Source organism: Alteromonas sp. 38 (assembly GCF_902506055.1).
Lineage (GTDB): Bacteria > Pseudomonadota > Gammaproteobacteria > Enterobacterales > Alteromonadaceae > Alteromonas > Alteromonas lipotrueae.
The window spans coordinates 1,268,770-1,326,440 of record NZ_LR733300.1 but is presented as its reverse complement, the minus strand read 5'-3'; the positions used below and the strand labels follow the sequence as shown (position 1 = coordinate 1,326,440).

Here is a 57,671-nt window from a genome sequence, read left to right as displayed (position 1 = left end):
TTGCTCTTGCTTCATAGTATTCTGCAATTCGGGAGAATCGACTATTGCTACAATATCCCCTGTTTCTACCGAATCACCGGGCTTTACTTTTAAAAGAACATAGCCTTGCTCAGGGCTATACAACTGCGGGGCATTTGAAGCGATTATTCTACCTGTGGTGACGATATCCCTAATTAACTCGCCTTTTGTTACTACACTGAACTTTAGCGAATCACGACTGCTAGATAAGCCAGCGGTGGAGCTGGAAAAAAGAAAGAGATATCCAAAGACACCCACTATTAATAGTATAGCTAAGACACCCACCCATTTTTTTCGCGACGGCTGCGTTACAACAGCGGTATCCTGACTACTAGTATCCTGAATCATAAGACATCCTCATGACTTACTGACTCGAAATTAGCGAGCAACACTACAATGACAAAAATAAAAATAGGCAGACTGATAAAGTGAATAAGCAACATGTTAATCTAGTTTCTGTTGGAAGTGTGAACTAGTAGTACGAATAACATGCCAACATTTAATACATTGATTATTAATGATTTTATTAAGCTTTGAGTAGCTGGCGTGTCCGAGCGGACACTTTTTTACTGTCCGACTCAACTGAGCGGACGGGTTGGCTAAATTTAGGGTTGGATATCAGAAGAATCACTGAGGTTACTAAAAAACGGCATTAACTCTTCTCAGTACTCATTGATGTGAAATACATAGGTTGGGATAGCGAATTAAATTTTAGCAGGCTAATTGATGGCTCAATACAGTTTTTCGCTTTACCAATGCCAAGCTGATCTTGCTGGAAAAGTTGCTCTCTATGGAGCTTACAACTGCAGACCAATCTGTTTGTGTTAAACCTGTACGCGATAAAATAGGCTCGCAGTTTCGGGGGATCTCTCCCCTGATGTTACTTCTTAGTTGCCTACCGGTTTGATCCACCAAGTGCAAATAATCATCTAATCGAAAAGGTAACCCTTTTGCTTTATTATTTTGAGACCCACCAACAAATGGAAGTAGCTCTAGAGGTTGTTTATTCTCTTTTGCCTTTGCTATACGACGTTTCACACTGGTATACATTGCCTTTTCAGGGGTCTTCGCATTGCCAGCTCTTATCGGATTTAAATCAACATAGGCCATGCAAGCCAACAATGCTGATTCATCTAGTAGAGCTTGAGACTTAAACCGCCCTTCCCAAAAACGCCCGGTACATTCGTCCTCCGTGTTTGCTTTTCGCGCAATAAATTCATTTAGAAGCCGCATAAACCAACTGATATCGTACAAACGCTTTCTATATATATCCACGTAATTAAGTACCGTTTTTAATTGCGATTCAGAGAGGCTAGGCCTCTGTTCTCTATTCATAAATTGACGAGTAAGCAAAGTTCCATTGTGAAGCGTATGCCACCGGCTCAGTACTTCCTCAGGGCTCATTGCAAGCGCATGACTCTTATCAACACGCAATACAGTATGGGTATGATTGCTCATTACTGCATAAGCGCAAACTTCGATTGCAAAAACACTTGCGAGCTTAAGCAATCGATTCTCTACCCATTGCCTTCTGTGCTCGTAGCTTCTTCCGCTAAACCTGTCTTTTCCGCATAGAAATGCTCTTCGAACACAACGAGAAACGCAATGATAGTAAGGAGTGTCTTCTAAACATATTAGTGACTTACGAGGACGCGGCATGCTTAAATTTGGTGTGGATATTTGATGCTTATAGTGGATTAATACGCTAGAGAAGAATACTGAACCTTGGGTTAGTTTTTCTCTCTATTTCGGGTGAGTTGATTAAGCTTCGCGATTTGTGTGTGTCTTCTCACCTAGCAACCAAAAAAAACCTGGACACCCACTAATGTCCAAGGCTTTGACATCTGTGGGTGTCCAAACTCTTTTAGTGGGTGTCAATATTGAAGGTGGGTGTCCGCATTGCTATCCCTTGCGAGCTTAAGCAATCGATTCTCTACCCATTGCCTTCTGTGCTCGTAGCTTCTTCCGCTAAACCTGTCTTTTCCGCATAGAAATGCTCTTCGAACACAACGAGAAACGCAATGATAGTAAGGAGTGTCTTCTAAACATATTAGTGACTTACGAGGACGCGGCATGCTTAAATTTGGTGTGGATATTTGATGCTTATAGTGGATTAATACGCTAGAGAAGAATACTGAACCTTGGGTTAGTTTTTCTCTCTATTTCGGGTGAGTTGATTAAGCTTCGCGATTTGTGTGTGTCTTCTCACCTAGTAACCAAAAAAAACCTGGACACCCACTAATGTCCAAGGCTTTGACATCTGTGGGTGTCCAAACTCTTTTAGTGGGTGTCAATATTGAAGGTGGGTGTCCGCATTGCTATCCACGCATTGCTAGCTAAAGAGCTTCATGAACCAGCCTTTGCTAAGCTCTTCTTCACAGGTTTTAAGCTGGGTTGCGTAGCGTAATGATCTTGCTTTCACTTTAGATGCCACTTTCTTCAGCCAGGGTTTTCGGTCGTAACTTTTCCGTTTATAGCCGCCCCAGCCTTCGTGATAATTCAAGTATTGGGCGTAAGCATCCCACTTTGAAATGCCATTTACCTTCTGCGATTTATAAATAAACCAGCCCATGAAGTCGATGGCATCTTCGAAATCATCCCTATCAGCGCCGCTATTATTGGTTTCACGCATGTAGTCAGCCCATGTGGGTGTCTTAGCTTGCGAATAGCCATAAGCAGAGCTTACTCTACCCCAAGGGACTAAGCCGAAAAATACGTAATCACGGGGAGGTAAAGCATCGTGGCGAAATGAGCTTTCTTGATACATCATCGCCATAGGCACATGAATGGGCACGCCCCATTTATCACGAGCATCAGCGGCGGCGTCGTACCAATCATCTTTTTCAAAGAAGATTTCGCACAAATTGCTGCTATCTTTCGGGGGCGTTGTTGCACATCCAGCGATAAACAGTGGAAAAAGCACGACCAAAATTGATAAAAAAATACACAACGGTTTGAACTTTTGATGCATAGCTTGTCTTAACTTATGTTCTAGTAAAATGTGTGTTTCCCTGGAACCTTCAACGCCTGATTTCTATCAGGCGTTTTTTTTTGCTTGCGGTTCGTTGAAGTAATCACAAATAAAGCTGTCGAAGTCTTTCGTATCAGCGGCTTCCACATCGGCTTGCGCAGCTAACGACGTCTCAGCGGCATCAGCAAACATAGCTTCCGTAGTTTGCTGATAATCGAAACCTTTCATCTGCTCTTGATAACGTGCAGCTAGCTCTAAGCCATAAACACCATTATCTTTGTCATGTTTAAGCAATTCCTCTAAAAGCACGCCTGAAGGGGTTAGCGCTGGATTTGCAACTTTCATCGACTCTGCGGCAACCGCGTCACTATATCGTGTTGTGTCATTTGCCAAGTCGAGTATCTCTGCCACTTGCTCAAACTCGTCAAACAATGATGAAGCCCACGCCGTTAATGTTGTTTCCTCATTATCGCGAATAAGCGCCAAATTAGGTTTTCTGCCTTCTAATACCACTCGATTCATGTTGTCTTTTGCTTCATTTAACTGCGCTTCGTCTAGTTCAGCACTTGGCTTCAACAAACACGTCAGTAAGAACACATCGAGAAAATCGAATTGGGTTTGGCTAATACCAATGGGCGAAAAGGGATTTACATCTAACGCACGCACTTCAATGTAGCTGATGCCGCGCTTAACCAGTGCGTCGGTAGGTTTTTCCATCGATTGCGTAGGTTGCTTGGGCCGTATTGGCGAATACAGCTCGTTCTCAATCTGTAAAATATTACGGCTGAGCTGCTGATAGTTACCACCGTCGCCAGCAGCAAAGCTACTAAAACGATTTGACGGCGTATCCATAGCACCACGAAGCAGCCGAACATAGTTATCTAACTGGTTATAGCAAATTTTAAGCGACGACTGCTCAGCACTGGTATATCCCAAGTCACTCATTCTCAATGACGTGGCATACGGCATGTAATACGTGCCCTTACCCACTTTTTCAAACGGTAATGCGTGCTCTTTTCCTTTCAAAAACGAACCACACAATGCAGGTGATGCACCGTATAGAAAAGGGATTATCCAGCAGTAGCGACGGTAGTTTCTGATCAATGAAAAGTAGTTGGCTGAAGTTTGATCTTGGCTATGCTCAGTACCGTTAAGCTCAGCCCATTGCTTCCAGAAATCATCGGAAAAAGAAAAGTTAAAATGTACGCCAGCAATCGCCTGCATCATGCTGCCGTAGCGGTTTTTTAACCCAATTCGATATACTCGCTTCATTTTACCAATATTAGATTCGCCAAAATAAGCAATAGGGATATGTGCTTCATCTTCGATAAAACATGGCATGCTGAGGGGCCAAATTTGCTCGTTACCAATATTATCAATGGTGTACTTGTGAACATCTTGCAACTGCGTAATAGTAGTAGCGGCGCTACTTTCTGGGGGCGTAATAAACTCTAACAAAGACTCGGAAAAGTCAGTGGTTATCGTGTCGTGCGTTAGCGCTGAACCCAACGCCTTTGGATGAGGCTCTTGCGACAGAGCGCCGTTTGGCTTAATTCGTAATGCTTCACGCTCAACACCACGCTTTATTTGCGTAAGTGCCGTTAAAAATTCAGGTGATTTAAGCGCAGCCAAACGCTTGTTGAAACACGTTGAGTTTACAGTCAATGTTCATATCCATGGATGAGTTGTTCCCCTCAAAATGGGGAACAACATATTAAATTCAAGTCACCATTGCTGATAACTTGCTATCAGGCACTTAGTTTATCTGTTCTCTACTATTGGTATCTACTGATAATTCGATGATCGGCATATTTAACGACTCCAGTTGCTCAAGAATCGCATTTTTGTCGCCAACAACGATAACTTGCAGCGTATCTGTCGATAAATACTGCTTCGCCAGTGCGTTAATTTCGTCTTTGCTAATGCTATTAATTATCTCAATTTGCTCTGTTCTGTAGCCTTTTTCAAGTCCATAGCTTTGCAATTGACGAAGAAAGCGCGCCTTACTATTGGGGGTTTCAAACTCTAACGCATCGCTTAACGTAAACGCATTACGCATGAATTGAATTTCTTCGCCTGTCGCGCCGTTATCGATATACTGATTTATTTCTTTAAAAACTTCAGAAATGCCTTCGGCTGTATTCGCAGCAGTAAGATCGGTTCCAACTTCAAACCAACCTAACGTTTTGCCTCCCATAAACGCACTGTTCGCGCCATAGGTAATGCCTTTATCTTCGCGCAAATTCAGATTTATCCGGCTATTAAAGCCGCCGCCCAGTGGGAAGTTAACTAAACGAGATTTAAAGTAATCGCCAGTTGCATCGAAAGGTAAGCTGCGTTTAACGATATAAACTACAGATTGAACCGCACTAGGGCTATTTATTAAAAAGACCTGATTCTTATCGTAGGTAGGGAATGCATCATAATCTTCAAAGGTATATGTCTCACCTTCCCATTGCGCCACAAAATCTAATGCATCTACTACCGCATCAGAACTCATATTGCCAACGACTACGACACTCGCTTTACTCGGAGAGTAGTATTGGTTATAAAACTGCTTCACATCGTCAAGTGTGATGGCCTGCACGGTTTCAATAGTGCCTTCATCAGGTAAACTTACGCGATTATCTGCGCCGAATAATACTAAATCTCTGGCGCGGCGAGCCAAACTAGATGGCGTTTTCGCTTGCTGTTGCAAGCCTTGCAACACTCGCTCTTTCATTCTAACGAAATCACTTTGTGCAAAAGCAGGGTTGAAGAACTTCTCTTTAAGTAGTGCCAAGGTTGGCATCACGTTTTTAGTTAATGTAGATAAATAGACCTGAGAGTATCGTCCTGCCGCACTAAATCGAATTGAACTGCCTAACTTAGCAAGTTCGTTCGCTAATTCTTCATTCGTGTAGTTTTGAGTAGATTCATTCATCATTAACGCGGTGAGGTACGCTGTACCCGCTTTACCCTCAGCGTCTAGCAACATACCGCCATCCATGCTAAGGGTTAAGGTGACAGTGGGTGTCTCACTCACAGTCACCCCCATTACATTTACGCCATTGCTGAGTTCACGCTCCCAATAATCCGGTACCGTGACGACAGGCGCTTCGCCTGCTTTAGGCGGTATAGTTCTATCGAAACTAGATGGTGAAGATGTATATTCGTGATCATCAGGTTCAGTTTCGGGTAACGTTCGTACAGGACGTTCAAAGGTAGGCTCTGCCGCTTGAAGTTGAGGCTGGCCTTTAGGCACAATACTCAACACCACACTATTGGCGCCTTTGATATATTTTTTATACACACGCATCACGTCTTCAGCGGTCACAGAATTATATCGCGCGATATCTTCAGACACTAAGTCTGGCGTTTGATAAAAAGTCTCATTGGCCGCTAGCGCAGTCACTTTGCCAGCTACACTCTGTAAGCCAAATACTGTTGATGCTTCAATACTACCTTTGGTTCGCGCTAAATCGTCGGCTTTTACACCACGGGTTTCAAATTCAGCCAGTGTGGCTTCTATTACCTGGTGAAGTTCATCAAGTGACTGGACTTTTGCGGGGTTAGCTAACGCAATTAGTTGAAATTCACAGGCCAGCTCGCGGCACGGGTGTGACACGACTGCTTGGACAGCCATGCCTTCTTTCACTAAATTTTTATAAAACAAAGACGTTTTACCGCCACCTAGTATGTCGGATAACACATCTAATGGTGCTTCATCAGGGTGACGCGCATAAACGGTTGGAAAAGTAATTTGTAGCAACGGCAGGTGCACCTTATCTTCTAACGTCATATAGCGTGTTTCAGATAGGGTCACAGGCTGTGGTTCAGGATCTTTTACTTCAGGTCCTTTTGGAATATCACCAAAATATTGGGCTATTAATGCTTTGGTTTTGGCAGTATTTATATCACCACCTATGGTCAACACTGCATTATTTGGCCCATACCAGCGTTTAAAAAAAGCTTTAAGGTCGTTCACGTTAACGCGGTCTAAGTCTTCAACGTAACCAATGGTCATCCATGAATAAGGGTGCCCTTCTGGATACATTGCTTCGCCATTGAGTTCATGCCTTAGTCCGTAAGGCTGGTTATCCACTCGCTGAGCACGCTCGTTCTTAACGGTTTCACGTTGATTTTCAAATTTAGTTTGGTTTACCGCTTCAAGCAAATACCCCATACGGTCTGCTTCTAGCCACAACACCTTTTCGAGTTGGTTAGCCGGCACAGTTTCGTAGTAATTAGTTCTGTCGGTATTTGTCGAGCCGTTCAAACTTCCGCCGGCTTCGGTGATCACTTTAAAATGCTGTTCATCTGCCACGTGTTTCGAGCCTTGAAACATCATATGCTCGAAAAAGTGCGCGAAACCAGACTTACCCACTTCTTCACGCGCAGAGCCTACGTGGTAAGTCACATCTACATGAACGAGGGGATCTGAATGGTCTTCGTGAAGAATAACCGTTAATCCATTACTGAGCGTGTACTTTTCGTAGGGGATAGTAACTGCGGAGCTATCGGCGGGGGTATCTACGTTTGCCCGTTGGCATCCGTTAAGTACGCTAATAGCAAAAACTGCAACAATAAGGCGAAACGCCAAACTTCCTGACATGCTGGATCCTTCTAGGTGGCCTCGCTTTTATAATGCATTTAACTCGCATCACACTAGCGTCTATAATAATACAACCGTTGAGACAATGGCCTGGGGCATACGTTTCATCGAAGACTACCAGACTTTTTAACGCTTTACTTGCTCTGACTTGCTATCATTGTATTAATTTATAAAATTCTGAAATACACTGGCAGTGAACACAGAACAAAAAACGTAGTTAAAGGAACTTACATGGATCAGCTCGCAACAGTCTTAGATTTTGAATTTGGCATGTCTCAACTAAGTGGTAATAAAACACTGTTGTTAACCTTATTGAATAAGTTTTCAGATGAATATCGCTCAGCAAACGATGATTTACAGCGATTAGTGAAAGAAGGGAATTTCGACGAGGCATACTCTTTAATCCATACGCTGAAAGGTGTAGCAGGTAACTTGGGGCTATTTGCGTTGCATCACGCCAGTAAACCCGTTGAAGCAAGCGTTAGAAACGACAAATGCCTTCCTGATGACTACGCCAGTTTTTCTGCTCTTGTTGATGAAACCATAGCGGCTGTAGATGCACTATCGGCAACTCCTGAGCCCGCTGCGCCTGAAGCAACTAGCGCAGTTGCTACCCAAGCTCGTGAGCAATTTATGGCTGCATTAAAGGCCAGTGAGTTCATTTCTCAATCGACGCTTGATGAATGGTTAAGCGCACTTTCGCTACCGCCTGAAACAAAGCAAGGAATTGAAGACGCGGTAGACGAACTAGACTACGACGAAGCCATCGCCCTACTTGAAAAAGCCTAAGTGAGCGAAATACCTATTTTAGTTGACGATAACGATGTGCTTATCGTCAACAAGCCCTCCGGCATTGCCATGCATGACAATGCGAATATTGAGAGCACGGGAACTGGTGAGAACATAAAAACCGGTGGAAGCGCTGACTCGGGTTATATCAGTAATATAGACACACATGCATTAGGTATTGTTAGCCTGCTTCGCGAACAAACTGGTTTTAGTCAACTTCACCTTTGTCATCGCTTAGATACCGGTACCTCTGGCTGTTTGTGCTTAGCCAAAAATACCCAAACAGCAGCACTTATTGGTGAGGCCTTTGCATCCCGTCGAGTTAGCAAATACTACTTAGCCATTAGTGCCGACAAGCCGAAAAAGAAACAAGGTACCATTGTAGGCGATATGAAAAACCGCCGCGGCGGCCAATTCATGCTGCTTAAAAGCAAAGATAACCCTGCAGTCACCCAGTTTTTTAGTCAATCTGCTAAACCTGGCTATCGCGGATTTATCGTAAAACCGCTTACAGGTAAAACCCATCAAATTCGAGTCGCTCTTAAGAGTATGGGTGCAGCGATACTTGGCGACACACTTTACAGCGGTGCACCATCCGATAGATTACATTTACATGCTGGCTGGCTGCGCATTCCCCTTCCCTCTCGCACTATTTTAGTCAAAGCGCCGATACTCTCTGGTGATTTATTTACTGATAGTGAAGTAAGCAATTGGCTTACTGAATTACCTGAGCCAGATAGCTTTAATTGGCCTGTAATTGCCCCTTCTTTATTACAGTTAGTTAGCAAGGCTTGATGTAAGAAATGAAAGGTAAAAAGGCCAGGCAAGGCGTGCAAAAAACAGAAAACCTATTGGGTGAGGGCAACTCGCAGGCACAAGGCAATTTTAAGACTGAGCAGCTCGAAATAAAAAAAATCCACATTGCGGGCAGTGGCGCTATTGGTTCTTTACTCGCAGGGGCTGCAGAAAAACAAGCAATTCCTTACGCGCTTTACCCAAGAAACTCAGTATTTCAAGTCGAGAATGCGAGTATAGGGAAACCTAAATTTGAGCCATCTAAAACTGAGACACCCACCCCCTTGTTAATAGAATGGACTGACGGTACCGAATACCCCATTACGCAAATCAACAGTAACAAGCCACATCTTTCGCCTAACGATATTTTGGTATTGCCTTTAAAAGTGCACCACTTGAAAACCGCGCTTACTCAATGGCTGCCATTAATCGATAAAAGTACCCCTGTAGTGCTTCTACACAATGGTATGGGTGGGTATGAAATAGCGACATCTATATTGCCAGCCAAGCAACCATTGCTGCTTGCGACCACCAGCCATGGGGCGATGAAGCGCACGACAACTCAGGTTATTTACACCGGTGTGGGCGCCACCCAGATTGGTATTGCCCCCCATTTGGTTTCGCACAAACAACTCACTATGCCTGAGTGGGCGAAAAGTGTGTGTCACACTTTATATGCGCTACTTCCACCAGTGAGTTATCAAACTGACATCATGAAAGCTTTGTGGGCCAAGCTTGCGATTAATGTGGTGATAAACCCATTAACTGCCCTAAATAATGTGACAAATAGCCATATTGCTGATGAGCAGTTTGCGAAAGAACGCAAAACGCTTTGTGAAGAATTTGCTGAAGTGGCAAACGCCTGTGGTCAGTGTTTTGATGCTAATAAAATCGAACAACAAGTAATCAACGTTGCTGGCCTTACTGGCAGTAATTACTCCAGCATGCATCAAGACGTGCTAAATCATCGGCAAACCGAGATTGAAGCCATTAATGGCTACATTGTCAAAATGGCACAAAAAAAGGGTATTGAAGTTCCCCTCAATACCCTTCTTACACAACAAGTCAAAGCGCGTTTAGCCTAAGTGCTGTGAGCTGTTTTTTATAACGTTAGCTAAGTATAACGTCATTTGCGCAGCTTATTCTTCTTCGGTGCCTTTTGAAACTTCAGGTTTCATATGCGGGAATAAAATCACGTCTTTAATCGTTGGGCTGTCAGTAAATAGCATAGCCAAACGGTCAATACCAATACCTTCACCGGCCGTAGGCGGTAAACCATACTCTAACGCACGAATGTAATCTTCGTCGTAATGCATTGCTTCATCATCGCCGGCATCTTTCTCTTCCACTTGCTTAGAGAAACGCTTGGCTTGATCTTCAGAGTCATTTAACTCGCTGAAACCGTTAGCAAGCTCACGGCCGCCTACGAAGAATTCAAACCTGTCAGTAATGAATGGGTTTTCATCGTTACGACGAGCAAGAGGCGATACTTCCCACGGGTATTCTGTAATAAACGTAGGCTGTTCAAGCTTCTCTTCTGCGGTGGCTTCGAAGATTTCACACAAGTACTTACCAGCGCCCCAAATACCGTCAACTTCAGGCTCTTTAATATGCAGCTGTTTCGCCATGGCTTTAAGTGCATCAAGGTTAGCTTCTGGGTCGCGAATAGCGGCTTCATTGGCTTCTGGCCAGTATTTAAGAATAGCGTTGCCCATACTTAAGCGCTCGAACGGCTTACCAAAGTCGTACTGCACTTCTGAAACCACGTTACCGTCAGTATCTTTGTTGGTGTTAGTAATAACACTAGAACCTAAAATATCTTCGGCAAGAGTACGCAACATGTCTTCTGTTAAGTTCATCAGGTCATTGAAATCAGCATAGGCCTGATAAAATTCCAACATAGTGAACTCTGGGTTATGACGTGTTGAAAGCCCTTCGTTACGGAAGTTACGGTTAATTTCGAACACGCGCTCGAAACCACCTACTACTAAACGCTTCAAGTAAAGCTCTGGGGCAATACGCAAGTACATATCAATGTCTAACGCATTGTGATGAGTAACAAACGGCTTTGCAGTTGCACCACCGGGAATAACCTGCAGCATAGGCGTTTCTACTTCAAGGAAGTCGCGCTGGGTGAGGTAGTTACGAATACCATTTACAATCTTACTTCTGATCATAAAGGTTTTGCGCGTTTGTTCACTGGTAATAAGGTCAACGTAACGCTGACGATATTTGGTTTCTTGGTCGCTTAGGCCATGGAACTTCTCTGGTAGAGGGCGCAGTGCTTTCGTTAGCAATGCATACTCTTCCATGTTCACATATAAATCGCCTTTACCCGACTTATGCAATACACCAGCAACACCAATAATATCACCAATATCTAACGCACCGTACTGCGCTTTAAGGGCTTTTTGGGTATCTTTATCAGCGTAAGCTTGAATGCGACCAGTCATGTCTTGTAGCAACATAAACGGGCCACGCTTAGCCATAATACGGCCAGCAATGCTTACTTTATTGCCCTGCTCTTGCAAGGTTTCTTTATCTAGTTCACCGAACTTGCCTTGAAGTTCGTCAGCATAGTTTTCACGACGGAAGCTGTTTGGGAAGCCATTTGCACGGCACTGCTCACGAATTGCGCTTAGTTTTGCTCGGCGCTCAGCAATTAATTTATTTTCGTCGGTTTGTTGGTCAGTCATAACCTATTCACTTTCGTTGTTCGGATTACAGCCCTGATTTAAGGCTGGCTTCGATAAATTTATCCAGGCCACCATCTAGCACGGCCTGAGTGTTGCGTGTTTCCACGCCAGTACGCAAATCTTTAATACGAGAGTCGTCTAGTACGTATGAACGAATTTGACTTCCCCACCCGATATCTGACTTGCTGTCTTCCATCGCTTGTTTCTCGGCGTTTTGCTTTTGAAGCTCGTACTCGTAGAGTTTCGCTTTCAGTTGCTTCATCGCCTGATCTTTGTTTTTATGCTGCGAGCGGTCGTTTTGGCACTGCACTACAATACCTGTAGGTTCGTGAGTAATACGTACCGCTGAATCTGTTCTGTTTACGTGTTGGCCACCCGCGCCAGATGCGCGGTAAGTATCAATACGTAAATCTGAAGGGTCTATATCAATATCGATATCGTCATCCACTTCAGGATAAACAAACGCTGATGAAAACGACGTATGACGGCGGTTACCTGAATCAAAAGGTGACTTACGCACTAAGCGATGCACGCCCGTTTCGGTACGCAACCAACCAAAAGCATATTCCCCTGCAATACGCAAGGTGGCACTTTTAATACCTGCGACATCGCCATCAGACACTTCAATAAGTTCGGTCTTAAAGCCGTGGGCTTCCCCCCAACGAAGGTACATGCGAAGGAGCATATTCGCCCAGTCTTGCGCTTCTGTACCGCCAGAACCAGATTGAATATCAATATAACAATCGTTGGCATCATTAGGTTGTGAAAACATGCGGCGAAACTCAAGCTTTTCAAGTTGCTCCAGCAGGCCTTCTAGTTCTTTGTTGGCCTCATCGAAAGTTTCTTCATCTTCTGCTTCAACGGCGAGTTCAAGCAAACCTTCAACGTCTTCGGTGCCCTGCTCAAGGTTGTGAATCGTTTCTACAACCAGCTCTAAGGCCACCTTTTCTTTGCCTAACGCTTGTGCGCGTTCAGGCTCGTTCCATACCTCGGAGCTCTCAAGCTCTCGGTTAACTTCTTCTAAGCGCTCTGACTTTGCATCAAAGTCAAAGGTACCCCCTAAGCGCGTCGGTGCGCTCGCGGATATCTTTTATCGCATTGGTAACGGGGTTTACTTCAAACATAGTCCGCGTATCAACTGTAAAATAAGACCGCGGATAGTACCGAATTTGGACGAAATTTGATAGAGGTTAACGAAATAAAAGGCAGGTTTTCAGGGTATTAGTTTCACTGCCTGTCTAATCATTAGAAACGCGCCATAAAAGGCCGAGAATGACGCCTTTAGTAAAGCAAGAAAACTGCCTGAAGTTAACTATTATTGGTTTTTCTCATAAATTGAAATCCAGCCCAGCCCGCCATTGCGCTTGCGCTGGTTAAGAAGGTGCCCCAAGCCCAATCCACTACAGTAATAAACAGCGTAAAACCTTCAACAATACTGTAGTTGGTTAGGTTATAAGCACCATAACTGGCGAGCCCAAGCAACGCTCCATCAATACCAGCGTAGTAAAGTGGTTTATCTATGTTCGCCACTACGGCTAATACAAAGACAACAAAACCATACATTAAATAGAACACCACCCAAGGCCAGGTAATATAGTTTTCCCTCAGTAAGCTCGCCATTTCAGTGGTATACCAGTCTCGGGCTATCCAACCTAGCCATAACGCATCTAGCACACCAAAGCACAATAAAATGGCCAGTATCGAAAGCATAATACTGGAAGAAAATACAATGATTTTTTGTAGCATGAACTCGCGTTCCATTCATAAACTAGCGTTAGGTTTTCAGTTTGTCATGTCTATGAATAAAATAGCAATATGAAAAATTAGTACCTTCACAACACTAGTTCAATCTTACCGCTAGATAGCTAACTTTCCCTTCAGATGATTGGGGCAGAAAATATAAACCGCCGAACAAAAAGTACTGAGTGCCATTGATTTTAACTGGCTTCGCACCTTCAGGAAGTGCATCATAATGCTTAGCTGCTTCATACACAGCGGTTTCTACTCGCGACCACTCTACAGGAGCTTTCACTACGATATACTCACCATCTATTCGTTTGTAATACACCCCTTCTACAACATAGTAGGTTTTCCCATCGACAAAAATAGTATCAAGATGATCAGGCAAGGTGTGAATGATGACACCAGGGGGTGGTATCACTACCGTAAAATCGCCTCCCATTTTGCGATAATACACACCATTTCTATATCGATAGTCTATGCCTTGGTGACGAATGAAGGCTGCGTCTTTAGGTAAATGTCTCACTCTATACCCCGGCTCATATCGCGGAGATGCAAGCACAGCAACAGCAACGCCCGCCGCAATGCCCGCACCTATACTTACTGCTGCATTTCCACCGTGAAAGCCGTCACGCGCACCGCCGCCATGCAACGGCGCCGCACATGCACTTAGTAGGATGATTGAGCAGAATATGGGTATTAAGTATAGTTTCATAAAGTATTACTCCCAACAAATTAAGAGTACGGCGACAATGCCGTGTACTTAGTTATATGGGGGTATAGACCAATACAAGAACAGATCTTCTTGTACCTTTACCTAACATTTACTCAGCTTATCCCTTTTACTCACTCGTCCCCGACATGGCGATATCAACCGCACTTTTTCCCATAGTTTGTTCACCCACATATTTGGAGTCGAATGCGGGTCTAGAGAATATCTTTCTAACTAACGGTTCAAAGTGTGATAGTGGTTTTGTAGGGTAATCAGGATCGAAGGACGATTGATCCCACTTTTCACAAAAATCCACACAGGCTTGATACCAAGGGTGATCTTTTAAATACTCGCGCTCATTCGGATCCCCCCCTAAAAAATGGGCGTAATAAACGTTTTGAAATAACCCATGCTGGTTAATAATCCAGGTCACTTCAGGTCGTACATAGGGGCGTAAAATTGAAGCCGCATATTGCGAATGATTGTGCGGCGCTAAGTCATCACCAAGATCATGAATAAGTGCCGCTACTATCATTTCCTCATCGGCGCCATCGGCTTCAGCACGAGTTGCTGATTGCAGTGAGTGTCCAAGTCGTGAAACCTGATAGCCCGATAAGGTGTTCTCTAAATTTTTAAGCGCTTCCAAAATTCTATCGGGCAAGCCTGTCGCGTACTCATCTTCATGTTTGGTAAGAAACAAATACTCTTCTTTTGTTCCGTCTTTCATCTGGCGAAATTGAACAGTTTCCATCACTTACCTCTTATCTCTGCTGTTTCTGCTGTAGACTTGGTATTAGCTATTTTAAACTCACCGTTCGTACTTTTTGTTTCTAGTTCATCGTTGGTACGGGCTGCACGATGCTTTCTTTTAAGCGCGTTGTAACGGCCTTTTGGTGCATCAATATCGATGTATGCGCCCTGCAAATGACGAAGCCCTTCACTGGGATCAAACCCTGTGCGACCATGTAACACTCGGGTATTGTGAAACATCTGCAGCTGACCTGGCTCCAATCTGAAGCGCCACTCGTATTCAGGCGAACACAACAACTGCCCCAAACGTTTACGGGCACGATGAAAGATAACCATTTCGTCTTCGGGTAAAAGCGGCAGGTAATCCAATCGCGGACTATAGGCAATACCGGTAATTCTGCCACTAGAGTCAGACTCAATCATGGTTCGTCTTTCTATCAAATCAACATCACTGTCGTAGTGGCGATAACGAACAGGAACTTTGCAAAGCAAGGCGAAGCCTTCCGGATCTTCTTTTTTCAACTGTTCAAGTACAGACAAACTGTCAACCAATGTCGACAAGCCTTCTGTAGTCTGATTCTCCAAACAATGTAGAAGCTGAATGCCTGGCATAGGATTCCTATAAGGGTTGTCAGTATGAGGCCCTAAAGGCACTGAACGATAAGCAAGATCGTTTGAGTTAGGACGGGTGAATACCTCGAAGTACTTACCGAAGTTAGTTTCTCTAACATGGCCAAATAGGTTTGCTACCTCCAATACTGCGTCAGACTCAGTAGGCACGTTATCAACAATAAGCACCCCGTAGGTTAAGAATATTTCTATTCCTTTAATTAACCCCTGTTGTGATTTCAATGTGGCGAGATCAATATGAAATAATGATTTATCCACGTCGCTTTTCCACGATATATCGTTAGGCGCACCGTCCCAAACGTCGAAATCGGCAGCGAACTCATTTAAATCGTACTCACCTGTATACCCGTCGCTAAACGTAAGATTAGCTAACCGATTGTGCTTCTTTTCTACCTTAATCAGCGATACACCCTCATCCAATTGATGTGGGTCGAAAAAACGCTGTTTGGTGGTTTTATCTAGGCTTGCTGAATCTTGGCAACGCTCACGTAGCCACAACGCAGGTAAAGGATAGTGTTGTCCATTTACAGTCGCTGAAACGGAAGCATTCGCCTCATTGATAACATAGTCTATTTGCTGCACGAGAATCTCCCTTAAAAATCAACGGGAGGAGTATCAAGTAATCATGGTTTATATTACAGTAGCAAAGCCTTATAGCTAACATGCAAATTAGTAATAATGAAAGAATCTGAGTTACCGACACTTAACGGCTTATTGTGTTTTGAAGCTACAGTAAGACATGGCTCTATGACATTAGCAGCTGAAGATCTTGGTATAACACAGCCTTTGGTGTCCCAAAGAATTCGCGCACTGGAAGATATAGTAGGGGGAATTTTAATTGATCGCAGTAAGAAACCCGTTACACCTACCATCGAAGGACTTAAGTATTACAATGAGTTAAGAGGCTCTACATCATCTATTTTGCGTGCTACTGATAACGCACGAGAAGATTTTCGAGAAACAAAAACTAAAATATCTATTAATGCATATTTCGGCTTCGCATTTCATTGGATAATGCCTAGGCTACAACGTTTACAACAAGCCTTTCCTGATTACCTCTTTGAAATCCAACCAACTAATAGTTTAAGTGATCTTACTACTGCACATGCAGATATCTTATTTCATTTCTCATCAGAAATTGGTAAATATCAGTTTGAAAAGATGTTAATTCCCGAAGAGGTTTTTCCGGTTTGCTCACCCGATTTCGCTGTTAAACACGGTTTAAAGCCAGGCCAAATGCTTAGTGACCTCAGAAACCTTCCTTTACTGCATAAAGATGTAGATGATTTTAGGTGGTTAAATTGGCAACGCTGGGCACAAGCATTAAATGTGAAGCCTTCTTCTAGCCCAATTTCATTTCGTTACAACAATTACCCCCTTATTGTTGAAGCGGCCATTGGTGGACATGGCCTTTGCTTAGGCTGGGAAGGGTTAATTAACCCCTTTATCGTTGATGGGAAACTCATTCAATTAGGGCCACGATTAAAATCGGAAACACGAGGGTATCAGATTTGCTCAGACCAATACGCTAACTTTGCAATAGGCAATGTAATCAGGTGGTTTATCAAAGAAACAGAGAAGGACTAGGCAATGAGCGAATGTTATTCGCTCATTGCCTAAAAAGAAATGCTACAAAACGTGAGCGGTCATTTTCATCGTTAATTCAGCGGTTTGTTTACCCAAATTTTTAAGTTGTTTAATGGTTTTCGCGTCGGTCACTACGCCATTGTCATCCATTAAGGTATTCACTTTGGCTACAGCAAGTTGTGCAGGTAACACCGTAACGCCTATGTTTGCCAGCAGCATGCGTAAAACCACCAGTACTCTCATTCCTCCCAGGCCACCAGCGGAAGCAGCCATAATCCCTGCCGTTTTACCTTTGAAAGCCTGCATGGGTTTATCGCCCTCTTCCATTCGACTAGCCCAATCAATAGCATTCTTAAGCAATGCGGGGTAACTCGAATTGTACTCTGGAGAAGCAATTAAGAAACCATCATGTTCAGTTAACAGCTGCTTGAAGGCTCTCGCATTTTCTGGCACACCAGACACTTTTTCTTCATCTTCATTAAAGATAGACATGGGGTAGTCGGCTAGATTGATGACCGTAACTTCAGCCCCCGACTCCCGCGCCCCTTCGGCCGCAATACCGAGTATAGCTTGATTAAAGGAGCCGTTTCGTGTGCTGCCAGCAAAAGCGAGTAGCTTCGTCATAATATAAATTCCTGTATTGGTGCCATTACAAATTTAACGTACCGTTGCGAGTTACATTACTACATTATTAGGCAAAAAAATGCGAATACCTAGCCTGTTAATTAAACATTACTGTAAAATGGCTCCCTACTCTATGAGTAAACATGTCGTGACGCACTCAATAAAATTTAGTTAAAGCAATACTTTAATCATAGTTAACGTTTTTATAGTATTGTTACTATACTTACTCAGATTGTCAGTGTGTTTTGAAAATCACGTACTGCTCAATAAGGTTATACACTACGAAAAAACGTTTCTTTTTCGTAGTCACCTTCGTGAAATGGATTTAGAAAAATTACATGGCGTACCTTTTTCAGACATTGCAGTCGAGAATAATTCTCCTCATCATTATGGTTGCCCTACCAGGGTTGATTGGCGTTTTTTACGACTCATATGTTGAAAGAGAGCGCGCTATAGAAGCGGCAATAAGCCAATCGGTTAATACCGCCAAGGCAACCTCGAAATTTCAATCTACGCTAATTGATAAAACACGTATTTTTCTACAAAACCTATCCAGTTTCGACGCGGTTAAAAAGCCGAACTCCCAAACATGTAGTGCTTTTCTTGCCGATGTACTTAAGGTAAATAGTAACTATATTAACCTTGGTGTACCAAGGGCAGATGGCGAACTACTGTGTAACGCCCGCCCCATGAAAACACCCGTAAACGTCTTCGATCGCCCATACATTCAAGAGGCGCTAGCTACACGAGAATTTTCGATAGGTGAGTTTCAAATAGACCGAGCAACTAACCTTACCAGCGTGAATTTTGCTTATCCGGTAATGAACGCCACAAGCGATACTGTGGTGGCGTTAGTAGTAGCGGTTATCTCACTGGAATGGTGGAGTGAAACACTCTCAGAGTCTCATTTACCCGATAATACCGTTGCTTACATTACCGATAGCGAGAATAAAATTGTTGCCGCATATCCGACCAACAATAACCTCTTAGGGACCCCATTACATATCTCCAGCACAGCAATAGAAAACTCAAATACTGCATTTGATAATAGCGCTTTTATTAGTAATGACCCTTATGAACGGGTATATGTAAAACGCCCATTATTTGAAGATGGCAAGCAAATAAATATTACGGTGGGCATTCCTCTTAAACACGCACTTGAAATTATTAATGAGCGTCTGATTAAAACGGCCGGTATTTTGACCGCGATAGTCATGTTACTTGTGGGAGTCTCTGTATGGGGCGTACGAAGAAACGTACTAAAACCAATTCGCACCTTGCTTCAATCAACTAAAGCCCTTGCTGAAGGCAAAGACGTAAGCGACGCACCTCTACATGGTAGTGTCGAGTTGGTTAAATTACAGCAACGCTTTACCTCTATGGCAAAAACACGGTTAGAGGCAGAAAAACGGCTTATCGATAGCCAAGCTTCCTTACTGGAAAGTAAAAATATATTAGCAAGTCATATCGAAAATACACCTTTAGGGTGCATTGCCTGGGATACTCAGCTTATCTGTACCGATTGGAATAAATCAGCAGAACATATTTTTGGCTACAAAAAAGAGGAGGCGATTGGTAAACATGCCTCGGATCTCATTATACCTCCTGAACTTCGAACTGAAATAGACGACGCATTCGCTCAATTGCTGAAGAAAAAGGCGCCAAAGCGAAAAATAAATAAAAACGTTACCAAATTACGCCATACCATTATCTGTGAATGGTATAGCACACCCATTCTTGATCTGACTGGCAATGTAATAAGCGTAACCTCATTAGTTCAAGATATTACTAAGAATATGCATTTAGAAGAAAAGCTTAAACTATCAGCAAGTGTTTTCTCTCACGCAAGAGAAGGAATTTTTATCACAGATAGCAGTGCTAACATTATAGATGTGAACAAAACCTTCGTTGATATAACAGGCTATAAGCGAAATGAAGTGTTAGGTAAAAAGCCCAGCATGTTCAAGTCGGGAAAACAGTCTCCCGAGTTCTATAGACACCTATGGGCATCTATTATCAGTAAAGGCTATTGGGCAGGAGAAATTTGGAACAAACGTAAAAATCATGAAGTTTACGCTCAACTATTAACCGTGAGCGCAGTCAATGACGATGAAGGCAATGTTAAGAACTATATTGCTATATTTAGCGATATTTCTGAAGCGAAAGAACAGCAATATAAATTAGAGCATATGGCACATTATGACGTATTAACTAATTTGCCTAACCGCTCGTTGCTTGCTGAGAGATTAGACAAAGCACTGGCCCAATGTAAATCTGACAGAGGGTTTGTGGCAGTAGCGCTACTCGATTTAGATGGTTTCAAAGAAATAAATGATAACTTTGGTCATAGTGTAGGTGACGAACTACTTGTCATTTTGGCCCATCGCTTAAAAGGAACTCTACGAAACAGCGATACCATTTCACGCTTTGGTGGAGACGAGTTTGTTGCGGTATTGGCAAACCTAAAACAACCCCAAGATTTTGCCGCTATCGTTAAGAATATGCTCAGAGTAGCATCTGATCCGGTTAAAATTGGTGAGCATCAACTTAAAGTATCTGCCAGTATCGGAGTGACTGTATATCCTGCAGATAATACCGATGCCGACCAGCTTATCCGCCACGCCGACCAAGCGATGTATGTGGCAAAACAGAAAGGCAAAAATTGCTATCACCTTTTTGATATAGAGTCTGAAGACGCGATAAAAGCCCGCCATGAAATACTCCAGAGTATAGCGAAAGCCCTAAACAACAGAGAGTTCGTGCTTTACTACCAGCCGAAAGTAAATATGCGCACCGGAGAAATTATTGGCGCAGAAGCCCTTATTCGCTGGAAGCATCCCGTTAAAGGCATACTCTCCCCTGCATCTTTTTTACCTTTTATTGAAAATCACCAACTCAGTATAGACATTGGCGAATGGGTTATCGAAGAGTCATTGCAGCAATTTAGTCGCTGGAAGCAATTAGGCGTGCATATTCCCATTAGTGTGAATATTTCTGCGTTACAGATACAGCAAAGAAACTTTCCTATTCGCTTATCTCGTCTGCTGGCTAAAGTACCCAATGTTCCCCCTGAAGCGTTTCAGTTAGAAGTATTGGAAACCAGTAAGCTAGGTGATATCAAGAAAGTAGCGGAAATTATGGATGATTGTGTAAAGCTTGGTGTGACTTTCGCCATTGATGACTTTGGAACAGGTTATTCCTCTCTCACTTATTTAAGGCGATTGCCGGCAAAAGTCATCAAGGTAGACCAAACTTTTGTGCGTGATATGTTAATCGATCCTGAAGATAGAACCATTGTAGTGGGGGTAATAGCGCTAGCTAAATCGTTTAACCGCAGTGTTATTGCTGAAGGGGTGGAAACCATTGCTCATGGTACATCACTGTTAGAGTTGGGCTGCGAGCTGGCACAAGGATACGGGATTGCTAGGCCTATGCCCGCCACAGAAATGCCTGACTGGATCGCACATTGGTCCACTAAAACCGAATGGAAATCTCCTACCCCACAGCTTCTCGATAACGAGGCATAAAAAAGGCCAACACGAGTGCCAGCCTTTTTAAGTACCAACATAGGCATCGCATGCTGATTATTTGCATTCGCAAATATTCAGTCGATACGCTTATGCTATCTGAATTACATTTTTTCCAATGTTTCTATACCAAGTAAGTTCAATCCTTGGCTTAACGTGTTGGCCACAAGTGCTGATAAGGCCAGACGGCTATCTCGCACTTCCAGTTCAATGCCGTCTTTTAACATTGGGCAGGCTTCGTAGAAGCTCATGAAGGCGCTAGCTAGTTCGTACAAGTATGTACACAACACATGTGGCGTGGCATCACGTGATACCAAGCCTACCACCTCTTCAAACTGCAATAACAGAACCGACAATGCGTGTTCTTGTTTTTCAACAATATTGATATCTACTGGCATGGTTTCAATAGCAACACCTGCTTTTCTGAATAAGCTTTTAACCCGCGTGTAAGCGTATTGCAAATACGGGGCAGTATTACCTTCGAAGCTCAACATGGTGTCCCAGTTAAACATATAGTCAGTGGTACGGTTTTTACTTAAATCGGCATATTTTACTGCGCCGATACCTACTTTACGAGCAACTTCCGCTAATTCGTCTTCTGATAAGTCGTTGTCACGCTCGGCAATCAATTTACCTGCACGTTCTACTGCTTCATCTAATAATTCAACCAGTTTAACGGTACCGCCGGTACGGGTTTTAAACGGCTTACCATCACTGCCTAACATCATGCCAAATGGGCAGTGTTCATAGCTTTGGGTGGTTTCCATAAAGCCGGCTTTACGACCTACTATTTCGGTTTGCTTGAAATGTAGCGCTTGGCGAGCATCAGTAAGAATAAGAGTTCTGTCGGCGTTTAACGTACCACTACGATAGCGCATGGCGGCCAAGTCTGTGGTGGCATATAAATATCCGCCACCGGATTTTTGTACAATATAAACCGCAGGATTGCCTTCTTTGTCGGCCAACTCAGGAATAAATACTACTTGAGCGCCTTGGTCTTCTACTGCTATACCTTTTTCTTTTAACTCGCTTATCACGTTAGCTAAATCGTGGTTATAGGCAGACTCACCCATAATATCAGCACGGGTTAAGCTTACGTTTAATTTCTTATAAACGTCTTCAGAGTGTGCAATAGACACATCAATGAATTTTTCCCACAAGCTCAGACATTTTTCATCACCGCCTTGAAGCTTAACCACGTATTCACGGGCACGATCGGCAAAGCCTTCTTCGTCATCAAAACGCACTTTGGCTTCACGGTAAAAGTCTTCTAAATCGGATAACGCCGTTTCAGCAACTTCTTGTTCCAGTTTGTCTGACAAATGCGCCAGCAACATACCAAACTGCGTACCCCAGTCACCCATGTGATTTTGGCGAATGACTTTATGGCCTAAAAACTCTAATACCTTCACCACAGCATCACCAATAATGGTGGTACGTAGGTGCCCTACGTGCATTTCTTTAGCTAGGTTTGGAGAAGAGTAATCTACCACTACGGTTTGCTCTGGCGATTTTGCTACGCCAATGCGTGGGTCGTGTAGCGCTAGCTCACACTGATTTGCCAGCCACTCGTTGTTCAAATGGACATTGATAAAGCCAGGGCCAGCCACTTCTAGTTTACTGGCTACATCGTCAAGTTTTACAATCTCAACAACCTTTTCTGCAATATCGCGAGGCTTTTGTCTAAGCTGTTTTGCCAACGCCATTGCGCCATTGAATTGATATTCCCCAAATTCAGGACGAGCACTGCGCGATACTGGAATAGGTGCGTTTTCAACACCCATTGTTTCTAAAGCTTCACTAAATCGATTAATTAATAATGCATGTATATTCATAGTTGTTCTTTATCTTAATTTTCGCGCGTGTTTTTAAATTCGATGTCTGGATAACGTTCTTGAGACAGCTGTAAGTTCACTCTAGTAGGTGCGATATACGTAAGATTATCGCCACCATCTAGTGCAAGGTTTTGCTCACCCTTGCGGCGGAACTCATCCAGCTTTTTCTCGTCTTTACAGTACACCCATCGGGCTGTGTTTACGTTAATGTGCTCGTACAACGCATCAACATTGTATTCGGCCTTCAAGCGGGCCACGACGACATCAAACTGAAGCACACCTACCGCACCTACAATTAGGTCATTATTGGCAAGTGGCCTAAATACCTGAACCGCACCTTCTTCAGAAAGCTGGATAAGGCCTTTTAGCAATTGCTTCTGTTTTAGCGGATCTCGCAATCGAATGCGCTTAAATAATTCTGGTGCGAAGTTAGGAATACCACTGAAGCGATAGTTATCGCCTGAGGTGAAGGTATCGCCAATTCGAATGGTACCGTGGTTATGCAGGCCAATAATATCTCCCGCATACGCCTCTTCAAGCAAGGCTCTATCGCCGGCTAAAAAGGTTAATGCATCAGAAATACGCACGTCTTTACCAAGTCGTGAGTGGCGCATTTTCATGCCCTTCTCGTACTTGCCAGACACAATACGGCAAAACGCGATACGATCGCGGTGCTTAGGATCCATGTTCGCCTGTATTTTGAATACAAAACCACTGAACTTGGTATCTGTCGATTCAACTGGGCTTTCGTCGGTCTCACGGCCTTGGGGCGCAGGTGCCCATTCAACCATGCCATCAAGCATATGATCGACACCAAAGTTACCCAATGCGGTACCGAAAAATACTGGCGTAAGCTGGCCGTCTAAAAAGAGCTCTTTATCAAAGTCATTTGATGCACCGCGCACAAGCTCTAGCTCGTCACGTAAGGTTTCAGCTAGGTCGCTGCCAATGGCATCTTCAAGTTCAGGGTTATCTAGCCCTTTTAAAATACGAACGTCTTGAATAGTGTGCCCATGGCCACTTTGATACAAAATGGTTTCATCACGATAAAGGTGATAAACCCCTTTAAAGCTTTTACCGCAACCGATTGGCCAGGTAATAGGTGCGCAAAGAATATCGAGTTCGCTCTCAACCTCATCCATCACTTCTAGTGGATCGCGAATATCGCGGTCGAGCTTGTTCATAAAGGTTAGGATAGGTGTGTCACGTAAACGAGTGACTTCCATCAACTTACGGGTTCTATCCTCTACCCCTTTCGCGGCATCGATAACCATTAAGCAAGAATCTACTGCGGTAAGCGTACGGTAGGTATCTTCCGAGAAATCTTCGTGTCCGGGCGTATCAAGTAAGTTAACCAGATGATCGTTGTAAGGAAATTGCATTACAGAGGTAGTTACAGATATACCACGCTCTTTTTCCATCTCCATCCAATCTGATTTAGCATGTTGGCCAGACTTTTTACCTTTTACCGTACCTGCAGTTTGCAGTGCGTTTCCGAACAACAGTACTTTTTCAGTAATTGTGGTTTTACCCGCATCTGGATGCGAGATAATAGCGAATGTTCTTCGCTTATTGATTTCGTTAAGAAAATCGGCATTTGCCATGAAAAATCGGTCCCGTTTCGTACCCGTAGTGGTACTTCAGTCTTGAGTATTTACTCGCTTTGCTTAGTGACCGTCTTACTGTCGCTACTTGCTTTTACCTACAAGATAACGAAGGGACACCAAGCATCACGCCTTCCTCTTTGAAGCCTTAATTGGCCCCCAAAAAGTGGAAAGCATTGAGGGAGTATAAAAATGCCGCTTATTATACATTTGTGGCAGCTAAAAACACGCTCTGCGGACGTTTTTCTACTAACTCACAGTCAAATACTGCCAGATGGATAAATTCTGCATTTAAGTGGTGATGAAAGCGGTGATGGATGTGCTGATGAGCCTACTCTTAAAAGCAGTGATAAAACGGGGATAAGCGCACTGGCGCAAGCGATATTAACATCAATCGACTCACCCTGTGCCTAACATCTTGCGCCGCTATTTTCCATATTGAACATATGCCAAATGCGATATGCCGGATACAGATTGTTTTCGCCTAGAAAAATAGCAATAATGAAGAATTATTTTTGTCACTTTTGATAAAGTTAGAATTAATAAATGAGTGTTAATGCCAAAACCGAAGATATCGAAGCCTTTGTTGCCGTTGTAGATACTGGCAGCTTTTCTCGCGCATCTGAATTGCTCGGCCAGCAAGTGGCTAAAGTGTCTCGCGCTGTGGGGCGTTTAGAAGGTGTGCTTAATGTCACCCTACTCAATCGTACCACCCGCCGATTAGAGCTAACCGAAGAAGGGTTAGTCTATTTACAGTACGCCCGTGATAGTTTGAATTTGTTAGAAAGAGGCGAAGAAGCGCTACGTTTGCTAAACCAAAAACCTTCTGGATTATTAAGAATAGATGCTGCAAGCCCCTTCGTGCTGCATCAGATAACTCCGTTGATAGGCGAATTTCGGGAAGCGTATCCACAAATAAAACTCGATATCACCAGTCACGACAATATTATTGATTTGCTTGAACACAAAACCGATATTGCCATTCGAATCGGTGACCTTAGCGATTCTAACCTACATGCAAAAAACTTGGGGCGAAGCGCGCTTCATATAGTGGCAAGTCCAGAATACCTCGCTAGCTCGAACGTTGATGTTGCACTGTCTTCATTGAGCAAACATCGACTCATTGGGTTTTCCAGTAGCGCAAGCTTGAACCGATGGCCTTTATCAGAAGAGGTTAAACTTAACTTCGATTTAAAGGCATCTAGTGGGGAAACCATTAGGCAACTATGCTTGGCAGGCCAAGGTATTGCCCTACTGTCACACTTTATGGTGGCAGGCGATTTAAATAACGGAAAACTTGTCAGCGTATTAGGCAAGCACTTACTTACACCAAACAACCGAGAACCTGTACAAGCGGTGTACTACCGAAACAGTGCAGTATCTTCACGCATCTCGGCTTTCTTAGATTTTATACAACCACGCCTCACGCTATAGCGACTTCGTTTTAGTACAGGTATAACAGAACACCAGCTTATTTGTTCGCCCTGTTTACCTATTTATTTAGTTTGCCCGGGCACCTTTGATATCAATTTTTTTAATGCCGACTTTGGTAACGCATTGAGGGTCAGCGCACAAAGCATAACGGTGGCGCCAACAATCACCATTGGCAGCAAGATTTCACCCAGTAAAAGCACCGAGCTTACGTAACCAATGATAGGCGTAAGTGTGCTGATAAGCACTATACGCTCAGGCGGAAGCTTTGGCCCAGCAGACACCATAAGACCAAAACCTAAACCGGTGGCAATTGGCCCAATATAAGATAGCGCCAACCAACCTCGCATGCCGTATTCAGCAAAGTTGGGGACACCCTCAATGGCACACGCAATCGCTAGCATTACCACACCGGCCAACGCGAATTGCCAAAACACCGCATCGATAACACTGCCATGCCATTTGTGAAATGATACTCGCCTTATAGACACTGCCCACAAGCCTGAAGCCAATAGCATGCCAAACAAAGGTAACCAAGCTCCAGGCTGGCCCGACGCGAACAGAATTAAACCTACGCCAATTGTAGAGACACTCGTCAGTACAAAACGTTTTGCTGCTGGTCGCTGTCGATACCACACCGTATCAATCACCAGCATCCACAGTGGCGTGGTGTAAATCAAAATACTCGCGGTACCGGCGGGAATATACTGTAAGCACACCGTAATTAACCCCATAGAGCCAATAAACTGTACCATCGCTACCGTAAAGATGACAGCGCGGTCGGGGCGTGAAAAAATAGGTAATCGTTTTTTGGTGATAAACACGAACAAAGCAATAACAGGCAACGCAAATAATAGCCTAAGTGCTACCATCCAATATGCACTTACAGAATCTAAACCTAGCTTCATTGCAGGCCAACTTAAGCCTAAACACAACACCGAAACAGTTAGCATTTTAATGCCTTTTGCTTGAACTGACGAAGGAGGCAACGCAGAAGACATATTTGATACCTATAAGATGAAAAAGCGTGTGCTATTTCACTAAAATAAAAACGGTAAGTGAAATTTCACTGAGCCGCGCAATATACGTGAATTACGCAAAACCGGATATAGACCTTAACGACATAATTAGGGGCCTTGTCGCGCATGAGAGCCTAGGTAACTAAAGATTAGGTTAAGGTAATAATATTGCCACAGACAATAGTGTGCGATGGCCTTGTTGAATGGGCGTAACACTATGGCTATACAAATCAGGCCTAAAGAAATATGCCCGATTAAATAAGTTAAAAATAACCTTGTCGGCACAAAACACCCCACCTACTTTTGGCTGCTTCAATACCACATTAAACTTATAGTACTTTCCTTCGCTAACAGGGTCGTTGTGTCTCATTACTCGGTGCCCTTCAGGGTAGGTCACCAGATTAATTGCAAACCTTTTAAATCGCACAATCTCCCGATTGATAACCTTTGGCATTTATCCTCTTTAGTTAGTTTTAACAAAGTAAATATTGGATGGTATTGTCTCAAAAAACAGATATGGAACGTAAGTGTACAGGTAGATCGAGAAGGTATAACTTGTGCGATTGTGTGTTCTGTTTAGCGTGTTCTGTTTAAAAGGAAGCCTTCATTATTTTGGCGTCTTCTTTACTCGTAGCCGTTTGGTAATAGCCTTTTCTTACTTCGATATGTTCAAAGCCAGTATTTTCGTAAAGGTTAATTGCCCCCACATTACTGGCTCGAACTTCTAACCACATTGATGTCATTCCGTTATGCTGAGCGTGCTGTTTAACGTACTCCACTAACGCCCGCCCTATCCCTTCTTGGCGACAACATTTGTTTACTGCAATATCCATTAAGGTTGCTTCATCTAGAACTTCAAGCACCAATGCATAGCCTACTACTTGGTCGTCCTTTATGGCAAGGACACCAAAATAAGGGGTAGTGGTGCAATCAACGAAAGTTTCAAAAGACCAAGGTTTAAATTGGGACGCTTCGTGAATACCGTAGGCTTGCGCTAATGCGCCCGCACTACTTGTATCTGAAATTAATTGGATATGCAAAATAGACAACCGAGTTAGGGAATTTAAAGCGCTTCAGGCGAACTTGCATTGTTGGATAAAGCACAAAGCATTTTCCACAGCTGCTTTTGTATTGCCGCCGTTAGCAAGTGAGGCGCTGAAGGCAAAACGATGCCATCGTAAGTTACTGCTACAGCTTGCCCTATCTTTACCTGAGTACTGGTTAATGATAGCTGGAGATACGCTAGCGCAACATCTAAGTCTTGTAGCCACTGTTTACCCTGTAATCGCTGTACTTGGGTTAATTCAACCATAGCAGCTGTTCCACTTGAAGCAGAATTGGATGAAAAGCTGGATGATTGGCTCGATGAATTAATAGACTCTGATTTTAATACATTCTTGCTTGCGGTGTTTGTTACAGATTGCGGTGCCGCTGATGGCTGTGATTGCACTGACGACAGTGATTGCGCTGACGGTTCTGCTCGCGAACCGCTGGCGTTCTGGCCAGCTGCTTTAGTTTGGCCAGAGGCTTTGGACGAGTCTGATGATACCTGCGCACGAAGTTGTGCCAACCGACTTTGCTTTTCTTCATTAGAAGGCATAGCTGGTGAATGGCTATTAGCCGTTGCAAAAGAAGCATTGGCAGAGCGCTTACTAGCAACATTAGCCGCAACTGAGCTCGAGTTTTCATCTTGCAGCGATGACTGGTTCACCCATACAGGGATCCCCATTTCTTGCAGCACAGCACGCTGAAAAGTAGAAAGCGACATAAAATCCAACCTCGTTTAATTACTTAACATTGTATAGTAACGAGAATAAAAATGGCAGATACAGAATGATTAACTTACTGAATTTAACTTAGCTTAAGAAAAGTAAATGATGATAAAAGTGAATTTAGAAAACGAGAAGGGAAAGTGGCAGGGGTGGAGGGACTCGAACCCCCAACCATCGGTTTTGGAGACCGCTGTTCTACCAATTCGAACTACACCCCTAGCGCGCTGTGCATTATACGGATGACATTTAAAAGGTAAAGCATTTTTCTACTACCTTATGCACTACCGCTTATTAAACAAACAAAGCGCTGTGAAAACAAACAAAAAGCGTGTATTACCCTGCATTTTGCTTATTACCCTCAAGCGCTGCCAGCCATAAATCGTTAGTCATGTTAACAATTTCCCTGTGAAGATGAACTTGCGCTAGCACCTCATCCTCATCTTTACCAACTTCTTTTGCATAGGCGATGGCTAATGCCTGTATTTCCGCCTCACTCATTGCGTTAATCTTTGCACATCCTGCTACATCGAAATAGCGATTACCCATGGCTGAGTATTCCCAATCAACAATAAAAGGAGTGGAATCGCGAACCACATGATGAGCAAGTAAGTCGTTGTGACACAGTACATAGTCATCTGTATTGCCTTCACTTTCCACTAAACTTGCACGAAGTTGAATAGCGCGTTCGAAAAGTACATCTCCCGCTTTTAACCCTGCGGTATGCATATAGTGTAACCAACGAGAAAATAAATTGAGTGGTCTAGCAGTAATTGGCAGCCCGTGGACACGGGCAAGTACTGATGCTAACGCTTCGGGAGAACGAATACTGGGATGAGGATCGGCTTCCTCTTCCCATTGTTCTACCCAAATTAATTCATCGTCGCTTAACCAAATAGGCTTTGGCGCAATGCCTCGCTCTGCAAGTTGCTGTTGCAAAACAAATTGATGGAATCTGTCGATGCCACTAAATGCATCTTCTCCCACCCATTTAACGGCAAACCCACGATCATGGTCTTTGAGATGGTACACCTGATTTACCAAGCCTGCGGGGTGACGTTCCACTGTGGCTGAATCAGATAAATTAAGTGCTTCTTTCAAAAGCGGAATGATAGTTTCCGGTTTCATCTTGCTTATTCCACTGTGCTAGCCATTGTAGATACCCAAAAATAGAAAATCCTACGTACCCAAGGAACAAGCATGCTGATAATGCCATCCCCACTTGAAAGTATAGAAAAGCGGAGGCCAAATTAATAAAAAACCAGTAAATCCAATTTTGTAGAACTTTGTGTGCCACCATAAAAGTGGTAATTACACTCAACAAATGGATACTCGCATCTAGCAGTAAATGATCACTATTAAATTGGGAAGTCACTAATTGAGATAATCCCCACGCACAGCACAACAGCACAGGGACTATCGTAAGATGTATCCATAGCGGCCATGAACGTACCGGCTTCTCTGTCCCCTCGTCCCCCCCTTTTGACCACTGATAATAACCATAGCCCGCCATTATCATATAGAAAAAATTCAGCATGGACTGGAACGGCAACGTCACCTGCCAAAACAGCCAAGTATAAATAGCCGTGCTGGCGAAGGCACAAAGCCAACACCAGCTGTTCTGCTTAGCCGCCAGCAGCACATAGGCAATGGCAAGCACTACCGCCAACCATTCCAGTGTTGATGTAGCTGCTATCTGCGACAAAAACTCAGTAAAAAATGCACTCATGCTTCAGCTTTTCTGGCTTGCTTATTGGCCTGCATGGCATCGTAGTTTAAAAACTTAGCCACAAAAATTGCCTGCCCGACCTCTTCGTGAGTTCGCTGCATTTCCTTACCAAGAATAGCCATCACATGTCCGTAATCACCGGATACCTGCGTGCTGGTAGAAGTCGTTAATACGCCAATATTACCGTAGCTATTCAAGCGATCGATAAATTGTTGGATAGGTTCTATGTATTCCCCCACTAGTGGGTATAGCGATAGCTCAACCATGACTTGCATAGCGTACTCCTAGAATTCGTATTTAACGGTAACGCCGAACTGTCGGCCATTACCTAATTGATAGTATGGTTCTGCAAACGCATACTCATCACGAGGGTCGTTACTGAATCCACCAAAACCTCTGGTGTAATACTCATTGTCGAAGGCATTTTTAACCCACACGCTGGTTTGCCAATTATTAGAAAACCATACAATTTCACTGTTCACTAACGTTGTCGAAGGTGCTTCTACGTCATGCCCATCAGAAAAGCGGTAGCTATCTTTAAAATCGATATCAATACGCCAAAGCACATTATCAGTGATGGATAACTCACTAAATAAGTTAGCTGTGTATTTCGGCGCTTGTGCTTGGCGCTGTTTTTCAATCACAGTGCCATCGGTCAGCGTATAATCTTCAAAGGTTGCATCTAGGTAGCCTACACTCATGTTCATGGTCCAGTTTTCATCTACCAGCCAACTTAACTCTAGTTCAGCACCTTTATTAGTGCCTATATCGGCATTATCTATAATGTCGATAAAATCAGGTGTGCCGTCTTCTCGAATTTGAACATCAAAATTACTCACTTGCGTATCGTCCCTATCCATATAGAAAAGGGCGGCTCGCATGGTAAGTTCAGGCATTAACAAAGGCCCCTTAACACCAAGCTCGTAATTCCAGTTGTATTCTTCATCAAAGAATCGCTGCTCATCTGATACGCGTTCGTCAGGGTTGTACCCTGCCCCTTTGTAGCCGCGAGAAATACTGGCATAGTAAAAGTGGTTCTCGGCGGTATACTGCAATGCCACTTTCCCGCCTGTCATCGTAGTATCATGACTACTTTCAAGGCCATTGTTATCTGAGTAGTCAAAACCATAGTTTTCTACACGTAACCCTGCCACTAGCGTTAGGCTAGTGGTGAGCGTAGATTCAGTCTGAAAATATACCGCTTTGGTAGTGGGTTCATACACACTGGTAAAATCACCTGATGCATAGGTGTACTCACGTAACAAATCTTCTTCGCTGGTTTTGTAAAACGCGCCAAGCGTCCAAGCGGTCGCGCCATCAAATAACGCGGCACTGTCTGATGATACAAAGCGTACTTCTGCAGTTTGTGTGTCTACATCACGGAAATAAGCGTCGAATGAGGTATACCCGAAAGGGTGAAAACCTTCATAAGTCCAATCTTCGTCATATCCATAACCAATATTGTGTGATGCATGAGTGGCGATGAGAATGAAATCACCGCCATTAGTCGAGGTAGTAGATTTCGCACTTACCGCATGAGTTTGATGGGTGTCAAAACCTGGCTCATCAGATAAGGTCTGATTATTATTATCTAATGAAAACGCATCATACCCATTGTCGATGTCATACCAACGATATGTCAGCGCCAAGGTACTTCTTTCGTCAATATTTCCAGCAATACTGATGCGCGCGGCGGTTTCATCGAGATTATTGGTATCATCACGCTTTTGCTCGCTGCCGTTACTGTTAACCACGGTATTTTCTACAAAACCATCACTACGGTTATGCATTAGTGCAACGCGATATCCCCAGTCCTGGTTGATGTCATCACCTGTAGCCACTTCCACCCGATAACTATCTTTGTTACCAGCTCTTAATTCAACATAGTCAGCGCCTTCTGAACCTACAGGCGTACTAGAAAGCTTTACCGCGCCTGCTAACGCGCCGGAACCAAATAAGGTGGCCTGAGGGCCTCGGTACACTTCTAGCTGCTGTGTATCAAAAATAAGCGCCGCTGCCGCTAGACCAGAGAAATCAAATTCGTCAACGATGAAACTAACAGAAGGGTTAATAGGCTCTACAAATTGACTACGTTCACCGATACCGCGTATTTGCACAAAGCGCCCACGAGAAGCGCCTGCGGCAAAATTCACGTTCGGCACACTGTTTAGCACACTATCAATATGGGTAGGCTGGCGACTGCTTAAGCGCTGAGCGCCCAAAATGGTCGCACTGGCACTTAGTTGGTCTAATACGGTTTCACGAAAGTCTCCGCTAACGACAATACGTTCAACGTCTTCAAGTTGTGTTTCTTGTTCATTGGTTTGCGCATTAGCACAAAGCGATGCAGCAATTAAAGAAAGACAAAATATTGGTTTTTGCATGGGATCTCTTATTCTTTTCTAAGAAAAAAGATCCGGGTGTACGGCAGGTGATACGACTATGTGGTCAACCATCCCTACGCCGGCATTATCCGGATCAGGTGTAAGGGTTCTCACAGTGTTGATGTGAATCTCAGTCCGCGGTACAGACACCCCTTGGTATATGCATTCAGTTAGAATACCGAATACAGCGAGGAGTCTACCAGTTACGCCAAAACCGTCAAGATATTAAACGGTTAACTTAGCGTACCAGTAAACATCGTATTTTTGTTATATGGCTTATTTTTGTTCTTTTAATTCTAGATTAAGCTTTCGTACTTCTTCGTTAGTTTGTGACACCAACGCTTCAAGGGTTTTACCATGCGCTGCAGGTTGGCGGGAATCTGGGTCAACTTTTACGAAGACGATGTCATCGGCAAAACAAATGGTTTTCTTGGTGGCTTTGTTACGCACTAAACAGCTTACGGTAATCGACGTTCTACCAACCGCTTTAGTCTCAAGACCAAATTCAACAATGTCACCTTGCATTGCAGGAGATTCAAAACTAATTTCTCCAATATGTTTGGTCACCAAACAATTAGTTTCTAATTGGCAAATTGCCCAAATGGCAGCCTCTTCATCAATCCACTCAAGCGCGCGGCCGCCAAATAAAGAGTTGGCATAATTTAGATCGTTTGGCATCACTAGACGCCGAGAAAGAAAGCGCATTCGAATTCCTTTAGATAAGTGGTTACTATAAGCAGAGAAAGTCTTAATTATACCGAAAAAACACACCTATGGCGCCACCGGAATTAACTCAATGGTTGTTTAACCCTATTTATTTGCAATCACGACAAAAAGTGTATCGCCGTCTGCTTTTGCTTTCTGGCGATTATGAGTGGGTTAATCAGCGTTTAACGTCTCTTTTAAGCGATATTCCCGCCTCACTTATCGTTAAAGAAATAGGCGCAGAGAACTCCCCCCTACGTAAGCATTTGTTAGGTAATGAGTGTGATATCGGGGTAGTACATTCACATCAAGGGTTTAGCCCGGGAAACCTGATGGCCATTGCAGGTACCATTCGTTGGGGTGGCTGTCTTATTTTGTGCTGTCCTGCGTTAGCCTCTTGGCATTTACACGCCAGTCCTACTCATCTATCTCACGGGTTTAAAGCATCCCAAAGCCTTTATATAAATAGGCTTGTAGCAATAATAAAAAACAATGCAGACGTAGCTATATGGGATAGTAACAACTGCCATATCCCTGATTTGGTGGCAAGTGATACCTTTGATTCGTTAAACCCGCTAGACCCGATAGCCCAATTGACCTCTATCAATCCGATAGATAAAGAAGACTTAAAAACAACACCGCTGCAGTTCGATGAGACTCCCCGTAGGTCACAGTTTAACTCATTGGAACAACAGGTTGCATTTAACAGCTTGACAAACAGGTGGTCGCAAAAGGTCCGTAAAGCAGTCATCACTGCGCCTAGGGGCAGAGGTAAGTCGGCGCTTCTAGGGATGTTTGTTGCAGCAAGGCTGGATAAGGGCGATAAAGTGCTCATCACGAGCGCCATTCGTGAAAACACGAACACCCTTTTTGAACATATTCGCAAAGGTTCTACTTCCCAAAACCTACGAGTAGAAGACGAAGTATTGAAACCTACCAACAACGATGCTGATGGCACTAATGGTCAAGACGCTCAAACAATTACTGCTGAAACATGTGTTACTAATAAATTCGTTGTTGAGGAGAACGGATGCGTACAGTGGCTTGCACCCGATAATCCCGTGCTGATCAATAACGAATGTAACTTACTTATTATTGATGAGGCTGCATCCTTTCCGTTACCTGTTCTTAAGTTGCTACTTGGCGCTCATGATAACTGGGTGATCAGTACAACCTTACAGGGATATGAAGGAAGTGGACAAGGTTTTATACAACGTATGATGCCTGCTTTTACGTCTGTAGGCGCTTTACACCTTTCATTAAGCACGCCGCTGCGCTGGACAGAGAACGATAAACTAGAGAGTCTGATTCATAACATTTGCTTATTTGAAGGATCTAAAACATTTGATACTACCCTCAAAATTACGTCAGAAACATTTAGTACAAATTATAGAATAGGTGTGATGTCTGCATTATCGGAACAGGAATTACACAGTGTTATGCAGCTGTTAGCCATTGCACACTATCAAACCACACCTGATGACTTTATGCGGATTTGTGACAGCCCAGATATCATATTGTTCACCCACTGGGACGCCACAAGATTATTAGCAGCTGCAATAATAAATTGTGAGGGTGGCGAGCACTTAATTGATGTTAAGGAGGGAATTGCAGATGGTTCCCGACGACCCAAAGGACATTTAGGTGCGCAAAGGCTTACACTACTCACGGCAAATCCGGAGACTGCAGCTTATCAATATTGGCGAATAAACCGCATAGCAGTAACTCCTCATCTTCAAGGCCAAGGTATAGGTACAGGCCTTGTAGGCTTTATTGAGTCGCAAGCTCTTTCGCGAGACATCGATGCCCTAACAAGCTCCTATGGCACTTCTGACAAGCTTAATCACTTTTGGCAGCGATGCGGGTTCAAACTTGTGGATATGGGTGAAAAACCCAACAAAGCAAGTGGAGAGACTAGTGCATTGGTGGTAAAAGTCATATCTGAACGCTATGGGCCGCAACAAGAAGTGCTGTCTTGTTTGTTTACCCATAGCCAAAAAACCGAAAATGTTCTTTTAAGTGACTTACCGGCTATCGTCAGAAAGACGCTAATGAAAAAGCTACAGCACTTTGCGAATGCTACAAGGCCATTAAACCAAGTTAGTTTAGCGATAAACGCGCTGGCCGCTGAACTATCTTTATCTACTAAATATATTAGCATTGTTGAAAAGTCTAAGAATGAAACTGAAGAAGTTACACCTCAACTTCTTTCATTACTTAGCACATCCCCACTTCCCACTAATCAGCTTATTCAGCTGTTAAACGTAAGCGGTCGTAAGGCTTTAACCGAGTCGCTAAGAAAAAAAGTACGCTATATGTTGTCGTGTGTAAAAACGTGAAGCATTAATTAGTTTAAGTAAATTAAGCAAAAAAAAAAGGCCTCCAAACGGAGGCCTTTCTATTTATCGATATAACTACTAAATGTTAATACCGCGGTTCTTAGCCTTCTCTTTAATGTAAGGCTCCCAAGCCGCCGCATTACGACGTAGTGAGCGATCTTTTTTCGCTTCTTGAATGTGCTTATAAGCTTCTCTGAAGTCGCCTGCGTAGAAGTTCGCTTCCATTAGGGTGAAGTGAACTTTGCCAGGATTTTCAACGCCGCGCTCTAATGCATTGTTTAATGCTTTAATCGCGCCTTTGTAATCTTCAGCAACTAACAACAAAGTACCTTGCTTTCTGTAATGCTCAGGATCTGAACTTTTCGCGGCAGCCTTAGCGTAAAGCGAAGCTGCTTTGTCATAGTTTTTAGCCTGGTGATATGCGTTAGCAATACTCGCTAGCATATCGGCATCTTCTTCAAGTAGACCAGATTTAACGTGCTTTTCCAAAATTTGAGCAGCTTTAAAAGGCATGCCGTTGGTTTGGAACAACTGAGATAACGTTTTAATCTCGTTTACTTTCTTAAGGTAACCTTGAATGTAAGCCATTTCGAATGTAGATAGACCTTTCTCGAAGTCTTCTACTGAAAGGTAGAAGAAACCAAGCTGAGTCCACCAACGCGGCTCCTCAGGGAAGTTGCGAACAAGTTCTTCTGCAACTGCCACTGTTTGAGGAAACATCTTACGTTCGTAATATGACGTTAGCTTTAACACATAAGGGTTTTTATTTGGCTTATCATACAAAGCAATTGCTCTGTCAGCTGGCTCAATCATCTTATCCAATTGGCCTGCTTCATAATAAGCTTGCGCTAAACGGGTATAAACGTCTGCATCTTCTTTACACGTAAAGTCCATCCACGCGTTATACCATTTAATCGCATCAGTATATTTGTTCTCTTGCATATTCAAATCACCTAACAACTTAAGTGTTTGAGAATGCTCAAGATCATTCAATACTTTAGGTTCTACAGACTGGTTCAAATAACCAAGTGCTTTAGAGCCTTTACCTTCTTGTGCAGCTAATAAGTTACCAATAAAGCGATTTACATACGCCGCATCAAAGTCTTCAGAAGGGTCAATTTCATATAGAATGTTTAACGCTTCATCAACTTGATCTTCGTTGTAAAATTCAAATGCTTTTTGAACTTTTTTACCTGTACGCTCGCCTACTAAAGTTGTTTTTGGCTTTTCGTAACCAGGACACATAACAGGAGAAGACTGTGCTAGCGCCGCTGGTGCAGTAAACACTGCTCCGGCACCAAGCACTAAAGCAAATGCAGACATTTTGAATTTATTTTTCATCATGATCATTGCTCCAGTTTAAAGTCTAGCTGTACGAACATGCCAGTCTGCTTAACAGCTTTGCCATCAACAATCTTAGGCTTGTATTTCCACTTACGTAAAGCACGTCGTGCCTCACGGTCGAATACACGCTTAGGTTCAGCTTCAATTACTTCGATGTCGTCTACACCACCAATTTCATTGATAGTGAAAGACAATCTTACCCAACCTTCACGGCCATCACGGGCTGCATCAGGCGGATATTTCGGATCGATACGAACGATTGGAGTAGCATCGCCATCACGTTGCATCGCGCCAACACCACCAATGTTTACACCAACACCACCAGTATCAATAGCTGGGATTGCTAGGCTAAAGCCATCTGCATCCGGTTCAGCTGCTTCTGGCTCAACAAGCTCCATTTTAGGAGGCTGTTGAGGCGGTGGTGGAGGTGGAGGCGGAACACGTTGACGCGTTTGCGTCTGATCGTCTGGTTCCTGCATCACAATATCGATTACCGGTGCTTCAGGTACTTCGTCCGCCGGTCTGGCTGAGTTTTCAATCAACTTAGCCATAAGTACGAACAGGGCAAATGCAACACCAGCACCTAAGAATATAGATACAATTATACGTAACATCTTAACCCCTTGCCGCTACCGAAACACGATTAACGCCTGCAGCTTTAACCTGGTCCATAATTTCTACTACCAAACCATGCTTGGCTTTAACATCAGCCTGAATGATTACATAGTCAGTTGGCTGCTCGGTAAGCAGTCGTTCAATATTCGCTCTAACGCTGTCCGGCGCTACTTCACGTTTATCTAACCAAACGCTTCCATCTTCTGTTACTGCTATGAAAATGTTTGCGTTCTTGTGAAGAACCGCCTGGCTCGCGTCGGGCTTATTAACTTCAATCCCTGCTTCTTTAACGAAAACAGTGGTAACGATAAAGAAGATCAGCATGATAAACACGATATCCAACATGGGTGTCATGTCAATCTGTGCGTCTTCTTCCTCGATTCTGACTTTTCGAGCCATAATATCTCTCTCTAATGATGTGGCAGGCTATCAACTAACCCTTCGCGTGCCAGCTTCACTTTCGCTTCAAGACGAGAACTGATGAACAGTCCAGAAAGCGCGGCTACCATTCCCGCCATAGTCGGGACTGTTGCCATGGAGATACCAGCTGCCATTAAACGTGCATTGCTGGTGCCTTGTGTCGCCATCGTCTCGAAAACACCGATCATACCGGTTACTGTTCCCAGTAGCCCGATTAACGGACACATTGCAATAATGGTGCGAATAATCAGCATTCTAGCGTTCAGATCATCTGACGCCTGAGAAATCCACGCGTCACGGATTCTATGCGCATACCAAGATGTGGTATCTGCTCGGGCATCCCAATTTTTGATGATGTTTTTCTTCACCGTTGGGAAGACCGAGGTTAAATACCAATAACGCTCAATCATTAAAACCCACATGAGAAAGAGCGCGGCAGCAACGAAATAAAGTACGTCACCACCGGTAGCGATAAAATCCCTGACCGATTCTATTAATCCAATCAGGTAATTCATATTACGCTTTCTCCGACTCTGAGTGAGCAGCTACGATACCCGCAGTTTGCTCATCAAGAATGTGGATGATTGATTTGCTACGTGAAGCTACGATGCTGTGAGTAAGAATCAGTGGCAATGCCGCGATAATACCTTGAGCCGTAGTTACAAGCGCCATAGAGATACTGCCAGCCATCATACGAGGGTCGCCTGTACCGAACAATGTGATTGTTTGGAACGTTGCGATCATACCTAGTACCGTACCAAGTAGACCTAGTAACGGAGCGATTGCAGCAAAGATCTTGATTACGTTAATGCCGCTTTCGATACGTGGAAGTTCACGTAAGATAGCTTCATCAAGTTTAAGCTCTAAGTTTTCAGCATCAGCAGCTTTGTTCTCTTGATAAACTTTCAAGATGCGACCTAGTGGGTTGCCATCTGAAGGGTTACCTGGGTTTTTAAGCTGTGAACGCATTTTACCAGCAACTACTGTAAGCGTAATTAGCTTGTAAAGACCGATAAGTAGACCAATCGCTAGCATTACGGTGATTGTGTAACCAACTACACCACCTGCATGATAACGCTCAGACATTGTTGCTTTTTGCTTCAACAGACCAAGGATTGCACCTTGAGATGGGTCAGTATAAAAAGGAACCATACCTGAAGTAGCAGCGATTAAATCGTCAGCTGAAGATACGAAACGACCATCTGGTTGACGACCTAGAGGCTGAACGATTTCGTTTTCAGCATCATAAGTTAGGTAGCCATCTTCGCCTACAAGGTTGAAAGTACCGATACGAACAACTTCTTGCTGTGAAGAACCGCCGTCAAGGTTAACAACTTCAGTAGTGAAACGAACTGTTTCGCCACCTTCAGTCATTTCTTTTTGTAGAGCAAACCATAGGTCTTCTAGTTCTTGAATGTTTGGAAGACCTTTAGAGTCTTCTGACATTTGCGCTAGGAATTCACCACGGCCTGAGAACTGAGCACTTACGATTGATGTAGCAACACGGCCGTAAGCTTCAGAAGAGGCTTGACGAACCACACCGAACATCTCACCAAGCGTACCAGTTGCTTGGTCTAGCTCAGCAGCTTTTTCGTTAAGCGTTACTTCGTTATCAGAGAATTGTTGTTGAAGACGGTCACCACGACCTTGTTCAGCTTTCAATTCAGATTCTGCTTTGCGAAGAAGCGCTTGCTTGTCTGCACGAGCAGATTGGAATTCTGCTTCACGCTGTTTGTTGATACGTGTTTCAGAAACACGGTTATCCTGAACTTGGTCTAGAAGTTCTTTAAGGCTCTTTGCTTCCTGAGCCTGAGCTCCGGTTGCTACAACCGCAAGAGTGGCAGCGGTTAAAAGAGATTTGAATACTGGTTTCATTAACAATTACTCCGCTGCACTAATTGGTAGTTTGATCAGATCCGCAGGAATGACGTTATTAGCCATTTTAACTGCGTCAACAACTGATGACAGATACTCGTCGCCAAGTTGCTCCCATGCGCGGCTCTCATTATTCCAAGCCCAAGCATGTTCTTGGTCAAGTGATAATGCGACTAGTGCAGTACGACCTAGGTTAAAGAAGTCAACAGTCACTTCGGTGCCGTTGCTATCAATCGTACCTTGGTAAGAATCAATCTTAGTGCCATACTCAACTTCAACCAGGTAAGCTTCGATTACTTGGCGGAACTGCTCTGAAACAGTAACGTTAGAGTTAGACATAACATCACGTAGACGCTGAACGCGCTCTAGACGCTCGTCTAAGTGAATAGGACGGTCAAGTTTGATGAATTTCTCAAGACTATCGATCATGCGGAACATAAGAGGAACGATGCCCTGCTTAGTTTGCTCGATGCTGTCAATCTGACGTTGCAAAGAGTCAATTCCACGTTGCTGATCCGCTACAAGACTCGCAATGTAGTCGTTGTATATTTTGAGGTTTTCTGTCTCATCTACTGTTTGACGGTATTCAACCAGTAGTTCCTGAGACTGTTCAAACAACGTGTTGATTTTTTCCTGAGATTTCGCTGCAGCCGCGTGGATTTTCGCTTCTTCTTTATGAAGGTCTTCAAGCGTATCTGCAGAGACTGCGCTACCTGTTAGTGCGAAGGCACCGATAACAGTAGAAGCAATAAGAGTTCTCTTGCTCATTTTGGACATAGTTCCCAACCAAATTTCTTATTTGAATCCTCGCCGATAAAGGAAAACAGTTCGGGCAAGGGGCGTATAAAACTTTCACAATTATGTTTTAGGAATGTAGCACGGACCTTAGCTTCCAGCACTACGAACGTATTATACTCACACGGATTACAGCACTGAGTCAAGTAACACCCTGTTTACACCAAGTAGATTTTTCATCATCTGTTTAATATACGTTCGAATTCCCCTGCAGAATTCATTCCAACGTACAAATAACTGGCAAATTCGAGTTTATTTTTTTGTTAATGTGTAAAAATAAACCGTGTTTTTACTTGGCGTTATACCAAAATCTGGGGGTAAAACGCCGCAATTTCATGCAGGGTCCAATATAAGCTTCAACTTCGTCACGTTAGATTCAAAGTAATCACTTTTTGTTAACTTCTCATGGCCATGATTTGGTGGTCATACCATCAAACGGAAGCGTATGCAGCATCCCGTCAAATGAAAGGTTCCATTTTGGTGCAGCAATTCACTAAATATTAACGCTATGCCACATTTATAATGTCGGCATTCATTTTCCTCATTGGATTTTTGTCTCTTGTAGGTGTTAGGTATAATTGCTAAACGCTATAGGATAAACTTAACAAAAAAATGAATTATCGGGATTAATCCATGACGTATGAAGCTACACATTCCGTATCAATTGACAATAAACCACTTTGGGTTTTCGACGGCTTATGCTCTTCGCAAGAAGCGCAAGGGATATTTAACGGTCTTGAAGTCAGTGCTTTTAAACGCAATGAAATTGCAAGACCAGACACAAAAGAGTTTCGTCATTGGGCAGTGAATCTATCTGGCGAACAAATACAAAGCTTACCTGTTTATAATCGGGCAATTAGTGCAGTTCAAGCGCTTACTGGTAAAACCTATAAGGCATATAGAGGCTACGTAAATCACGCCTCGTTTGGTGATATGCTTTTTACTCATACTGATTGTATGCCTGGTGCCGACGAACTAACTGTGTTGGTCTATATTTCGCCAACGTGGGATATAGAATGGGGCGGTGAAACAATGTTTTTCAACGAACATGATGATTGCTTATTTGCTTGTACCCCGAAACCTGGTCGAGTCAGTATTTTCCATGGCGCCATTAAACACGTAGGCAGGCCGCCTAACCGTATTTGCTATACTCCTAGATATACATTAGCGTTTAAGCTTGAATTGACGAGCTAATCATCGTTGTTCTTCATCCACTGTGAAAATAAGCATCTGAACGTTAAAGGCACTTACCAAAAGTGGTATAGGCATTACTTTGATTAATTAAACATCCCAAGTTAATGGCTTGGGATGATATCAAATGCGACCGTAAGTCTAGCGGTACTGCTCGTAAATGCATTGGTTCCATGCCACATGTAAGAAGGGAACAAGATAAGATTACCCGACCGTGGCTTTACTGCGAAGTCGCCTTCGAAATTTTGGTTTGCTATATCAGCTCTACCGAAAGTTAGCCACCCTTCCCCATGCTTGTCTACAGCATCGGGAACATCTACATAATACACGCCGCTTAGCCAGCCTTCAGGATGATAGTGCGAACGGTGATAACCCTCGGAACGTAACTTTACTGACCACGAGCCCTTATATATTAAGTCTTTACTTAAACGAGATAAAAAAGGATGTTTCCTATCATTACTTTGTAACGCTATGAATTCCCCTGCTCTTTCTAGAATGAGTCTTGAAAGTGTATTTATTACCTCATTGTTACCTTCAAAGAGATTTTCATACGTCTGGGTACCATTTCTCAACGATTGACCAATAGGATGACGTTCATTTTGGTGCAAAGCCTCAAGCACATCACGCAATGCATTATTTAAGCTCTGTCTACTCTCTTTATTCGGGAGAACTGGCACCACGGCCAGTAATTGTTGGTAATTACACAACCAATGGTACTTACTTTCTTCGTTTTGCAGGTAATAGCACGTAGAAAGCATTGTCCACCACCCCTGATTAAGCGGCTCTTGTTTCACTAATTTAGCAAATTTGGTGTAGGCCTCTTTTGCCCGCCCTAAACTTAGTAAGGTATATCCAGCCTCGCTCTCAAGCCCTATGCTGTTTTTGACTTTTAGCTTTTCGCCTTTTTCAACATAATTTAGGGATGCGTGATAGTCACCTAACTCTCGATGCACTCGCGCTTTATATATATAAAATTCAAGATTAGAACCTAGTAACGGTTCTAATCTGTTAAGTACATCTAGCGCTTTTTTAAATTGGTCAGCGCGAACTAAAAGCTTTATGTAAGCTAGAACAAATGACGTAGCGGTACCTTCATGATTGATATGGGGCTCGATATACTCAAAAGGGGAGTTGACACCTTCTTCCCATAAAAAAGAAGCGAGTTCTTCTTGTGCGGTCCAGTCAAGTGGGTTTAACGAAACAGCTTTGATAAAGGCTTGCTTTGCTTCATCTCGGCGATTTAATAACACTAAGGTTGCGGCTAAATTTCGTCGCAAGGTGCTGTTCGTCGGCTGTAGCTTTATGGCGGTTTCGAAGCACTGTACTGATGCTTGAAAGTCATTGGCACGTCGTAACACATTACCCAAGTTGTTCAATGCAACGATGTTTGTGGGGTCTTTTTCTAATACAGACATTAAGCACGATTGCGCTTTTTCTACCGCGCCTAAATTAACATATACATCAGCAAGATGAATGTTTGCTTGGATATAAGTCGGTTTTTTGCGAATAACGTCTACAAAAATGGCTTGAGCCTCATTAAACAAACCAACTTCTTTATATGCTCGGGCAAGGTTATATTTAACTTCAATATCAATAGGATTTGCGGACAAGGCTTTTTCTAACGATTGCACCGCAAGCGTTGCCTTACCTAATTCCAGTTGTGTTGTACCCAAGCTGTTAAGAAGTTGAGGGCTCCCTTTGAATGTTTTTAGCCCTTTTATAATTACTGATTCCGCTCGTGCCCCATCTCGCGCCTTCCTGAGAGCACTTGAATATACCTGAACAGCTACAGGATCAAGTTTTAAAATGCTAAGGTTAGCTTCTATAAATTGAATGACATAGTCGTACCTTCCTTGTTGAAAAGCATTGACTACTTGCCGTAACACTCCCATTTTATCAATAGCCATAACTACCTTAAGCCACGATCTAAATTCATTAGCTTGCCCGCCCCTTCATTCCATTTTGATAAAATGGACATAAACTGGGTTATCGCTTCTCTCTCATCCATAGACAACGCTGGATTCCAAACATCAAGTATTAATACTGCACGCTCTTGGTCAGACAAATTGGATGCCGAATGTATAAAGCTATCGTCAAAAACTAGTTGTTTATTGGCATTACTCCAATTAAAAGTTTCTTCCCCGACAGTTAAGCTCGCATCCTCAGTTACTTGCAAAGGAATATGGACAGTCAGCTTACAATTTGAAATACCGTAATGCGGGGGTATGTAGGCGTCGGGTTTAAGTACCGAGAGAAAAACCTCTGGGGCATGTGGAGGGCAGAAAGCTAAGGGTGCATTTTCAAGTTCACTACGTAACGCTAAAGATAAACTTTCAAACGCTGAACAGTTCTTTCCTTCTTTTAGTAAATGGGTAGATAACCATTCATCGCGTAGCTTATCCCACGTCTCCGTCGTTGGTACATTATCAAACTCGCCTACATATTTAACGTTTGCTCGTTTCCCAACGTTCAGAAGCTCATTTTTGTGGCTTTGAATATTATCTATCCAAGCAATTAACCCATCAATTTCATTTGCATTATAAAAGGGCTTGCTTGGTAAATCTGGAATGTAAAAGAAACTTGGTTTTTGAAGTTCATTTTGGAAAGGATGAAATTCGACACCAAAAAAAAGCGCAAGCGACTTCTTTAACCTTAGTGATACCGACTCCATGAATTGAAGTCGTGTGTAACCGTCCCGACGTGCTAAGTTAGCTGCATTCTTTATGTGAGAAAAACGTGACCTTGTCATTTCTCCTGACTTAGAATCAAGATAATCTGAATTTTGACTATTTAACGTAACATATAAGGAAAGCGCTTGGTCAAAATCTCCTTTCGATAACATTTTCTCAATGTCATTGAGCGTCGATATATATAAAGGTGTCATTGAAAACCCGAGGTAAATGGAGCTGAGTTAAATTTCAGCTCCGTTTATATTTTTTCTAATTATCCGAACCCGATGTTTCTGTACCACGTTGCATACGTATCCATCCATCGCGAGCTGCCTCTTTCATGCGTTCTCTCTCTTCTACTGTATAGCACACACGACGCATCATATTAGAACCGATTCGCTTTTCCATTTTACAAACTTGATCATCACGTTCTTGATTGCTAGCTATCTCTTCAGTTTTATTACTTGCTAACTCTTGAGTTGAATTGCTTGTAGAGCCACAGCCAACCAACGTGACAGAAATAGCAAGACTGACTAAAATCGTTTTAAACATTTATAAATCCTTATTTAAAGTTTCGTGGTCAAAAGTTTATTGGGTAGAAGTTTATTGGATAAAAGTTCCGTGAGTTAAAATACCATACTGCGTCTGGTTAATTCTTATCCATTTTGTAAGCGTCCATTTCTCACCGTCAGCCACTGGCGCGCCAAGGTGTAAACTCGCTCTTAATATCTCGTTATTATCATCAATATTTTTAAATGAAACAACGGTTCCCTGTTCAGGTTTTATTTTAACGTTTATTTTAGGGAACTGGGTTTCACCATCGCTACTCATTGAGTTTAAATAAGCAAGAACAGTATTTGCCCGCTGCCCACCTTCCTCGATAAACTCAGCTTGCTCACGCTGTTTAGGAGAAAATGCATCATAATGGGCTTTGTATTCTTGCCCTTCTTTGTAGCGTAGTAAATTTAAAGGCTCCCCATGGGATGTGTCAGTGCCTGAGATATCTGCCATTCTCGTATCTATATCTCTAACAATCCAATCTGCCATTTCAGATAGAATAACGCCAACCTCGCTGGTACGAATAGAATCAACCATAGGGCTTCCATCCGCAGGGCTAGCAACCATAGAACGGGTTAAAAGTGGCATGAAGCGTTGCTTTAGATAACGACACTCAAATGCTGATAATGCATTTTTAACACGCACTAATGATATATCTTCATTTAAAACTTCAAGTTCAAGTGAGCGCAACTTTGCTTCTCGAGCTCGAATAGCAAATTCAATACTACTTTCATCCAGAGTTTGGAGAGAAGTAGTTAGCACCAGCTTATCGTCGTTAACGAGTTGCCGATATATATTCGGCGTTAACTTCGCCATAACACTAACAACCTGAAGATAGGTTTTTTCATCTTCAGAGCACCAACATGATAGCACTAACAAAGATTCTGCATGGCCATTTTGCGCTAAAGCTATCAGTTCACTTATAATGCTTCGGCTAAAGCTACCTTCAATATAAAATCTAGTAATCAGCGACTTGTGATAACGAACTGTCGGGTGTTTAGTATCCGGTATAGACTGAAGATAAAGAAGTGCTAATTTCGGATCACTACTCACCGTATAATATGCAAAATCCAAAGCTGCATACATATTACCTAATTTACCGGCTTCACCAAGTAATGCCATAGACTTGTCAATGGCGCCTTGCTGTTGATGATACTGAGCCTGCTCAAGTAACTGCTGTACTGAACTCACAATTTACCCTTATAAAAAAGGCCTCAGAAGAGGCCTTTGTCAAATGCATTTAAATGCCTGTGTTTAGAAATCTACGTTGATACGACCGTAGAAGAAACGTCCAGGAATTTCATACATTGAAGGATCGAAGCTGTTTGCAAATGTAGTGTATGAAACTTCAGGATCTGCATCCCATAAGTTGTTAACACCAAATGTCAAACGAAGGTTCTCTGTTACTGAGTAACCTACTGAAGCATCATGGTAAGCCATCGCTTCAAGTTCATTGAAGCTTTCTTTAGACTCAAGGCTTCCATCTTCAGCAAACACGCTTACGCCTGGATCACTACACAATGTATCTTCTAGGTAGTTACCTGCATCATCAGTATCGTCATCGAATGAACACTCTTCTGTAGTTGCGCCAATGAAGCGAACTAGGTAGTTAGCAGTCCAATCTTCGTATGCCCATGTAACAGACAAGTTAGTACGGATACGAGGAATAACGTCACGGTCAAATGCTTTACCAGCATCGTTTTCTGCAATTGATTCACCAGTTACAGGGTCAACGAAGATACTAGTACGGTCGTCTACATAAGTACCGTCCCAGTTTACTCGGAAATCACCGTATTCAGTATCGAAGTTATAAGCTACGTTATAATCGAAACCAGAAGTCGTTTGACCACCAAGGTTAACAAGGCCGTTGAACAACTCAGTCACTACACCGCCGCTGTTACGTTCGATTAGTGAACAGAACGTAGTTCCAGTAGTTGCACAAGCATCTAGGATACGTTGAGCACCAACAGTTGATACTGCGTTATCCACTTCAATATCGAATACGTCAAATGTGATTGACAGACCTTCAACTTGAGCAGGTGAGTATACGAAACCGTATGTAAAGCTTTCTGCTTCTTCAGGTGCTAAATCTGCATTACCACCAACCGTTGTTCTGATTTGTGGGTTAGGTTGCTCGTAAGCAGCAGGGATACCGGCACAGCCTGGGCTGTTAGCATTTGCAGCTTCACCGCCATTACATGGATCGATTAGCGTTGCGAAACTATCGCTGTTACCTAGGAACAATTCAGATAGCGAAGGAGCACGGAATGCTTCAGACCAAGTACCACGAACTAAGACGTCTTCATTGATGCGCCATTTCAAACCAACTTTTGAGTTTGTAGTGTCGCCGAAGTTGCTGTAGTCAGAGTAACGAGTAGCAAGTTCTAAATCTAATTGCTCAACAAACTCAACATCTGAGATAAGAGGGATAGCAACTTCTAAGTAAACTTCTTCAACACTGAATGAACCAGAAGTAGGTTGACGAGAGTTACCAGAAGTAATACCAGCTGCAATTAGTGCATCAGGTTGGTCGTAACCTGACTGCCAGCGTTTTTCATAACCAGCAGCAAATGCAACATAACCAGCAGGTAATTCAAAAACTTCACCAGAGATATTTGCTGAGTAGCTTTCTAACGTAGAGTTAGCTGCATCTTGTGCAGTGAACTGAATGTAATCAAGCATTTCTTGCGTGATAGTACCTTCACCGATAGCAGTAGCACCACCGAAGAAGTTTAATGGTACACAACCATCAGTAGCAGCACAGGTATCAACGTCACCTAGGGCTAGTGCTACGCGGTCCATGTTAAGAAGACCGTCAGTTAGCGTATTCTGAGTAATGTCTGCATACGTGTAGGTTGCATCCCAGTAGTACTCGTGATCGCCTAGTTCAATAACACCTTCAAAGCCACCATTGAATTGGAACTGATCAACGTTTTGAGCAAATTCACGGTAACCCGCTTCCATCATACGACGGCCAGCGAAGAACAAGCTGTTCGCTTCACCGAAACCAGCAGCATCTGTTAAATCAAGACCTGTTGGGTTGTATGGGTTATTTGCAGCAATTGTTACTCCAGATGTACCTGCAGCGTTACCGATAAATAACGGTGTTGGAGCAAGAAGCTGTGAAGAACGTCTGTTGCCGTAGAAACCAGTTACATTAACAGAAACGTTGTCTGTTAGTTCGTAACGACCTTGTGAGTAAAGGTTAATACGTTCTTGAGGTGTAGAAAGGTAGTTAAGAGGAGCAAAGTTAAATGCACTGCTACCAGTCCAAGGAATTAATCCACCTTGACCATCGTTTTGAACGTTGAATGATGTTGCTTCATCATCGAAATACCAAAAACGACCATTCGGTGTACCTGATGAACCGCCGTAGCCTGTAGGAGCGCCAAATACTGGTACTGCAGAAATCTCACGATCGCCTGCGAATGTTGGCTCTTCTTCTACGTAACTTACATTGAAGTATACGTTACCTCTATCGTTAGCAACACCGAAACCGATATCCCAAGATTCTTTGTTACCGTCGCCTTCATCGTATTGACCAAGGTAGCCAGAAGCGTGAACGCCTTCGAAATCTTGACGAGTGATGATGTTAACAACACCTGCAACAGCATCTGAACCATATACCGCTGAAGCACCATCTTTAAGTACTTCAATACGCTCGATGATAGACGAAGGAATGTTGTTAAGGTCAACAGAGCCAGTAAGGCCTGGAGCCCAACGTTTACCGTTTACAAGAACAAGAGTACGGTTTGAACCGATACCACGAATGTTAATAGTAGTTGTACCATTACCACCGTTGTTGTTGTTGGTATTGATTGCTGAACCAGCAGATGGGATAGCTTGAAGTACATCACCGATTGAAGTGATACCGAATTTTTCGATATCAACACGGGTCATAACCGTTACTGGGTTAGCACCTTCAATGTCTGTACGACGGATACGAGAACCAGTTACTTCGATTTTTTCAACAGAATCGGCTGCTTCTTCGGCTTCTTGTGCAGCAACTGCACCAGAAAAACTTATCGTCGACACCGCGCCGAACGCGCAGGCCAACCTAACTGACTTAGCCAGCTTAGAATTTGTAAACATGTGTTGTCTCCCTGGACCACTAAAGCTCGTTTAGTGTGTATTTCTAAAATCGTTTATAACGAATTATTATTAGTAAGGTCAAAGCCTCACTAAGATAATAAACACAACATGAGTAAACGGTCAACTGAGATCGGGAGTGTAATAATTAAAAGTTCAATTTTTTTCGGATATTTTTCCTTTTTTTGTAAATGTTTACTTACAATTTACATGTCAACTACATTTTACTGTTTACTTTTCAACCACCCCGGACGAGATGTCTTATTTTCACGATAAGATACGGAAATTTGGTTAAAGGACTTTTTACACATGTTTATAGATTTTCGTATAGTTCCAAAAATGGCTTTGGAACACCGGAGATATGTGAGTTCAATTTATTTAACGGTTGTCTGATTTGAGACATGCTTGCCGTTTTCACTACTGTCGGCGTTTTATGAAAATGTGCGTGATTGTTTTCGTAATTTAGGCCAATTGAATTAAATATTCTCGGGAGGACTAATTCTGGTTCTACCTTTAAAGTTTCAAGTTCAACTACCTCTATTTTGATAACAGTTCGTAGTTGGTCGATTGTTCTTTTGTCCATTTGAATCGCACTCTTAACTGAGCGAATGTCGAATGACCAATGTAAATTGCTGCTAAAAAACGTTTTGTAAATCGACCATGCGTTCTCTAGCTCGTCACGTTTAATAGCAATAAACTTTGCATTAGGAAAAACGCGCTGAATCATCAATGCAATGTGACTGTTATTCAAACTCTTATTAACGCATACGCTTTCTGTACACCCTAACTCTCTCGCAATCCGCTCATATTCTTCTGCAATTGCATTTAGCTCAACATTTTCGCAGTTTAGTATTGTGTCTAAATCGTAAGCTGAATTTTTCTTTTTAAGCACAGTATCACAAGCAATAGTAAATGCGTCCGTCTCACCTATTGAGTTTACACCTTCATCTGAGCACAAAATATTGTCCAATAAGGTGGTGCCAGTACGAGGTAGCCCCATTATAAACACTGGTGTGAAAGTATTCGATGTGACAACATTCTTTATGAATGCACTCTGTGCAGTATCACTTTCAATTTGTGTTAATACTTTGGTAATTTTTGTGTGGTTTGTATCTATACTATAAGGGGTTGAAGAGAAATTTGAGCTTGTGATTTGCCTCATAATATTTGCTGACTTTTCGTAGAAAGCAAACGCACTTTCCTCTTTACCATTTAACCCATTTACATTTCCCATTGCATTTAAGAAGCAAGCTTTGGAAACATTGTTGGGTAACTGATTAAATTTTACTGTTTGTGCACTAATAGAGCTTTGAAAATCAGGTTGAGCGACCACATTTTGCAAAGTTGATAGCATGTGCCACGCTTCACCGGCTAAAGGGGCCTTTTCAACCACCTTTTTAAGTAATGTTTCCGCTTGTTCAAGTTGGCCTTTTTGATAAGCAAGCACACCAGCTATGTGAAGTGCAGCGACTGATGTTGGAGCCTTGTTCACCCACTGTTTTGCGCTTTGGTATGCATCATCATTTTTACCACAGTCGGCTAGCATGCCAAGTTGCTTTGCTAATGTCGTCTCTTCACATTTTGATTTATCAAGCATATGTAAACATTGAACAGCTAAATCATAGCATCCAACTGTCATTGCCAATCGCGCTACACCTAACCAATTCTCTCTAAGTTCTAACCCAGCATTCAAAAAACCGGTAATTAAAGAAACAACCAATGTTTGGTCCATTGCTCTGGTTGCATGTACTAATTTTTGTAGTTCTAGTTTCATAAGATTAAACAAAAGCCCAGCATGAGCTGGGCTATTTCATTACTCAATTATTAAAATGTAACTTCAACACTAAAACGCACGTAACGAGGCGTTTGGAAAGAAGTTGGTAGGCCATAGCTAGGGTTAGATTCACCGCGAGCAATATAACCGAATGGAGCAAATTGCTCTCCGTCTTCATATCCTGATAGTCTTTCGTTAACTTCGTTCAATTGTGTGGCTTCATCATTATTGAACACATTGAAGATATCAGCGCGAAGAGCAATATCAGCTTCTTCTAGCTCTATCAAGTATTTAGCACTTAAATCAAGGTTCCAAACATTTGGTGTTCTACCTTGAGAGCCACGAGGAGCAATTTCACCTTCGTAAACAAATGATTCTGCATCATATAGAGACGCAAATACATCAGTTGGGTGGTAACCAAATGAGCTTAGAGGGCGACCAGATGTCCAACGGAAGTTAGCGCCTAACGAGAAGTTTTCTGTTAATTGATACGCGCCATTCAATTTAAATGAGTGACGACGGTCATTTGGCAGATTACCAGAAGCTCCGTCCGTTAACCCTGGTTGGTCAAAGTTAGTTGTTAAACCAGAATCGTCTTGATCATTGTCAGAACGAACGAAACCTTCATTGTTGCCCCAACTGTGGCTCCATGTATAGGTAAAGCTCATCATCCAAACATCATCCCATGCGCGGTCGACCGTGAAATCAACTGAAGCGTATTGGCGCTCTGCTTCTGGATAACCTAGCATATCGGCTGGAATAGTATAGGTGCCAAACGGAACTGGACCGTCACCATCTGGGTCGGTAGTGATAGTTACATCGTTACCAGGATTAGTTAGCACGTAGTAGTGGAAGCCTGAGTCGCACATAGTGCAAGAAGAACCAAATTCTTGCTCAATAAAATCGTTAAAGCCTTTATCAATTGCAATATCTTCTAAAGAACTACCAAGGTCACGATAAGTGGCTTTAACACCAAAGCTCCATGATTCATTAAGCACTTGCTCGTAACCAAGTATGAACTCATCTTGATACATTGGGTCTAGGTCGGCATTAACTGTTTCAGTCGTGCTTTTAAGCGTGCCATCAGAGTATACCGTCATGCCACCAACTTCATCACCAAGTACTGGTGTATAATCAGCATTAATTGACTCTACTTCATAGTACTGTCGAGTATAAAGTTCATCACCTGCTAAACGGATGTTTGTATTTGTGGCAACGGGAAGATAATAACGCCCATAGTTAGCAAAAACTTTGCTTTCGCCATCACCTTTAACATCCCAACTAAGCCCTAAGCGAGGTGCCCACTGGTCAGTAACATCAACAAACTTATCGCCTGCTTTGTTGTAGTTTTCAAAGCTCTCATTACGCAAACCGATACGTGCTGTAATATTATCAATTACCGTCCAAGTATCTTCGATATAGTACGCGAAGCTTTTCGTTTCAAAATCGCCTTGGTTTATGTAGTACTCTTGACGAACTAAGCAATCTTCATTACCTGCTTCATCAAGATTTGCACCACAGTTTTCATAGCGATAGGCTACACCACCGGCTCTCTGCGTATTTTCAGATGCTTCTAGATCTTCGTTATCCACACCAAATTTCAACACATGATCAGCATTGACATACCATTCAACATCAAAACGAATAGCCGTACGCTTATCTTCTTGAATAGAAGGTGTAGCCAAACCGTAAGCGCCATATTCGACGTTTGTAAATCGGTCGAAAATAACAGGAGCATCACCAAGCGGATTGCTTCCATCATTTAAATTACTGTAGCTTGTTTCGTTAATTGAGTATTGGGTGCTAATAGTAATATCATCGGTAATAATACCTGTGTACTGGATACCCCACGTTTTACCACCGCGCTCTAAGGTATAATTACCTAAAGAGTTCCCTACTTCATCTGAATCTGGGCTATACAAAAACTTTTCAGATTCGAGCTCTTCAGTATTGTCCCATGCGGTGATTTCTAGGATGTGCTCTGGCGTAATGTACCAGTCAAGCTTTGCACTTAGTAACGTATCATTACCTTCGCGATCATAGATTACAGCAGTATCGCCATAATCTCTTTGGCGAAGCTTTTGGTTTATTAAACCAAAAAAGAAAAGCTTATCTTCAACAAGTGCACCGCTAGCCCACAAGTTTACATTTGTTTCACTGCGCTCATCTTCTTTGAATACTTCATAATAAGCTGTTCCTGCTTCGTCAGCATCAGCCTGTGTTCTATAGAACACATCTGGGCTGTGTGCTCTTAACGCAGCTGGTTCGTAGTAAGCGCTCGCGCCCCACTTAAATTCGTTGCTACCACTTTTAGTTCTTGCGTTGATAACACCGCCCGTTGAACGACCGTATTCAGCAGAATAGCCACCTGTCTTCACTTCAAACGATTCATACATTTCAAATGGAAGTTCAGAACCACCAAGACCGTTTCTGAAGTTAGTTACGTTGATACCGTTAACGTAATAAACGTTTTCACCTACAGATGATCCACCAAACGAGGCATAGTTACCGAAATCTGAATCACCAGATACCGTGCCCGGCGCTAAAAGTGCGACAGAAGCAATATCACGTGGCACAGGAACTTTCGCAATGAAGTCTTGGTCTACGTAAAGCTGCGACTCACTTGAAGTAACATCAATATTTGAGATTGACGTACCGCTTACTGAAATTCGCTCAATATCTCCAGATTCGAGAGCCACATCTAAGTTAGTTCTACCTGATGGGCGTACTGTGAATTGCTTTTCTTGTGCAACGGTAAAACCAGCTTTTTGAGCTGAAAGACTATATTGGCCTGGTGGCAATAATGGAAAAGTGAAACGACCATCAGAATCTGTTACGACAGTACGTGTTAGGCCCGTTTCTAAGTTGATAATTGTGACTTCTACGTCACCAAGTAACTGATTCGTACTTGCAGACACAGAGGTACCTACAATTGTACCTTTTGATTCTTGTGCGAAAGAAGGTGCAGCAACACCTAAAGACGCTGCCACAGCTAATGCTGTGAGCGTTTTATTATTTATCATGTGTTTCCCCGGCTTTATATTCGCCCCTCATCGCTAACCATAAGTTATCGATGAGAGCAGACTTTTAAATTTTATTAAACTAACCATTAAATTCCTCTAAACCATTGTTTTTATGAGGATTTTTATGATTACCCGAAAGTATAATTGACATATGTAAAGGGGGTAAAGCAAGCGTAAATGGAAATTTTTACGATGAATGGCATGAGCGTGAAGTAGGGAAATCACACGCAATCTATTGAGTGGCTTGGGTTTGGGGGATATTAACGAAGTTCCCCATTTGCGACGAATTACATTCGTCGCAAATGCAGAAATGTCGCATTTTTCGTCTATTGTAAATAAAAGCCTAAGCGTCGTTTCACCGATTCAGGCAGTTCTGGAAGTGAACTTTTTGGTAAAAGGAACGTGGCCATGTTGAAAAAGTCTAAAAACACCCTGTTAGATTCCGTCGTTTTCTTCAAATAATGGTGGCCGGATGAGCCGCCCGTTCCTATTTTTGTTCCCAGCATTCGTTGTACCATCATGGCATGGCGATAACGCCACAACGTTAATTGTTCATCAATTTCTGTTAGTGCGGTAATAAGTTGGAAAGGCAGATTAAAAACGGGTTCTTCTGAATACTGCTTTATAAATAAAGCCGACAATAATGCTTCATGTGATAAGCGGAATTTACCCTGATTAAGAAGGGCTTCATACGTATCATGATTAAATAGCCCGTCAAAGTTCTCTCTGGTCGATTGCCAGTCTTTAAGCTCTTGTCGACGTTCTACTTCCGACAGAAACGCATTTTTTTCTATGGTTTCTTTGTCATCGTTAAGCATTTCATCTGTTGCATTTCGGTAGTAATCCCAAAAGTGGAAATCCTCGGTTTTAAGTAGTGGCATACGTGCCAACCACTTATCCACTAGTTCAAACAAGCTTGGTTTTTCTTCTAACGCTTCCAATAGGCTGCGATCATCATCACTTAATCGGTTATAAAAACTTTGCTTATCGAAATCGATACGATATTCCCTTTTAAGGCCTAATGAAATTTCAAGCTGTTTAAATTGGATACTTTGAAAGCCTGAGGCGGGAACCAAATAATCTCTGAATGAAAGAAACTGTTGAGGCGTCATGGTTTCCATAATACCTATTTGGTCATTCATCAGCTTTTGAATTTGTATAACACGGTGCAGCCTATGTACTACTGAAGTGAGTTGCTGATCTTTTACTGCTGCTTGATTGAATGTGTCGATAACCGCATTGAGTTCGTGCAACAGTTGCTTAAACCATAGCTCATACACTTGATGCACTACTATAAATAGCATTTCCTCATGAGCAGGTTCACCGTACTTGGTACTTTGAAGCTTTTGTGCGCCAAGTATTTTATCTAACGCTAGGTAATCACCGTAATAGCAGGGTTCTATATTTTTTTTCATGCCGATTATTCTTATCGTCGTTATGGACAGAAGGAAATTCTAACATCGCTAACTCGACATCGACAAAATACAGGCTATAAATTATCTAGGGGCGTTATTAAAAATATACACACCCATAAAAAATAACATCGCGTTAAAATTTTAATTAGGGCAAAAATATGAAGCTTGATGATGACATTCATAATTATTACGAACATCTTGTATTACAACGTGTAACAGAACTTGGGCTGGATAATACTAAAAGTCCTGATTATTTAGCTGACCTATGCTGCTTGGCACTTAACCAAGTTCCTCCACGCTACATTCGCTACGAAGTCGATATGGCATTTTATCTTCCCCAGAGTGAACGAAACCAAATGGAGATGAATGTTACATACGCTATCGACAATGCGATGAAATATTTAAACGACACAGATAAAACGTCAGTAAGCGAGAAAGCAGAGTAATGCCAAACACAGTTGTATGAGATAAAAATACGGGGGAGTAAATTGGGTGGCGGGCTCCCAGCCACATCCCGGCACATGAGTCGTCTGCTGCGGCTGCTCCCTTCCAGGCCTGACCGAGTTCACAGAGTATCATTGCGGGAGGACCAAAAGCCCACCATAGAAAGCGAATAAAATGCTAACAGGCGTCAGCAGTCTTAAGCGCGGGGCGCATTATGACTACTTGCCCGATAAGTTTCAACCCTTTAACGAAAATCTCTCTTCTGCAATGATGTTTGCCACTCGATTTGTGGCTGCTTTTTGGGCATCAGCACGGGTATAAATCTTTTAGCGTCGTGCCAATGTCTTCAATATGCTTGTGCCAGTTGCATGAAGATGGATGCAGGGCGATAACCTACTTGCCCCACAACTTGACTGGCCACGCTTACACCTTCTAAGCTGCGATTTAAACCGTAGTCCACGCTAGCCTTTAAGCCTACAACATGCCGTAAGCGGTTGATGGTGCAGGGTTACCGTTTGTCTTTTCGTCGGCATAGTGATGCTAAGCTGTCACTCTTGCCGCTATTTTATTTAGAAACGGGAGGCTCTTTTAAGGTTTGTCCCTCTTTCCACACTAGTCCCAAGTTACTTTTTCGTTATTTTCCTCCCACCCATTTTTCAAAGTACATATCTCGATATTCATGCTCGTTACTAACATCAACAGAAAAAGGATGCAGTTTGAATGCTGTAACCTGATGACTTGGGTCTACATCGAAATGAATAAAGCTATCACGGGCAGCATTTTGATTATCCCAACGAATAATAAAGCTGTTGGCCTCAAAAGGCTCAAGTGTACCGGTTAGTGTCACCATTTTAGTAGACTTAATACGTAACACATTCTCCAACTGAGTAATGGTCATTGTGCCAAACCATCTATCTTTATATTCACCAACATAGGCTATTAGGGGCAGCAGTATTTCGCCTGAACCATCAGGGGTGGTATGTTTATTTAAATACTGCTGTTGCGCGGTGGTTTGTTCGTTATGGTAGAAAGTGACCCAGTCTTGTTGTTCAGCTCCCGGCATATAGGCTCTCAAGATTGTTTGCATCACAGAGGTCCGCGCACCTGAATTCGACCCGTTGTTCAATAGCACAACGCCTAAATCTAACTCAGGCACTAACGTAACATAAGCCTGATATCCTGATAGCGTACCAGTATGGTAAATCGCCTCA

The 57,671-nt window shown here is 42.9% G+C and carries 48 protein-coding genes, 1 tRNA gene, 1 other RNA gene, 1 pseudogene and 1 riboswitch (2 of these 52 only partly in view); of the genes and pseudogenes, 10 read left to right on the top strand and 41 right to left on the bottom strand.

Annotation, left to right across the window (positions count from 1 at the left end; all coding sequences use genetic code 11):
* From FLAVO9R_RS05665 to FLAVO9R_RS05645, 6 genes and pseudogenes are all read right to left on the bottom strand, one after another.
* On the bottom strand, nt 1–366 hold the 5' portion of the coding sequence (locus FLAVO9R_RS05665; RefSeq protein WP_159529559.1) for an efflux RND transporter periplasmic adaptor subunit. Its footprint begins 891 nt before the window's first position; 366 of the gene's 1,257 nt are visible here — the first part of the coding sequence; its start codon is at nt 364–366; its stop codon lies beyond the left edge, outside the window.
* Nucleotides 367–729: 363 nt separating this feature from the next.
* Nucleotides 730–1,677: a transposase gene (locus FLAVO9R_RS05660; protein ID WP_232370586.1), complete on the bottom strand. Its 948-nt coding sequence runs from the start codon at nt 1,675–1,677 to the stop codon at nt 730–732.
* A gap of 251 nt (nt 1,678–1,928) precedes the next feature.
* A pseudogene (locus FLAVO9R_RS20435) lies at nt 1,929–2,093 on the bottom strand (transposase); the annotation flags it as partial.
* Between the two features lie 257 nt (nt 2,094–2,350).
* The gene (locus tag FLAVO9R_RS05655) at nt 2,351–2,989 is read right to left on the bottom strand and encodes a transglycosylase SLT domain-containing protein (protein WP_159529557.1); all 639 of its coding nucleotides are present in this window, start codon (nt 2,987–2,989) and stop codon (nt 2,351–2,353) included.
* A 66-nt stretch (nt 2,990–3,055) separates the two neighbouring features.
* Complete coding sequence (gshA, locus tag FLAVO9R_RS05650; RefSeq protein ID WP_159529555.1) at nt 3,056–4,654, bottom strand: glutamate--cysteine ligase; 1,599 nt, start codon at nt 4,652–4,654, stop codon at nt 3,056–3,058.
* Between the two features lie 91 nt (nt 4,655–4,745).
* Nucleotides 4,746–7,583 carry a M16 family metallopeptidase gene (locus tag FLAVO9R_RS05645; protein ID WP_159529553.1) on the bottom strand — a complete coding sequence of 946 codons (2,838 nt, stop codon included), beginning with the start codon at nt 7,581–7,583 and terminating at the stop codon, nt 4,746–4,748.
* A 231-nt stretch (nt 7,584–7,814) separates the two neighbouring features.
* Here FLAVO9R_RS05645 and FLAVO9R_RS05640 point away from each other — a divergent pair, with 231 nt between their 5' ends.
* The 3 genes from FLAVO9R_RS05640 to FLAVO9R_RS05630 are packed head-to-tail and all read left to right on the top strand — an operon-like array spanning nt 7,815 to nt 10,252.
* A complete protein-coding gene (locus FLAVO9R_RS05640; RefSeq protein ID WP_159529552.1) occupies nt 7,815–8,372 on the top strand; it encodes an Hpt domain-containing protein in 558 nt (185 codons plus the stop codon).
* Nucleotides 8,373–9,167 (top strand): pseudouridine synthase, encoded by a 795-nt coding sequence (locus FLAVO9R_RS05635; protein WP_159529550.1) that lies wholly within the window; start codon nt 8,373–8,375, stop codon nt 9,165–9,167.
* An 8-nt stretch (nt 9,168–9,175) separates the two neighbouring features.
* Nucleotides 9,176–10,252, top strand: a complete 1,077-nt coding sequence (locus tag FLAVO9R_RS05630; RefSeq protein WP_232370585.1) for a ketopantoate reductase family protein — start codon at nt 9,176–9,178, stop codon at nt 10,250–10,252.
* Nucleotides 10,253–10,306: 54 nt separating this feature from the next.
* Here the strand turns inward: FLAVO9R_RS05630 and lysS are convergent, their stop codons facing one another.
* From lysS to FLAVO9R_RS05600, 6 genes are all read right to left on the bottom strand, one after another.
* Nucleotides 10,307–11,863, bottom strand: a complete 1,557-nt coding sequence (gene lysS / locus FLAVO9R_RS05625; RefSeq protein WP_159529548.1) for a lysine--tRNA ligase — start codon at nt 11,861–11,863, stop codon at nt 10,307–10,309.
* 25 nt (nt 11,864–11,888) lie between these two features.
* A protein-coding gene (gene prfB, locus FLAVO9R_RS05620) for a peptide chain release factor 2 (RefSeq protein WP_126871927.1) occupies nt 11,889–12,987 on the bottom strand; the annotation gives its coding sequence in 2 pieces (ribosomal slippage) (nt 11,889–12,911 and nt 12,913–12,987; 1,098 coding nt in all).
* 184 nt (nt 12,988–13,171) lie between these two features.
* On the bottom strand, nt 13,172–13,609 hold the full coding sequence (locus tag FLAVO9R_RS05615) for a DUF2177 family protein (RefSeq protein ID WP_159529546.1): 438 nt from the start codon (nt 13,607–13,609) through the stop codon (nt 13,172–13,174).
* 94 nt (nt 13,610–13,703) lie between these two features.
* Entirely contained in the window at nt 13,704–14,318 is a 615-nt protein-coding gene (locus tag FLAVO9R_RS05610) for a DUF6515 family protein (protein ID WP_159529544.1), read from the bottom strand.
* Nucleotides 14,319–14,445: 127 nt separating this feature from the next.
* Nucleotides 14,446–15,066, bottom strand: a complete 621-nt coding sequence (locus FLAVO9R_RS05605; RefSeq protein ID WP_159529542.1) for an HD domain-containing protein — start codon at nt 15,064–15,066, stop codon at nt 14,446–14,448.
* Nucleotides 15,066–16,277, bottom strand: a complete 1,212-nt coding sequence (locus tag FLAVO9R_RS05600; protein ID WP_159529540.1) for a TauD/TfdA family dioxygenase — start codon at nt 16,275–16,277, stop codon at nt 15,066–15,068. Before FLAVO9R_RS05600 ends, FLAVO9R_RS05605 begins: the two co-directional genes overlap by 1 nt.
* A gap of 96 nt (nt 16,278–16,373) precedes the next feature.
* Here FLAVO9R_RS05600 and FLAVO9R_RS05595 point away from each other — a divergent pair, with 96 nt between their 5' ends.
* The gene (locus tag FLAVO9R_RS05595) at nt 16,374–17,282 is read left to right on the top strand and encodes a LysR family transcriptional regulator (protein ID WP_159529538.1); all 909 of its coding nucleotides are present in this window, start codon (nt 16,374–16,376) and stop codon (nt 17,280–17,282) included.
* Between the two features lie 42 nt (nt 17,283–17,324).
* Here the strand turns inward: FLAVO9R_RS05595 and FLAVO9R_RS05590 are convergent, their stop codons facing one another.
* Nucleotides 17,325–17,906 (bottom strand): NADPH-dependent FMN reductase, encoded by a 582-nt coding sequence (locus FLAVO9R_RS05590; RefSeq protein WP_159529536.1) that lies wholly within the window; start codon nt 17,904–17,906, stop codon nt 17,325–17,327.
* A gap of 338 nt (nt 17,907–18,244) precedes the next feature.
* Between FLAVO9R_RS05590 and FLAVO9R_RS05585 the strand changes: the two genes are divergently transcribed.
* On the top strand, nt 18,245–21,433 hold the full coding sequence (locus FLAVO9R_RS05585) for an EAL domain-containing protein (protein ID WP_159529534.1): 3,189 nt from the start codon (nt 18,245–18,247) through the stop codon (nt 21,431–21,433).
* Nucleotides 21,434–21,537: 104 nt separating this feature from the next.
* On the opposite strand, the gene argS is transcribed toward FLAVO9R_RS05585, so the two are convergent.
* On the bottom strand, nt 21,538–23,268 hold the full coding sequence (gene argS, locus FLAVO9R_RS05580; RefSeq protein ID WP_159529532.1) for an arginine--tRNA ligase: 1,731 nt from the start codon (nt 23,266–23,268) through the stop codon (nt 21,538–21,540).
* Between the two features lie 14 nt (nt 23,269–23,282).
* Nucleotides 23,283–24,872 (bottom strand): peptide chain release factor 3, encoded by a 1,590-nt coding sequence (gene prfC / locus FLAVO9R_RS05575; RefSeq protein ID WP_159529530.1) that lies wholly within the window; start codon nt 24,870–24,872, stop codon nt 23,283–23,285.
* A 546-nt stretch (nt 24,873–25,418) separates the two neighbouring features.
* Between prfC and FLAVO9R_RS05570 the strand changes: the two genes are divergently transcribed.
* Entirely contained in the window at nt 25,419–26,306 is an 888-nt protein-coding gene (locus FLAVO9R_RS05570; protein ID WP_159529528.1) for a LysR family transcriptional regulator, read from the top strand.
* Between the two features lie 62 nt (nt 26,307–26,368).
* Here FLAVO9R_RS05570 and FLAVO9R_RS05565 read toward each other — a convergent pair whose 3' ends face one another.
* The 10 genes from FLAVO9R_RS05565 to FLAVO9R_RS05520 all read right to left on the bottom strand — a co-directional run bounded on the left by FLAVO9R_RS05565 (nt 26,369) and on the right by FLAVO9R_RS05520 (nt 33,909).
* Complete coding sequence (locus tag FLAVO9R_RS05565) at nt 26,369–27,304, bottom strand: DMT family transporter (protein ID WP_159529526.1); 936 nt, start codon at nt 27,302–27,304, stop codon at nt 26,369–26,371.
* A 172-nt stretch (nt 27,305–27,476) separates the two neighbouring features.
* Nucleotides 27,477–27,776 (bottom strand): 2OG-Fe(II) oxygenase, encoded by a 300-nt coding sequence (locus tag FLAVO9R_RS05560; RefSeq protein WP_159529524.1) that lies wholly within the window; start codon nt 27,774–27,776, stop codon nt 27,477–27,479.
* Nucleotides 27,777–27,912: 136 nt separating this feature from the next.
* Nucleotides 27,913–28,362, bottom strand: a complete 450-nt coding sequence (gene rimI, locus FLAVO9R_RS05555) for a ribosomal protein S18-alanine N-acetyltransferase (protein ID WP_159529522.1) — start codon at nt 28,360–28,362, stop codon at nt 27,913–27,915.
* A 23-nt stretch (nt 28,363–28,385) separates the two neighbouring features.
* Nucleotides 28,386–29,090 (bottom strand): hypothetical protein, encoded by a 705-nt coding sequence (locus tag FLAVO9R_RS05550; RefSeq protein WP_159529520.1) that lies wholly within the window; start codon nt 29,088–29,090, stop codon nt 28,386–28,388.
* Between the two features lie 145 nt (nt 29,091–29,235).
* Nucleotides 29,236–29,312 (bottom strand) — tRNA-Trp (locus FLAVO9R_RS05545).
* 115 nt (nt 29,313–29,427) lie between these two features.
* Nucleotides 29,428–30,219: a phosphotransferase gene (locus FLAVO9R_RS05540; protein WP_159529518.1), complete on the bottom strand. Its 792-nt coding sequence runs from the start codon at nt 30,217–30,219 to the stop codon at nt 29,428–29,430.
* Entirely contained in the window at nt 30,176–30,820 is a 645-nt protein-coding gene (pnuC, locus tag FLAVO9R_RS05535; protein ID WP_159529516.1) for a nicotinamide riboside transporter PnuC, read from the bottom strand. Before pnuC ends, FLAVO9R_RS05540 begins: the two co-directional genes overlap by 44 nt.
* Nucleotides 30,817–31,095 (bottom strand): hypothetical protein, encoded by a 279-nt coding sequence (locus FLAVO9R_RS05530; RefSeq protein ID WP_159529514.1) that lies wholly within the window; start codon nt 31,093–31,095, stop codon nt 30,817–30,819. The genes pnuC and FLAVO9R_RS05530 overlap by 4 nt, the downstream gene beginning before the upstream one ends.
* Before the next feature lie 9 nt (nt 31,096–31,104).
* Nucleotides 31,105–33,204, bottom strand: coding sequence for a TonB-dependent receptor (locus tag FLAVO9R_RS05525; RefSeq protein WP_159529512.1), 2,100 nt, complete (start codon nt 33,202–33,204; stop codon nt 31,105–31,107).
* 54 nt (nt 33,205–33,258) lie between these two features.
* A riboswitch (TPP riboswitch) is annotated at nt 33,259–33,368 on the bottom strand.
* A 112-nt stretch (nt 33,369–33,480) separates the two neighbouring features.
* Nucleotides 33,481–33,909 carry an acyl-CoA thioesterase gene (locus FLAVO9R_RS05520; RefSeq protein ID WP_159529510.1) on the bottom strand — a complete coding sequence of 143 codons (429 nt, stop codon included), beginning with the start codon at nt 33,907–33,909 and terminating at the stop codon, nt 33,481–33,483.
* Between the two features lie 68 nt (nt 33,910–33,977).
* Here FLAVO9R_RS05520 and FLAVO9R_RS05515 point away from each other — a divergent pair, with 68 nt between their 5' ends.
* Entirely contained in the window at nt 33,978–36,248 is a 2,271-nt protein-coding gene (locus tag FLAVO9R_RS05515) for a GNAT family N-acetyltransferase (protein WP_159529508.1), read from the top strand.
* Nucleotides 36,249–36,326: 78 nt separating this feature from the next.
* Here the strand turns inward: FLAVO9R_RS05515 and FLAVO9R_RS05510 are convergent, their stop codons facing one another.
* From FLAVO9R_RS05510 to FLAVO9R_RS05485, 6 genes are read right to left on the bottom strand one after another with little or no spacing between them, the layout of a single operon-like run.
* On the bottom strand, nt 36,327–37,592 hold the full coding sequence (locus tag FLAVO9R_RS05510; RefSeq protein ID WP_126871939.1) for a tetratricopeptide repeat protein: 1,266 nt from the start codon (nt 37,590–37,592) through the stop codon (nt 36,327–36,329).
* Nucleotides 37,593–37,594: 2 nt separating this feature from the next.
* Nucleotides 37,595–38,206 (bottom strand): energy transducer TonB, encoded by a 612-nt coding sequence (locus tag FLAVO9R_RS05505; protein WP_013785031.1) that lies wholly within the window; start codon nt 38,204–38,206, stop codon nt 37,595–37,597.
* 1 nt (nt 38,207) lies between these two features.
* A complete protein-coding gene (locus tag FLAVO9R_RS05500) occupies nt 38,208–38,606 on the bottom strand; it encodes an ExbD/TolR family protein (protein WP_013785032.1) in 399 nt (132 codons plus the stop codon).
* 11 nt (nt 38,607–38,617) lie between these two features.
* Nucleotides 38,618–39,142 carry a MotA/TolQ/ExbB proton channel family protein gene (locus tag FLAVO9R_RS05495; protein ID WP_057793197.1) on the bottom strand — a complete coding sequence of 175 codons (525 nt, stop codon included), beginning with the start codon at nt 39,140–39,142 and terminating at the stop codon, nt 38,618–38,620.
* Nucleotide 39,143: 1 nt separating this feature from the next.
* Nucleotides 39,144–40,502 (bottom strand): MotA/TolQ/ExbB proton channel family protein, encoded by a 1,359-nt coding sequence (locus tag FLAVO9R_RS05490; protein WP_159529506.1) that lies wholly within the window; start codon nt 40,500–40,502, stop codon nt 39,144–39,146.
* A 6-nt stretch (nt 40,503–40,508) separates the two neighbouring features.
* On the bottom strand, nt 40,509–41,270 hold the full coding sequence (locus FLAVO9R_RS05485; protein WP_159529504.1) for a DUF3450 domain-containing protein: 762 nt from the start codon (nt 41,268–41,270) through the stop codon (nt 40,509–40,511).
* A 660-nt stretch (nt 41,271–41,930) separates the two neighbouring features.
* On the opposite strand from FLAVO9R_RS05485, the gene FLAVO9R_RS05480 reads away from it, so the two are divergent.
* A complete protein-coding gene (locus tag FLAVO9R_RS05480; protein ID WP_159529502.1) occupies nt 41,931–42,491 on the top strand; it encodes a 2OG-Fe(II) oxygenase in 561 nt (186 codons plus the stop codon).
* A gap of 101 nt (nt 42,492–42,592) precedes the next feature.
* Here the strand turns inward: FLAVO9R_RS05480 and FLAVO9R_RS05475 are convergent, their stop codons facing one another.
* The 8 genes from FLAVO9R_RS05475 to FLAVO9R_RS05440 all read right to left on the bottom strand — a co-directional run bounded on the left by FLAVO9R_RS05475 (nt 42,593) and on the right by FLAVO9R_RS05440 (nt 56,016).
* Nucleotides 42,593–44,395 carry a tetratricopeptide repeat protein gene (locus tag FLAVO9R_RS05475; protein WP_159529500.1) on the bottom strand — a complete coding sequence of 601 codons (1,803 nt, stop codon included), beginning with the start codon at nt 44,393–44,395 and terminating at the stop codon, nt 42,593–42,595.
* A gap of 2 nt (nt 44,396–44,397) precedes the next feature.
* On the bottom strand, nt 44,398–45,372 hold the full coding sequence (locus tag FLAVO9R_RS05470; RefSeq protein ID WP_159529498.1) for an aspartyl/asparaginyl beta-hydroxylase domain-containing protein: 975 nt from the start codon (nt 45,370–45,372) through the stop codon (nt 44,398–44,400).
* A 55-nt stretch (nt 45,373–45,427) separates the two neighbouring features.
* Complete coding sequence (locus FLAVO9R_RS05465; RefSeq protein WP_159529496.1) at nt 45,428–45,709, bottom strand: hypothetical protein; 282 nt, start codon at nt 45,707–45,709, stop codon at nt 45,428–45,430.
* Nucleotides 45,710–45,760: 51 nt separating this feature from the next.
* Nucleotides 45,761–46,906, bottom strand: a complete 1,146-nt coding sequence (locus FLAVO9R_RS05460) for a 2OG-Fe(II) oxygenase (RefSeq protein WP_159529494.1) — start codon at nt 46,904–46,906, stop codon at nt 45,761–45,763.
* A 63-nt stretch (nt 46,907–46,969) separates the two neighbouring features.
* Nucleotides 46,970–49,807, bottom strand: a complete 2,838-nt coding sequence (locus FLAVO9R_RS05455; protein ID WP_159529492.1) for a TonB-dependent receptor domain-containing protein — start codon at nt 49,805–49,807, stop codon at nt 46,970–46,972.
* Nucleotides 49,808–50,117: 310 nt separating this feature from the next.
* Nucleotides 50,118–51,578: a tetratricopeptide repeat-containing sulfotransferase family protein gene (locus FLAVO9R_RS05450; RefSeq protein ID WP_159529490.1), complete on the bottom strand. Its 1,461-nt coding sequence runs from the start codon at nt 51,576–51,578 to the stop codon at nt 50,118–50,120.
* 50 nt (nt 51,579–51,628) lie between these two features.
* Complete coding sequence (locus FLAVO9R_RS05445) at nt 51,629–54,601, bottom strand: TonB-dependent receptor (RefSeq protein ID WP_159529488.1); 2,973 nt, start codon at nt 54,599–54,601, stop codon at nt 51,629–51,631.
* A gap of 326 nt (nt 54,602–54,927) precedes the next feature.
* Entirely contained in the window at nt 54,928–56,016 is a 1,089-nt protein-coding gene (locus FLAVO9R_RS05440) for a tryptophan 2,3-dioxygenase family protein (protein WP_159529486.1), read from the bottom strand.
* Between the two features lie 158 nt (nt 56,017–56,174).
* Here FLAVO9R_RS05440 and FLAVO9R_RS05435 point away from each other — a divergent pair, with 158 nt between their 5' ends.
* Nucleotides 56,175–56,462, top strand: a complete 288-nt coding sequence (locus FLAVO9R_RS05435; protein WP_057793221.1) for a late competence development ComFB family protein — start codon at nt 56,175–56,177, stop codon at nt 56,460–56,462.
* 52 nt (nt 56,463–56,514) lie between these two features.
* Here FLAVO9R_RS05435 and ffs read toward each other — a convergent pair.
* Nucleotides 56,515–56,611, bottom strand: an RNA gene (gene ffs / locus FLAVO9R_RS05430) — signal recognition particle sRNA small type.
* A gap of 23 nt (nt 56,612–56,634) precedes the next feature.
* Between ffs and FLAVO9R_RS05425 the strand changes: the two genes are divergently transcribed.
* Entirely contained in the window at nt 56,635–56,781 is a 147-nt protein-coding gene (locus FLAVO9R_RS05425; RefSeq protein ID WP_159529484.1) for a hypothetical protein, read from the top strand.
* Between the two features lie 313 nt (nt 56,782–57,094).
* On the opposite strand, the gene FLAVO9R_RS05420 is transcribed toward FLAVO9R_RS05425, so the two are convergent.
* On the bottom strand, nt 57,095–57,671 hold the final stretch of the coding sequence (locus FLAVO9R_RS05420; RefSeq protein WP_159529482.1) for a serine hydrolase. Its footprint extends 1,007 nt past the window's final position; 577 of the gene's 1,584 nt are visible here — the last part of the coding sequence; its start codon lies beyond the right edge, outside the window — the gene reads right to left on this strand; it ends in the stop codon at nt 57,095–57,097.

What these genes read in the sequence shown, in the direction of transcription:
- FLAVO9R_RS05515 (WP_159529508.1), top strand. Translation starts at nt 33,978, where the DNA reads ATGGCGCCACCGGAATTAACTCAATGGTTGTTTAACCCTATTTATTTG.
- FLAVO9R_RS05470 (WP_159529498.1), bottom strand. Translation starts at nt 45,372, where the DNA reads ATGACACCTTTATATATATCGACGCTCAATGACATTGAGAAAATGTTA.
- FLAVO9R_RS05655 (WP_159529557.1), bottom strand. Translation starts at nt 2,989, where the DNA reads ATGCATCAAAAGTTCAAACCGTTGTGTATTTTTTTATCAATTTTGGTC.
- FLAVO9R_RS05505 (WP_013785031.1), bottom strand. Translation starts at nt 38,206, where the DNA reads ATGTTACGTATAATTGTATCTATATTCTTAGGTGCTGGTGTTGCATTT.
- FLAVO9R_RS05485 (WP_159529504.1), bottom strand. Translation starts at nt 41,270, where the DNA reads ATGAGCAAGAGAACTCTTATTGCTTCTACTGTTATCGGTGCCTTCGCA.
- pnuC (WP_159529516.1), bottom strand. Translation starts at nt 30,820, where the DNA reads ATGAGTGCATTTTTTACTGAGTTTTTGTCGCAGATAGCAGCTACATCA.
- FLAVO9R_RS05520 (WP_159529510.1), bottom strand. Translation starts at nt 33,909, where the DNA reads ATGCGCTTTCTTTCTCGGCGTCTAGTGATGCCAAACGATCTAAATTAT.
- FLAVO9R_RS05510 (WP_126871939.1), bottom strand. Translation starts at nt 37,592, where the DNA reads ATGATGAAAAATAAATTCAAAATGTCTGCATTTGCTTTAGTGCTTGGT.
- FLAVO9R_RS05540 (WP_159529518.1), bottom strand. Translation starts at nt 30,219, where the DNA reads ATGAAACCGGAAACTATCATTCCGCTTTTGAAAGAAGCACTTAATTTA.
- FLAVO9R_RS05590 (WP_159529536.1), bottom strand. Translation starts at nt 17,906, where the DNA reads ATGACGAAGCTACTCGCTTTTGCTGGCAGCACACGAAACGGCTCCTTT.
- FLAVO9R_RS05615 (WP_159529546.1), bottom strand. Translation starts at nt 13,609, where the DNA reads ATGCTACAAAAAATCATTGTATTTTCTTCCAGTATTATGCTTTCGATA.
- FLAVO9R_RS05425 (WP_159529484.1), top strand. Translation starts at nt 56,635, where the DNA reads ATGCTAACAGGCGTCAGCAGTCTTAAGCGCGGGGCGCATTATGACTAC.
- FLAVO9R_RS05465 (WP_159529496.1), bottom strand. Translation starts at nt 45,709, where the DNA reads ATGTTTAAAACGATTTTAGTCAGTCTTGCTATTTCTGTCACGTTGGTT.
- prfC (WP_159529530.1), bottom strand. Translation starts at nt 24,872, where the DNA reads ATGGCAAATGCCGATTTTCTTAACGAAATCAATAAGCGAAGAACATTC.
- FLAVO9R_RS05525 (WP_159529512.1), bottom strand. Translation starts at nt 33,204, where the DNA reads ATGCAAAAACCAATATTTTGTCTTTCTTTAATTGCTGCATCGCTTTGT.
- FLAVO9R_RS05660 (WP_232370586.1), bottom strand. Translation starts at nt 1,677, where the DNA reads ATGCCGCGTCCTCGTAAGTCACTAATATGTTTAGAAGACACTCCTTAC.
- FLAVO9R_RS05445 (WP_159529488.1), bottom strand. Translation starts at nt 54,601, where the DNA reads ATGATAAATAATAAAACGCTCACAGCATTAGCTGTGGCAGCGTCTTTA.
- FLAVO9R_RS05440 (WP_159529486.1), bottom strand. Translation starts at nt 56,016, where the DNA reads ATGAAAAAAAATATAGAACCCTGCTATTACGGTGATTACCTAGCGTTA.
- FLAVO9R_RS05480 (WP_159529502.1), top strand. Translation starts at nt 41,931, where the DNA reads ATGACGTATGAAGCTACACATTCCGTATCAATTGACAATAAACCACTT.
- FLAVO9R_RS05550 (WP_159529520.1), bottom strand. Translation starts at nt 29,090, where the DNA reads ATGTCGCTTTCTACTTTTCAGCGTGCTGTGCTGCAAGAAATGGGGATC.
- FLAVO9R_RS05645 (WP_159529553.1), bottom strand. Translation starts at nt 7,583, where the DNA reads ATGTCAGGAAGTTTGGCGTTTCGCCTTATTGTTGCAGTTTTTGCTATT.
- FLAVO9R_RS05605 (WP_159529542.1), bottom strand. Translation starts at nt 15,066, where the DNA reads ATGGAAACTGTTCAATTTCGCCAGATGAAAGACGGAACAAAAGAAGAG.
- FLAVO9R_RS05455 (WP_159529492.1), bottom strand. Translation starts at nt 49,807, where the DNA reads ATGTTTACAAATTCTAAGCTGGCTAAGTCAGTTAGGTTGGCCTGCGCG.
- FLAVO9R_RS05450 (WP_159529490.1), bottom strand. Translation starts at nt 51,578, where the DNA reads ATGAAACTAGAACTACAAAAATTAGTACATGCAACCAGAGCAATGGAC.
- argS (WP_159529532.1), bottom strand. Translation starts at nt 23,268, where the DNA reads ATGAATATACATGCATTATTAATTAATCGATTTAGTGAAGCTTTAGAA.
- FLAVO9R_RS05530 (WP_159529514.1), bottom strand. Translation starts at nt 31,095, where the DNA reads ATGCAAGTCATGGTTGAGCTATCGCTATACCCACTAGTGGGGGAATAC.
- FLAVO9R_RS05585 (WP_159529534.1), top strand. Translation starts at nt 18,245, where the DNA reads ATGGCGTACCTTTTTCAGACATTGCAGTCGAGAATAATTCTCCTCATC.
- FLAVO9R_RS05570 (WP_159529528.1), top strand. Translation starts at nt 25,419, where the DNA reads ATGAGTGTTAATGCCAAAACCGAAGATATCGAAGCCTTTGTTGCCGTT.
- FLAVO9R_RS05435 (WP_057793221.1), top strand. Translation starts at nt 56,175, where the DNA reads ATGAAGCTTGATGATGACATTCATAATTATTACGAACATCTTGTATTA.
- FLAVO9R_RS05500 (WP_013785032.1), bottom strand. Translation starts at nt 38,606, where the DNA reads ATGGCTCGAAAAGTCAGAATCGAGGAAGAAGACGCACAGATTGACATG.
- FLAVO9R_RS05595 (WP_159529538.1), top strand. Translation starts at nt 16,374, where the DNA reads ATGAAAGAATCTGAGTTACCGACACTTAACGGCTTATTGTGTTTTGAA.
- FLAVO9R_RS05475 (WP_159529500.1), bottom strand. Translation starts at nt 44,395, where the DNA reads ATGGCTATTGATAAAATGGGAGTGTTACGGCAAGTAGTCAATGCTTTT.
- FLAVO9R_RS05630 (WP_232370585.1), top strand. Translation starts at nt 9,176, where the DNA reads ATGAAAGGTAAAAAGGCCAGGCAAGGCGTGCAAAAAACAGAAAACCTA.
- FLAVO9R_RS05640 (WP_159529552.1), top strand. Translation starts at nt 7,815, where the DNA reads ATGGATCAGCTCGCAACAGTCTTAGATTTTGAATTTGGCATGTCTCAA.
- FLAVO9R_RS05610 (WP_159529544.1), bottom strand. Translation starts at nt 14,318, where the DNA reads ATGAAACTATACTTAATACCCATATTCTGCTCAATCATCCTACTAAGT.
- FLAVO9R_RS05490 (WP_159529506.1), bottom strand. Translation starts at nt 40,502, where the DNA reads ATGAAACCAGTATTCAAATCTCTTTTAACCGCTGCCACTCTTGCGGTT.
- FLAVO9R_RS05560 (WP_159529524.1), bottom strand. Translation starts at nt 27,776, where the DNA reads ATGCCAAAGGTTATCAATCGGGAGATTGTGCGATTTAAAAGGTTTGCA.
- FLAVO9R_RS05495 (WP_057793197.1), bottom strand. Translation starts at nt 39,142, where the DNA reads ATGAATTACCTGATTGGATTAATAGAATCGGTCAGGGATTTTATCGCT.
- FLAVO9R_RS05565 (WP_159529526.1), bottom strand. Translation starts at nt 27,304, where the DNA reads ATGTCTTCTGCGTTGCCTCCTTCGTCAGTTCAAGCAAAAGGCATTAAA.
- lysS (WP_159529548.1), bottom strand. Translation starts at nt 11,863, where the DNA reads ATGACTGACCAACAAACCGACGAAAATAAATTAATTGCTGAGCGCCGA.